54 protein-coding genes (1 of these 54 cut by a window edge) are annotated in these 55,747 nt (G+C 64.5%); 32 read left to right on the top strand and 22 right to left on the bottom strand.

What is annotated here, in order from left to right; genetic code table 11:
- On the bottom strand, positions 1-1,662 hold the 5' portion of the coding sequence (locus tag ACP150_RS10780) for an ABC-F family ATP-binding cassette domain-containing protein (protein WP_424966635.1). It extends 195 nt beyond the left edge of the window; 1,662 of the gene's 1,857 nt are visible here — the first part of the coding sequence; the start codon lies at positions 1,660-1,662; the stop codon falls past the left edge of the window.
- 243 nt (positions 1,663-1,905) lie between these two features.
- Here ACP150_RS10780 and ndk point away from each other — a divergent pair, with 243 nt between their 5' ends.
- Together ndk and ACP150_RS10770 are read left to right on the top strand one after the other, a co-directional pair.
- Positions 1,906-2,328: a nucleoside-diphosphate kinase gene (gene ndk, locus ACP150_RS10775; protein ID WP_424966634.1), complete on the top strand. Its 423-nt coding sequence runs from the start codon at positions 1,906-1,908 to the stop codon at positions 2,326-2,328.
- Positions 2,329-2,458: 130 nt separating this feature from the next.
- A complete protein-coding gene (locus ACP150_RS10770; protein ID WP_424966633.1) occupies positions 2,459-2,848 on the top strand; it encodes a hypothetical protein in 390 nt (129 codons plus the stop codon).
- Here the strand turns inward: ACP150_RS10770 and ACP150_RS10765 are convergent.
- Positions 2,845-3,180: a TfoX/Sxy family DNA transformation protein gene (locus ACP150_RS10765; RefSeq protein ID WP_424966632.1), complete on the bottom strand. Its 336-nt coding sequence runs from the start codon at positions 3,178-3,180 to the stop codon at positions 2,845-2,847. The genes ACP150_RS10770 and ACP150_RS10765 overlap by 4 nt on opposite strands.
- A 722-nt stretch (positions 3,181-3,902) precedes the next feature.
- Here ACP150_RS10765 and ACP150_RS10760 point away from each other — a divergent pair.
- The 7 genes from ACP150_RS10760 (at position 3,903) to ACP150_RS10730 (ending at position 11,446) form a co-directional block, all read left to right on the top strand.
- On the top strand, positions 3,903-5,213 hold the full coding sequence (locus ACP150_RS10760) for an ABC transporter substrate-binding protein (RefSeq protein WP_424966954.1): 1,311 nt from the start codon (positions 3,903-3,905) through the stop codon (positions 5,211-5,213).
- 64 nt (positions 5,214-5,277) lie between these two features.
- The gene (locus ACP150_RS10755) at positions 5,278-6,528 is read left to right on the top strand and encodes a carbohydrate ABC transporter permease (protein ID WP_424966631.1); all 1,251 of its coding nucleotides are present in this window, start codon (positions 5,278-5,280) and stop codon (positions 6,526-6,528) included.
- 85 nt (positions 6,529-6,613) lie between these two features.
- Positions 6,614-7,828 carry a carbohydrate ABC transporter permease gene (locus ACP150_RS10750; RefSeq protein WP_424966630.1) on the top strand — a complete coding sequence of 405 codons (1,215 nt, stop codon included), beginning with the start codon at positions 6,614-6,616 and terminating at the stop codon, positions 7,826-7,828.
- The gene (locus tag ACP150_RS10745; RefSeq protein ID WP_424966629.1) at positions 7,825-9,102 is read left to right on the top strand and encodes an MGH1-like glycoside hydrolase domain-containing protein; all 1,278 of its coding nucleotides are present in this window, start codon (positions 7,825-7,827) and stop codon (positions 9,100-9,102) included. The genes ACP150_RS10750 and ACP150_RS10745 overlap by 4 nt, the downstream gene beginning before the upstream one ends.
- Positions 9,090-10,148, top strand: coding sequence for an ABC transporter ATP-binding protein (locus ACP150_RS10740; protein ID WP_424966628.1), 1,059 nt, complete (start codon positions 9,090-9,092; stop codon positions 10,146-10,148). The genes ACP150_RS10745 and ACP150_RS10740 overlap by 13 nt, the downstream gene beginning before the upstream one ends.
- On the top strand, positions 10,145-10,918 hold the full coding sequence (locus tag ACP150_RS10735; RefSeq protein WP_424966627.1) for an SDR family NAD(P)-dependent oxidoreductase: 774 nt from the start codon (positions 10,145-10,147) through the stop codon (positions 10,916-10,918). The genes ACP150_RS10740 and ACP150_RS10735 overlap by 4 nt, the downstream gene beginning before the upstream one ends.
- Before the next feature lie 150 nt (positions 10,919-11,068).
- Entirely contained in the window at positions 11,069-11,446 is a 378-nt protein-coding gene (locus tag ACP150_RS10730) for a Zn-ribbon domain-containing OB-fold protein (protein ID WP_424966626.1), read from the top strand.
- On the opposite strand, the gene ACP150_RS10725 is transcribed toward ACP150_RS10730, so the two are convergent.
- On the bottom strand, positions 11,435-12,457 hold the full coding sequence (locus ACP150_RS10725) for an ester cyclase (protein ID WP_424966625.1): 1,023 nt from the start codon (positions 12,455-12,457) through the stop codon (positions 11,435-11,437). The two genes, ACP150_RS10730 and ACP150_RS10725, sit on opposite strands and share 12 nt — an antisense overlap.
- A 129-nt stretch (positions 12,458-12,586) precedes the next feature.
- On the opposite strand from ACP150_RS10725, the gene ACP150_RS10720 reads away from it, so the two are divergent.
- The 3 genes from ACP150_RS10720 to preA all read left to right on the top strand — a co-directional run bounded on the left by ACP150_RS10720 (position 12,587) and on the right by preA (position 16,821).
- Positions 12,587-13,993, top strand: a complete 1,407-nt coding sequence (locus ACP150_RS10720) for an FAD-binding oxidoreductase (protein ID WP_424966624.1) — start codon at positions 12,587-12,589, stop codon at positions 13,991-13,993.
- A gap of 160 nt (positions 13,994-14,153) precedes the next feature.
- The gene (locus ACP150_RS10715; RefSeq protein WP_424966623.1) at positions 14,154-15,488 is read left to right on the top strand and encodes an NAD(P)-dependent oxidoreductase; all 1,335 of its coding nucleotides are present in this window, start codon (positions 14,154-14,156) and stop codon (positions 15,486-15,488) included.
- 34 nt (positions 15,489-15,522) lie between these two features.
- Entirely contained in the window at positions 15,523-16,821 is a 1,299-nt protein-coding gene (gene preA / locus ACP150_RS10710; protein WP_424966622.1) for an NAD-dependent dihydropyrimidine dehydrogenase subunit PreA, read from the top strand.
- A gap of 16 nt (positions 16,822-16,837) precedes the next feature.
- On the opposite strand, the gene ACP150_RS10705 is transcribed toward preA, so the two are convergent.
- On the bottom strand, positions 16,838-17,194 hold the full coding sequence (locus tag ACP150_RS10705) for a hypothetical protein (RefSeq protein ID WP_424966621.1): 357 nt from the start codon (positions 17,192-17,194) through the stop codon (positions 16,838-16,840).
- A 121-nt stretch (positions 17,195-17,315) separates the two neighbouring features.
- A complete protein-coding gene (locus ACP150_RS10700) occupies positions 17,316-17,996 on the bottom strand; it encodes a TetR family transcriptional regulator C-terminal domain-containing protein (protein WP_424966620.1) in 681 nt (226 codons plus the stop codon).
- Positions 17,997-18,219: 223 nt separating this feature from the next.
- On the opposite strand from ACP150_RS10700, the gene ACP150_RS10695 reads away from it, so the two are divergent.
- The 9 genes from ACP150_RS10695 (at position 18,220) to ACP150_RS10655 (ending at position 26,774) form a co-directional block, all read left to right on the top strand.
- Positions 18,220-19,545 (top strand): aspartate aminotransferase family protein, encoded by a 1,326-nt coding sequence (locus ACP150_RS10695; protein ID WP_424966619.1) that lies wholly within the window; start codon positions 18,220-18,222, stop codon positions 19,543-19,545.
- 4 nt (positions 19,546-19,549) lie between these two features.
- Positions 19,550-19,930, top strand: a complete 381-nt coding sequence (locus tag ACP150_RS10690; RefSeq protein WP_424966618.1) for an ACT domain-containing protein — start codon at positions 19,550-19,552, stop codon at positions 19,928-19,930.
- 15 nt (positions 19,931-19,945) lie between these two features.
- On the top strand, positions 19,946-21,220 hold the full coding sequence (locus tag ACP150_RS10685) for a Zn-dependent hydrolase (RefSeq protein WP_424966617.1): 1,275 nt from the start codon (positions 19,946-19,948) through the stop codon (positions 21,218-21,220).
- Positions 21,217-21,468 (top strand): hypothetical protein, encoded by a 252-nt coding sequence (locus tag ACP150_RS10680; protein WP_424966616.1) that lies wholly within the window; start codon positions 21,217-21,219, stop codon positions 21,466-21,468. Before ACP150_RS10685 ends, ACP150_RS10680 begins: the two co-directional genes overlap by 4 nt.
- A gap of 37 nt (positions 21,469-21,505) precedes the next feature.
- Positions 21,506-22,249: a class II aldolase/adducin family protein gene (locus ACP150_RS10675; protein ID WP_424966614.1), complete on the top strand. Its 744-nt coding sequence runs from the start codon at positions 21,506-21,508 to the stop codon at positions 22,247-22,249.
- 68 nt (positions 22,250-22,317) lie between these two features.
- Entirely contained in the window at positions 22,318-23,769 is a 1,452-nt protein-coding gene (gene hydA, locus ACP150_RS10670) for a dihydropyrimidinase (RefSeq protein ID WP_424966613.1), read from the top strand.
- Positions 23,770-23,997: 228 nt separating this feature from the next.
- Complete coding sequence (locus ACP150_RS10665) at positions 23,998-24,765, top strand: ABC transporter ATP-binding protein (protein WP_424966953.1); 768 nt, start codon at positions 23,998-24,000, stop codon at positions 24,763-24,765.
- Between the two features lie 195 nt (positions 24,766-24,960).
- On the top strand, positions 24,961-25,878 hold the full coding sequence (locus ACP150_RS10660; RefSeq protein WP_424966612.1) for an ABC transporter permease: 918 nt from the start codon (positions 24,961-24,963) through the stop codon (positions 25,876-25,878).
- Entirely contained in the window at positions 25,875-26,774 is a 900-nt protein-coding gene (locus ACP150_RS10655) for an ABC transporter permease (protein ID WP_424966611.1), read from the top strand. The genes ACP150_RS10660 and ACP150_RS10655 overlap by 4 nt, the downstream gene beginning before the upstream one ends.
- 61 nt (positions 26,775-26,835) lie before the next feature.
- Here the strand turns inward: ACP150_RS10655 and ACP150_RS10650 are convergent, their stop codons facing one another.
- Positions 26,836-27,450, bottom strand: a complete 615-nt coding sequence (locus tag ACP150_RS10650; protein ID WP_424966610.1) for a VPLPA-CTERM sorting domain-containing protein — start codon at positions 27,448-27,450, stop codon at positions 26,836-26,838.
- A gap of 249 nt (positions 27,451-27,699) precedes the next feature.
- Here ACP150_RS10650 and ACP150_RS10645 point away from each other — a divergent pair, with 249 nt between their 5' ends.
- The 4 genes from ACP150_RS10645 (at position 27,700) to ACP150_RS10630 (ending at position 31,528) form a co-directional block, all read left to right on the top strand.
- On the top strand, positions 27,700-28,686 hold the full coding sequence (locus ACP150_RS10645; RefSeq protein WP_424966608.1) for an ABC transporter substrate-binding protein: 987 nt from the start codon (positions 27,700-27,702) through the stop codon (positions 28,684-28,686).
- 120 nt (positions 28,687-28,806) lie between these two features.
- The gene (locus ACP150_RS10640) at positions 28,807-29,220 is read left to right on the top strand and encodes a hypothetical protein (protein WP_424966607.1); all 414 of its coding nucleotides are present in this window, start codon (positions 28,807-28,809) and stop codon (positions 29,218-29,220) included.
- A gap of 3 nt (positions 29,221-29,223) precedes the next feature.
- On the top strand, positions 29,224-30,054 hold the full coding sequence (locus ACP150_RS10635) for a hypothetical protein (protein WP_424966606.1): 831 nt from the start codon (positions 29,224-29,226) through the stop codon (positions 30,052-30,054).
- Between the two features lie 265 nt (positions 30,055-30,319).
- The gene (locus ACP150_RS10630; RefSeq protein WP_424966605.1) at positions 30,320-31,528 is read left to right on the top strand and encodes a type III PLP-dependent enzyme; all 1,209 of its coding nucleotides are present in this window, start codon (positions 30,320-30,322) and stop codon (positions 31,526-31,528) included.
- A gap of 132 nt (positions 31,529-31,660) precedes the next feature.
- Here ACP150_RS10630 and ACP150_RS10625 read toward each other — a convergent pair whose 3' ends face one another.
- From ACP150_RS10625 to ACP150_RS10585, 9 genes are all read right to left on the bottom strand, one after another.
- Positions 31,661-32,458: a creatininase family protein gene (locus ACP150_RS10625; protein ID WP_424966604.1), complete on the bottom strand. Its 798-nt coding sequence runs from the start codon at positions 32,456-32,458 to the stop codon at positions 31,661-31,663.
- A complete protein-coding gene (locus ACP150_RS10620; protein ID WP_424966603.1) occupies positions 32,451-33,353 on the bottom strand; it encodes an isopenicillin N synthase family dioxygenase in 903 nt (300 codons plus the stop codon). The genes ACP150_RS10625 and ACP150_RS10620 overlap by 8 nt, the downstream gene beginning before the upstream one ends.
- 3 nt (positions 33,354-33,356) lie before the next feature.
- On the bottom strand, positions 33,357-33,992 hold the full coding sequence (locus ACP150_RS10615) for an NAD(P)H-dependent oxidoreductase (protein WP_424966602.1): 636 nt from the start codon (positions 33,990-33,992) through the stop codon (positions 33,357-33,359).
- Entirely contained in the window at positions 33,992-34,585 is a 594-nt protein-coding gene (locus ACP150_RS10610) for an NAD(P)H-dependent oxidoreductase (protein WP_424966601.1), read from the bottom strand. Before ACP150_RS10610 ends, ACP150_RS10615 begins: the two co-directional genes overlap by 1 nt.
- Before the next feature lie 124 nt (positions 34,586-34,709).
- A complete protein-coding gene (locus tag ACP150_RS10605) occupies positions 34,710-36,116 on the bottom strand; it encodes an FAD-binding oxidoreductase (protein WP_424966599.1) in 1,407 nt (468 codons plus the stop codon).
- Positions 36,113-37,387: a cytosine deaminase gene (locus ACP150_RS10600; protein WP_424966598.1), complete on the bottom strand. Its 1,275-nt coding sequence runs from the start codon at positions 37,385-37,387 to the stop codon at positions 36,113-36,115. Before ACP150_RS10600 ends, ACP150_RS10605 begins: the two co-directional genes overlap by 4 nt.
- Complete coding sequence (locus tag ACP150_RS10595; RefSeq protein WP_424966597.1) at positions 37,387-38,244, bottom strand: ABC transporter permease; 858 nt, start codon at positions 38,242-38,244, stop codon at positions 37,387-37,389. The genes ACP150_RS10600 and ACP150_RS10595 overlap by 1 nt, the downstream gene beginning before the upstream one ends.
- Complete coding sequence (locus tag ACP150_RS10590) at positions 38,241-39,038, bottom strand: ABC transporter ATP-binding protein (protein ID WP_424966596.1); 798 nt, start codon at positions 39,036-39,038, stop codon at positions 38,241-38,243. The genes ACP150_RS10595 and ACP150_RS10590 overlap by 4 nt, the downstream gene beginning before the upstream one ends.
- 107 nt (positions 39,039-39,145) lie before the next feature.
- A complete protein-coding gene (locus ACP150_RS10585; RefSeq protein WP_424966595.1) occupies positions 39,146-40,144 on the bottom strand; it encodes an ABC transporter substrate-binding protein in 999 nt (332 codons plus the stop codon).
- A gap of 240 nt (positions 40,145-40,384) precedes the next feature.
- On the opposite strand from ACP150_RS10585, the gene ACP150_RS10580 reads away from it, so the two are divergent.
- Positions 40,385-40,789: a RidA family protein gene (locus ACP150_RS10580; protein ID WP_424966594.1), complete on the top strand. Its 405-nt coding sequence runs from the start codon at positions 40,385-40,387 to the stop codon at positions 40,787-40,789.
- Here ACP150_RS10580 and ACP150_RS10575 read toward each other — a convergent pair whose 3' ends face one another.
- From ACP150_RS10575 to ACP150_RS10565, 3 genes are all read right to left on the bottom strand, one after another.
- Positions 40,790-42,139: a hypothetical protein gene (locus tag ACP150_RS10575; RefSeq protein ID WP_424966592.1), complete on the bottom strand. Its 1,350-nt coding sequence runs from the start codon at positions 42,137-42,139 to the stop codon at positions 40,790-40,792.
- A gap of 164 nt (positions 42,140-42,303) precedes the next feature.
- Positions 42,304-43,563 (bottom strand): ATP-dependent Clp protease ATP-binding subunit ClpX, encoded by a 1,260-nt coding sequence (gene clpX, locus ACP150_RS10570; protein WP_424966591.1) that lies wholly within the window; start codon positions 43,561-43,563, stop codon positions 42,304-42,306.
- A gap of 209 nt (positions 43,564-43,772) precedes the next feature.
- Entirely contained in the window at positions 43,773-44,399 is a 627-nt protein-coding gene (locus ACP150_RS10565; protein ID WP_424966590.1) for an ATP-dependent Clp protease proteolytic subunit, read from the bottom strand.
- 214 nt (positions 44,400-44,613) lie between these two features.
- Here ACP150_RS10565 and ACP150_RS10560 point away from each other — a divergent pair, with 214 nt between their 5' ends.
- From ACP150_RS10560 to ACP150_RS10545, 4 genes are all read left to right on the top strand, one after another.
- A complete protein-coding gene (locus ACP150_RS10560; protein WP_424966589.1) occupies positions 44,614-45,840 on the top strand; it encodes an FAD-binding domain-containing protein in 1,227 nt (408 codons plus the stop codon).
- 103 nt (positions 45,841-45,943) lie between these two features.
- The gene (locus tag ACP150_RS10555) at positions 45,944-46,318 is read left to right on the top strand and encodes an NADH:ubiquinone oxidoreductase subunit NDUFA12 (protein WP_424966588.1); all 375 of its coding nucleotides are present in this window, start codon (positions 45,944-45,946) and stop codon (positions 46,316-46,318) included.
- Positions 46,319-46,400: 82 nt separating this feature from the next.
- Positions 46,401-46,853, top strand: coding sequence for an outer membrane lipid asymmetry maintenance protein MlaD (gene mlaD / locus ACP150_RS10550; RefSeq protein ID WP_424966587.1), 453 nt, complete (start codon positions 46,401-46,403; stop codon positions 46,851-46,853).
- Positions 46,850-47,389, top strand: a complete 540-nt coding sequence (locus tag ACP150_RS10545; RefSeq protein WP_424966586.1) for a DUF2155 domain-containing protein — start codon at positions 46,850-46,852, stop codon at positions 47,387-47,389. The genes mlaD and ACP150_RS10545 overlap by 4 nt, the downstream gene beginning before the upstream one ends.
- Positions 47,390-47,397: 8 nt before the next feature.
- Here the strand turns inward: ACP150_RS10545 and aat are convergent, their stop codons facing one another.
- From aat to accB, 3 genes are all read right to left on the bottom strand, one after another.
- Positions 47,398-48,036, bottom strand: a complete 639-nt coding sequence (aat, locus tag ACP150_RS10540) for a leucyl/phenylalanyl-tRNA--protein transferase (RefSeq protein WP_424966585.1) — start codon at positions 48,034-48,036, stop codon at positions 47,398-47,400.
- Between the two features lie 169 nt (positions 48,037-48,205).
- Complete coding sequence (accC, locus tag ACP150_RS10535; RefSeq protein ID WP_424966584.1) at positions 48,206-49,552, bottom strand: acetyl-CoA carboxylase biotin carboxylase subunit; 1,347 nt, start codon at positions 49,550-49,552, stop codon at positions 48,206-48,208.
- A gap of 9 nt (positions 49,553-49,561) precedes the next feature.
- Entirely contained in the window at positions 49,562-50,059 is a 498-nt protein-coding gene (gene accB, locus ACP150_RS10530) for an acetyl-CoA carboxylase biotin carboxyl carrier protein (RefSeq protein WP_424966583.1), read from the bottom strand.
- 281 nt (positions 50,060-50,340) lie between these two features.
- Between accB and ACP150_RS10525 the strand changes: the two genes are divergently transcribed.
- The gene (locus ACP150_RS10525) at positions 50,341-51,882 is read left to right on the top strand and encodes an SGNH/GDSL hydrolase family protein (RefSeq protein ID WP_424966582.1); all 1,542 of its coding nucleotides are present in this window, start codon (positions 50,341-50,343) and stop codon (positions 51,880-51,882) included.
- Positions 51,883-52,267: 385 nt separating this feature from the next.
- Entirely contained in the window at positions 52,268-53,791 is a 1,524-nt protein-coding gene (locus ACP150_RS10520) for an SGNH/GDSL hydrolase family protein (protein ID WP_424966581.1), read from the top strand.
- 90 nt (positions 53,792-53,881) lie between these two features.
- Here ACP150_RS10520 and acs read toward each other — a convergent pair.
- Positions 53,882-55,747: acetate--CoA ligase (gene acs / locus ACP150_RS10515; RefSeq protein ID WP_424966580.1), on the bottom strand; the 1,866-nt coding region annotated here is incomplete at its 5' end.

Below are 55,747 nucleotides of genomic sequence, written 5' to 3'. Positions count from 1 at the left end.
CCGTTCCTCGCATTTGCGCACCTCGGCCCGCAGGGCGAGGATCGCGTCGCGCGAGGGCCGCTTGGCCGCCGGGGCGGCGGCGGGTTTGGGCTTGCGCGGCTTGTCCGGGGTCAGGAGCATCTTGCGATAGGCCTCCAGATCCTCCTCATAGGGCGCCACATGGCCATCCTTGACCAGCCAGAGCCGGTCCGCCACGAGGCTCAGCAGGTGCATGTCGTGGCTCACGAGGATCACCGCGCCGGTATAGGCGGTCAGCGCCTCGACCAGCGCCTCGCGGCTTTCGATATCCAGGTGGTTGGTCGGCTCATCGAGGATCAGCAGATGCGGCGCATCCAGTGTGGCCAATAGCAGCGAGAGCCGCGCCTTTTGCCCGCCGGACAGTCGCCCGACCTCGGTTTCGGCCTGCGCGGCCATCAACCCGAACCCGGCCAGACGGGCGCGCAGCTTGGCCTGACCCTCGGCGGGGCGGACACGCAGCAGATGTTGGAGGGGCGTCTCCTCGACCCGCAGCTCATCGACCTGATGCTGGGCAAAGAACCCGATGCGCAGCTTGTTGGACGAGGTCATGCGCCCCTCCATCGCCTCAAGCCGTCCGGCCAGCAGTTTCGAGAGGGTTGATTTGCCCTCGCCATTGCGGCCCAGCAGGGCGATCCGGTCGTCCTGGTCGATCCGCAGGGACAGTTTGCGCAGCACCGGCGTGCCGTCATAGCCCACCATCGCGCCCTCGGTGGCGACGATGGGGGGGCTCAGCTCTTCGGGGGTGGGAAAGCTGAACACGGTGCGCGCCGCGTCCTCGGGGGCGCGGATCGTCTCCATCTTCTCGAGCATCTTGACCCGGGACTGGGCCTGTTTCGCCTTGGACGCCTTGGCCTTGAACCGGGTGACGAAGCTTTGCAGATGGGCGCGCTTGGCCTCTTGCTTGCGGGCGGCGGCGGCTTGCAGGGCGCGCTTTTCCGCGCGCTGGCGGGCGAATTGGTCATAGGGGCCGGAATAGAAGGTGAGCTTGCGGTCCTCGAGATGGAGGATCCCGCCCACCGCCCGGTTCAGCAAGCCCCGGTCATGGCTGACGATCAGCACCGTATGGGGATAGCGCGCCAGATAGGCCTCGAGCCAGAGCGCGCCTTCGAGATCGAGATAGTTGGTCGGCTCGTCGAGCAGCAACAGGTCGGGCTGCGAAAAAAGCACCGCCGCCAGTGCCACGCGCATCCGCCAACCGCCCGAGAAGGCCGAGCAGGGCTGATGCGTTTCGGCCTCGGTGAAGCCAAGGCCGCGCAGGATCGACGAGGCCCGCGCCTCTGCCGACCAGGCGTCGATATCCGCGAGCCGGGTCTGAATATCGGCGATCCGCCCGGGGTCGGTCGCGGTCTCGGCCTCGGCCAGCAGGGTGGCCCGTTCGGTGTCGGCGGCCAGAACCGTATTCAGCAGCGAGACCTCGTTGCCCGGCACCTCCTGGCTGACCCCGCCGATCCGTGCGCCCATGGGCAGGGAAATCTCGCCCGTATCCAGGGTCAGCTCCCCCCGGATCAGGCGAAACAGGGTGGTTTTGCCCGTGCCGTTGCGGCCCACGAGGCCGACCTTGTGGCCCGTGGGGATGACGGCGGAGGCATGCTCGAGCAGGGGGCGACCCTCGACCGAGTAGGAGATGTCTTCGATACGCAGCATGGGGGGGATGTGGCGGGGTTTGCGCGCCCTGTCAACGGCTGCGCGTGGGGCACGGACGGGACGCCTCCGGCGGGAGTATTTGGGGAACAATGAGGAGGGGTGGAGCGTGCGGGTCCGGGCCGGGCAAGGGCTGCTGCGCAAGAACGTCTTTTCAACCTGCCCGGGCCGTGTTACGCGGCGCGCGAGTTTCCGGCGGCGTGCCCGCCAGGACGACCTTCAAAAGACACCCAAGGAGCGAAGCCCATGGCCATTCAGCGCACATTTTCGATCATCAAACCCGACGCCACCAAGCGGAACCTGACCGGCAAGATCAACGCCAAGTTCGAAGAGGCCGGGCTGCGGATCGTTGCGCAGAAGCGCATCCACATGACCAAGGCGCAGGCTGGCGTGTTCTACGGCGTGCACAAGGAGCGTCCCTTCTATGACGAGCTGTGCGAATTCATGGCCTCCGAGCCGGTGATCGTTCAGGTGCTGGAAGGCGAGGACGCCATCGCCAAGAACCGCGAAGTCATGGGCGCGACCAACCCCGCTGATGCCGCACCTGGCACGATCCGCGCCGAGTTCGCCCAGAGCGTGGGCGAGAACTCTGTCCACGGTTCCGACGCGCCGGAAACCGCAGCCGAAGAGATCGCGTATTTCTTTGCCGGGATCGAACTGGTCGGCTAAGCGCCGCCCGTCCCATGCGTATCAGAGGTCGCCTTCGGGCGGCCTTTTTTCATGGGGTTGCCCCGGCTGTGTCGCGTTCGGGCCGTATTTCCATGGTGTGGTTCGGTCCAATCGGAGCAAAGAGGTCGAGATGCGCAGATCAGCAGTCCTAGTACTTGGCGCGGCCCTTGGGCTTGCGGCCTGTGGCGGCGGCAGCCCGGACATTCTCGCGCGGCAGGTGCCCCTGGACAATGCCACGCGGCTGCAGGCGCAGGCGCTGGTGGATGCGGGGCTGCATGACCCAGACTCGTCCTTCTACCGGATGGACCGCGCGTATCTGACTGCCGAGGGCGACATGGTGATCTGCGGCTCAGTGAACGCGTTGGCTCCCAAAGGCAGTTTTTCGGGGTTCACGCCGTTTTACGTGCGCTTCGAGATGAAGGGGAAGCGGAGCAAGACCAAGCAGCTTCTGATCGACACGCAAATCGCGCCGCTGCATTGCGCGCAGATCGCCGGCGGGGTCGTGCCGCGCGCGGGCTAGCCGCTGCGGGCAGGACGCACGCCGATCTCGTCCAGAATGCGTTCGATGCCGGGGATGCCATCGGGCTGGCTCTGGGCCTTCAATCCGTCAAATCGCACGCGCAGCGCGTCCTTCTCGGCGCCCTTCGCGTCATTCCAGGGGCGGCCCTGCATCCCCATCACCAGCGCATAATAGGCGATGAAATGGGGGCGGGATCCCCCATTGAGCAACCGCAGATAGGCCGCATCCGGACCCAGATCATGAAGCATGTCGGCATCCGCGATCCCGACCGCACTCAGGGCGTCGGCCATGGCGGGGCCAATGTTTCGAACGGACGTAAGGGGCAGTGGCATGGCGCCAGACTAGTCGCGCCAGACGCGCGAGAAAAGCCCGATCCGTGAAAGCCCGATCCGTGCGGGGCGCGGCACATTTTGCGGCCCAACCGGACCCCGCGAATGGCAGTCGCGCACGCCCGGGAACAGGGGCGCGCGCGCTGCCTGCGGGGGATCGGGGTTAGATGCTCGCCCAGTCCGTAAAGCGGAAGGGAGGCTTCTCGGCCGAGGCGCCAGAGGCTGGCTGCGGGCTCGGAACCGGGTTGGTTGTCGGTGTCGGGGTTTGATCTTGATTTTGCATTTTACTCTCCACTCACACACGCGGGGTCTTTAAAAACTCTAGCCCTGCAGAGATATGTTACCACAAACGATGCGAAATCTTTTCAAAAATTTCGCAAATTAACCTCAAATTGCGCGAAACGCCGCGCGAGGCCCGCAAGGCCGCCCAAAAAACGGGCATCTCTCCGGCGCCTTTCCCGCCGAAAAAACCCTTGCCCAAAACGGTTTGGACGGACAGTGTGTCGCACAGGAGGCATGAATGTGATCGGGAGGGGAGCCCGGGCCATTTCTCGGACAAGTTGAAGTCTGCAACAGGCTTGCAACGGTTTTGATCAACAATGGCCCGCTCAACGCGCTTCTTTTTCCAGATTTGACCGTGTCTCGAGACAAAAAACGATCCATGGGAGGATACATTGTCTTATCACGCGACCACGAAGACCGGACGTCTGCTGCTGGGGGCCGCCATGGGGCTGGCCCTGACAGCCGGGGCGGTGCAGGCGGACACTATTCGGTTCTGGACCACCGAAGAGCAGCCCGAGCGCCTCGCCAAGCAGCAGGAGATGGCCGCGCAGTTCGAAGCGCAGACCGGCACCGCCGTCGAGGTGATCCCGGTCACCGAGAGCGATCTGGGCACCCGCGCCACGGCGGCCTTTGCGGCGGGCGATCTGCCGGATGTGATCTATCACACCCTGCAATACGCGCTGCCCTGGGCCGAGGCGGGTATTCTCGACACGGATGCGGCCAGTGAAGTGGTCGAGGATCTGGGCGAGGGGACCTTTGCGCCGGGTGCGCTGGCCATGGCCTCGACCGGGGATGGTGTGGCCTCGGTGCCCGTGGATGGCTGGACCCAGATGGTGGTCTACCGCAAAGACAAGTTCGAAGAGATGGGGCTGGAGGCGCCGACCTCCTTTGCCAATGTGACCGCCGCGCTCGAAAAGCTGCACAACCCGCCCGAGATGTATGGCTTCGTGGCCGCCACCAAGGTGGACGAGAATTTCATGTCTCAGGTGCTCGAGCATGTTTTCCTCGCCAATGGCGTGAGCCCTGTGGATGACGACGGTTTTGCGCCGCTGGACGAGGCGGCGACCACCGAGGTGCTCGACTTCTACAAGGCGATTGCCGAGGCCTCGCCCCCGGGGGAGCTCTACTGGAAGCAGTCGCGCGAGCTCTATTTCGCGGGTCAGGCGGCGATGATCATCTGGTCGCCCTTCATCCTCGATGAGCTGGCCGGTCTGCGTGACAGCGCGCCGCCCACGATCAATGATGACCCGACCAGCTCGGAGCTGGCGAGCCTGACGGGGATTGTCACCAATTTCTCGGGCCCCTCGAACCCCGATGGCGCGGCCTGGGGCGATATCCGCTATTTCGGCATCACCAATGATGCGGATACGGATGCGGCCATGGAGTTCGTGAAGTTCTCGGTCGATGAGGGCTACACCCAGACGCTCAGCATCGCGCCCGAGGGCAAGTTCCCGGTGCGCAAAGGCACGGCCGAAGAGCCGAGCAAGTTCACCGATGCCTGGTCGCAGCTGCCGGTGGGCGTGGACCGCAAGGCGCCGCTCGGGGATCTTTATGATCCGCGCATGATCGCCGAGATCGTTGGCGGGCTGGATGTGGCGCAGCGATGGGGCGTGGCGGAGGGGCAGCTCTCGCTGGCGTCCAAGATGATCAACAGCCAGGCGATCAACCGTATCGTGCGCCAGTATATCGATGGCGAGGTGGATGCCTCGGCTGCGGTTGCGGCGATGAACGACGCGCTGTCTCAGATCAACTGATCTGAGCGGCCCATGGCGTCCCGCGCAGGCGGGGCGCCCTGACCTTGCCTCGGAGCGGAACCACATGACGGATACGCCCACTCCCACACCGCCCACCGGGCGGGGTGCCTTGCAGCGACGCGAGGCGCGCCTGGCCTGGGGGCTGTTGCTGCCCACGGTGATCAGTGTGTCGCTTGTGGTGATCCTGCCCTTGCTGGCGATTTTCTGGATCAGTTTCAAACCCGTGGGCCTCGCCGATCTGCGCCCGACGGCCCCGATCGTGCGCGAGAGCCTGCGCGGCTCCGGGGATAATCTGCGGATCGAATACCGGGTTCGGAATTCGAGCCAGGACAAGACCGTGGCCGATGTGGTCCTGAGCGATACGCTGCCGCCTCAGGTGCAGCTGATCGGCCCGCCGCCCGAGCCCTGCACGCTGGACGGGCGCGCGTTGCGCTGCGTCTTCGGGGACATCCCCGGCGGGTTCAACGAGCGGATCCGCCTGCCGGTGACCCTCGCGACCGGTGTGGATGAGGACAGCGCCGAGGAGGCTGTCGAGGGCGGCGCACCGGTCATCACCGGCACCGGCGACAGCATTCTGACCAATGCCGAGTTCACGCTGGAAAACTTCGCCCGGGTCTTTGACGGCGACGAGTTCCTTGAGGTTCTATGGGTGACGCTCTTTTACACGGTGTTCGGGACGCTGGGGGCGCTGCTCTTCGGGCTTTTTGCGGCGATGCTGCTCAACAAGTCGTTCAAGGGGCAGGGGATCCTGCGGGGGCTCTACCTCTTTCCCTACGTCGCGCCGGTCATCGCCGTGGCCTTCACCTGGGTGACGCTGTTCGACCCGTTCTCGGGCTCGGCCAATGCGCTGCTCATTCAGATGGGGGTGACCGACGAGGCGATCAATTTCTTCGGCCAGCGCCCGCTCGCGCTGATCATGGTGACGGTGTTCGAGATCTGGCGGTACTTCCCGCTTTCGTTCCTGTTCATCCTCGCCCGGATGCAGAGCATCGACACGGATATGTATGAGGCCGCCGATATGGACGGGGCCTCGCCGTTTCAGAAATTCTGGTATCTTAGCCTGCCCATGCTGGTGGGGATCCTGTCGGTGCTGTTCCTGCTGCGCTTCATCTGGACCTTCAACAAGTTCGACGACATTTTCCTGCTGACCGGGGGCAATGCCGGGACGCGGACCCTGACGGTGAATGTCTATGAGCAGGCGTTTGCCGTGAGCAATATCGGGGCGGGTGCGGCGGTGGCCGTGGTGATCTTCGGCTGTCTTTTGCTGTTCTCGGTGCTGTTTTTCCGCTTCATCAGTCGGGAGGAAGGGCTGTGACCGCGCGCTTGTGGCCGGCGGGAGGACGCGTCTGCGACGCGGGCCTCCGGCGGGAGTATTTTGGGAACAATGAGGAGGGCCGGGCGTGAAGATGTTCTGGCATGGCCTTGTGACCGGGCCGGTTCTGGGCGCGCTCTGGATGGTGGTTCTGGCGACCACCGTGGCGGTGACCATGTCCTTTGCCACGGGCGATCCGTTCAAGCCGGCGATCCTGCTCTCGCTGATCTGGGGGGCGGCGATCGGGGCGCTTTTGCCCCTGCGCGCGGGCGACCGGATGGTGCAGGGGGGCGCGGCGGTGGCGCTGGCCGCGCTGGTGCTGGTCGGGATCGGACCGCTGGTGATGGGCGAGGGGGTGAGCCTTGTGGCGCGCGGGGTTGCGGCGCTGGGGCTGGCGGGGATCTTTGTCTGGTCCATGAGCGCGATCCTGCATGAGATGCCCGCGGGCGCGCTCAACCGCCACGAATTCGAGGCGGCTGTGATCCGGTTTCTGACCGGGTTCGGCTATATCTTCTTCACCGCCATCGTGATCATCCCCTTTTACGTGATGGTGATGACTAGCCTGAAATCCCAGCAGGCGCTGTTGCAGAACCCGCTCGATTTCTCGCTGGATCTGAGCCAAGGCTGGGATCTCTTCCGCTCCTATACCGAGCTCTTCGGTCAGTTCAATTTCGGCACCTATCTCTGGACCTCGTTCTTGGTCTCGGTGCTGACGGTTCTGATCACGCTCGCCTTCTCGATCCCCGGGGCCTATGCGGTGGCGCGGCTGCGCTTTGCCGGGCGGGCAGCGTTTTCGCGCTCGATCCTGCTGATCTACATGGTGCCGATGATCGTGCTGGCCCTGCCGATCTATATCGCCTTTTCCGTCACCGGGCTGCGCAACACCATCTTTGGCATCGTGCTGATCTATCCGGTCACGACGATCCCCGTGGCTTTGTACATGTTGCAGGGCTATTTCCGGGGCCTGCCGGCGGAGGTCGAGGAGGCGGGCCTCATGGACGGGCTCAACCGGTTGCAGGTGATCTGGAAGATCACCCTGCCGCTCGCACTGCCCGCGCTGGCCTCGGTGAGCCTGTATGTGTTCATGATCGCCTGGAACGAGTTCCTCTTGGCCTTTATGTTGCTCGACGACCCGTCGAAATTCACGCTTACACGGGGCATTGCCAGCCTCAACAGCTCGGAGATCCCGCGCCAGCACTTGATGGCGGGGGCGGTGATCGCGACCGTGCCGATCATGGCGATCTTCCTCGGGCTGGAGCGGTTCATGACCAAGGGCCTGACGGCCGGATCGGTGAAGGGATGAAGGATCTATCAATGGATGTGGATGCGCTGGACGCGGAGGCCGAGCGCATCCTGCGGATGAATGACCGGGGCGGGTATTCCGTGCCGACCGCCGGGCTCTATCCCTATCAGTGGAACTGGGACAGCGCCTTTGCGGCCTATGGCTATGCGATGTTCGATCTGGATCGCGGATGGCGCGAGCTTGAGGTGCTGATGGCCGGGCAGTGGCCCGACGGGATGGTGCCGCATATCCAGTTCCACAAGGTCGATCCGAGCTATTTCCCCGGCCCCGATATCTGGGGCGGGGTGGGGCCGGTGCCCTCGTCGGGCATCAGCCAGCCCGCGATTGCGGCGACCATGGCGCGGCTGGTCTATGAGCTCGACCCGGATGCGGGGGCCGAACGGATGCGCGCGCTCTATCCGAAATTCATTGCTTGGCATCGCTGGTTCATGGAGTGGCGGCTGGACCGGGACGCGGTCTGCCTGACCCATCCCTGGGAGGCCGGGCGCGACAATGCCCCGGATTGGGACGGTCCGCTTGCGCGGATCGACCCGAGCGGCATCGCCCCCTATGAGCGGCGCGATACGGGCCATGTGGACCCGAGCATGCGCCCGAAAAAGGCCGATTACGACCGCTATCTCTGGCTCGTGAAGCAGGGCCATGACTGCGGTTGGGATCAGGCTCATCTGCGCGATGTGAACCCGTTCCGCATGGCCGACCCGACCATGCATTTCACGCTGCTGCGGGGTCATCGGGACCTGATGTGGCTGGGCGCGGAGCTGGGGCTCGACACGGGCCCGCTGCCCGATTGGATCGCGCAGTTGGAGGCCGGGGCCGAGACGCTCTGGAACGCGCAGCTGGGCGCCTATGATTGCCGCGATGCGGTGACCGGGGACTGGGCCGACGCGGTCAGCAACGCGGCCTTTCTGTGCTGGTATGCCGGGGTTGATCCCAAGACCACCGCCGAGGCCTATGCCCGCGTCCAGTCCAAGGTGCAGTTCGGCGTGGCGAGCCACGATCCCGACAGCCCGGCATTCGAGCCCAAGCGGTATTGGCGGGGGCCGACCTGGGCGATGATGAACATGCTGATCGCCATGGGTCTGGATGAGGCCGGCCGGCCCGAGGGCGCGGACCTGCGCGCCTCCACCGCGCGGCTGATCGCGGGCAACGGCTTTGCCGAGTATTTCGACCCGCTGACCGGGGCACCGGCAGGGGGCAAGGATTTCACCTGGACAGCGGCCATCTGGCTCGGCTGGGCCAGCCCGAAGGCGCGGAGGGGACGATGGGCGGCATAACTCTCAACAAGGTCGAGAAATGGTTCGGCGATGTGCAGGTCATCAAGGGGGTCGACCTGCAGATCAAGGATGGGGAGTTCGTGGTCTTTGTCGGCCCGTCCGGCTGCGGGAAATCCACCCTGCTGCGGATGATCGGCGGGTTGGAGGACACCTCGCGCGGGGCGATTCTGATCGATGGCGAGGATGTCACGGACCACCCGCCCGCCAAGCGCGGGCTGACCATGGTGTTCCAGTCCTACGCGCTCTATCCGCATATGTCGGTGCGCGACAATATGGGGTTTTCGCTGAAAACCGCCGGGGCCCCCGAGGCCGAGATCCGCGAGAAGGTCGATGCCGCCGCCGCCGTGCTCAAGCTTGAGGCCTATCTCGACCGCCGTCCCAAGGATCTGAGCGGTGGACAGCGCCAGCGGGTCGCCATTGGCCGGTCCATCGTGCGCGCGCCCACGGCGTTTCTCTTCGACGAGCCGCTCTCGAACCTCGATGCGGCCCTGCGGGTCGAGATGCGCTACGAGATCGCCAAGCTGCACCAGAGCCTCGATACCACGATGATCTACGTCACCCATGACCAGGTGGAGGCGATGACGCTCGCCGACCGGATCGTCGTGCTGGAGTTTGGCAAGATCGCGCAAGTGGGCACGCCGCGCGAGCTTTATGAGAACCCGGCCAATCTCTTTGTGGCGCAGTTTATCGGCAGCCCGAAAATGAACGTGATGCCCTGTAGCACGGGCGGCGGCGCGTTCCAGCTCGAAGGCGGGCGCGGGGGTGACTTCGCGGGCCCGCATCCCGCGACCCATCTGGGGATCCGGCCCGAACATATCACGCTGGGCCCCGCCGGGACCGGGGCCTGTGACGGGCGCGTGGATGTGGTCGAATATCTCGGGGCGGACACGCTTCTGGTGCTCGACTGCGGCCCCCTGGGTCGGGTGACGGCGCGGGTGATCGGCGACACGGCTCTGACGCCGGGCGCCGATGTGGGGCTGAGCTTTGATCCTGAAAAACTGTCCTTTTTCGGCGCTGATGGGCTTGCGATCCGGACGGGGGCATGAGCGCGTCTCAGACCGCGCTCTTCCGGCGGCTCTTTGACCTGACGGGCAAGCGGGCGCTGATCACCGGCGCGTCCAGCGGGATCGGCGCGCATCTGGCGCGGACCCTTGGCCAGGCCGGGGCGAATGTCGTGCTGGCCGCGCGCAGTCAGGGCACGCTCGAACGCTACTGCGCGCAGCTCCGGTCGGAACAGATCGGCACAGAGATTGCCGTGATGGACGTGACCGACCCGGGCTCGGTGCAGGCTGCCGCGGAGGCCGTGGGCGCGGTCGACATCCTGATCAACAATTCCGGCGTCTCGGAGCAGAGGATGTTGATGGAGACAGAGGAGGAGGATTGGGATCGGGTGCTCGACACCAATCTCAAGGGGGCGTGGCGTGTCTCCAAGGCGTTTGCACCGGGGCTCGTGGCGCGGCAGGGCTGCATCCTCAATGTCGCGTCGATCCTCGGGCTCGGGGTGCTCAAGACGGTCGGGCCTTATGCGGCCTCCAAGGCCGGGCTGATCCAGCTGACCAAGGCGATGGCGCTGGAGATGGCCCGCGACGGGGTGCGGGTGAACGCGCTCGCCCCGGGCTATACCGAGACCCCGATCAATGCCGCCTTCTTTGCGACCCCGGCGGGCGAAAAGATGATCCGCGGCATCCCGCAGCGACGGCTCGCCCAGCCCGAGGATCTGGACGCCGCCGTGCTCGGCCTTGTGGGGCCCGGCGCGCGGGCCACGACCGGGGCGGTTTTCGTGGTCGATGGGGGCCATTTGCTCAGCCTCGGCTGACTGCCCCTGCGGTACCTTGTTGCAGGTGCAATAACTTCTTCCCAGAGCCGATGTCAGCCGTTAACACTTGGCTTGGGATATGCGCCGCCAGAAGGCAGCCGCATGGGAGCGATCCGATCAACTGCCGCCGCCACAGGCTTCGGAGACGCAATGAGTTTTGATTTTCTATCCGACCCCACACGGCCCTTCTATGACGGGCTCGCCGAAGGGCGTCTCATGATCCAGACCTGTCTGGCATGCGGCACCAGTTGGGCCCCGCCCACGACTCGCTGCGAAAACTGTAACGAGACGCAGCTGGAATGGCGCGCCTCGGCCTGTCTCGGCACGTTGGAACGGGTGATCCCGCTGGGCGATGAGGCGGCCTTTGGCGATGATCCCGATGCCACCCGCGCGATCGGCGCGGTCAGCCTGCGCGAGGGGCCGGTGGTTTCGGTGCGCATCGCGGGGGCGGTGCCGCCCGTGGGCTCGGTGGTCGAGATCCAGGTCCTGGCTGGTTCGCTGATTGCCCGCGCCCCGTCAGGGGTGTGAGATCCGCCGCAGCTGCCGGTTGCGCTCCAGCACGTCGAGCCCCTGCATCTGCAGGTAGTGCAGCATGTCGATGAAGACCCAGTTCTCCGCCAGCTTGTCGCCCTCGCGGCGATAGACATCGACCACGCGCATATCCGCCGGAGAGCCTGAGCCTGGAAGCCCCATGAACCCGCCCTTGGTCGTGTTCGTCAGGTTGGGCCAGCCGAAAAACGCGCCGTAATTGCCCTCGGCCAAGCGGGCCACATGGCCGTTGAAGGTCTTGTCGCCAAGGCTCAGCCGGAAGGGGAAGGTGTGCTGCTCCTGATAGCGGCGCAGGGTCTGGGTCGCCCCGATCCCGTAAGGCCCGTACCAGCTCATGTCGTCATGCCAGCTTTTCCGGAGCATCTCGATCCCGGCCCGGTCATTGCCTGACTGGTTGAGCGCGCTCAGATCCGCCACCATTCGTTCGATCAGCTCCAGCGTGGCGACGCCCTCTGCCGGATCATGGGGCCCGGTGAGCAGCCCGTCATGGGTGCGCGGGCCCGGATAGATCGCCATGGAGCCCGTGGCTGGGGGCAGGGGATAGACCCCCGCCTGATGCATCAGCGACAGGATGTCGATGAAGGTCGCGCTCTCGGTGATCCGGTCGCCCTCGACCTTGTGAAATTCCGCATAGCGCAGCCATGTCAGCCGCCCGGTGGCCGGGATGTCGAGAAAGTCATGATCGAACAGCCCGGTCAGATGCCCCATGGAGCAGACCCAGATCCCCGGGGCCGCCGCCAGATCGCTCTGGCCCGCAAAAAACACATCCTGACGGCGATGGAGGGTCGGCATCGCCGCGGCCAGGGGGGTCCAGAAGGCCGCGCTGACCGCCTCGGGACCGGACTGCTCGTGAAAGGGCGCCACCCCGCGCCAGTGCCAGTCCGGGGTCACATGACGCGCCAGCGCGGCGGTCATGCCTGCGGGCCCGGCGGCGTCGAGATCTGCGAAAAAGGCCTGTGCCCGGGCCTTGGCGGTTTGAAGCTGTGTCATGACAATGCGGGAATCGGGGATATCGTCGCGACCTTGCGGCGCGGGGGCAGGGACCGCAAGCGCGATCTGCCTGCAGTTGCATGGGGGCGGGATGCGGGGCATTCTGGTCCCACCCGGAGGAGAGTTTCGATGAACGACCAGACCCCCTTGCGCCGAAATGCCGAAGGGATTGCCACCGCGCTCGACGTCATGCGTCAGAGCTTTGGCGACCGGCTGCAGACAGGTGCGGCCCTGCGGGCCCAGCACGCCCATACGACCACATGGCTCGAAACCCAGCCCCCCGATGCGGTGTTCTTCCCGCGCGAGACGGCGGAGGTCCAAGAGGTGCTCCGGATCTGTTCCGCCTATGGCATGCCGCTTGTGCCTTTTGGGACCGGCACGTCGCTGGAGGGGCATGTGAACGCGCCGCTGGGGGGGCTGTCGCTTGATTTCTCCGAGATGAACAAGGTGTTGGCCGTGCATCCCGAGGATATGGACTGCGTCGTCCAGCCCGGCATCACCCGCAAGGCCCTGAACGAAGAGCTGCGCGCGACGGGCCTCTTCTTTCCGGTCGATCCCGGCGCGGATGCCTCGATCGGCGGGATGGCCGCGACCCGGGCCTCGGGCACCAATGCGGTGCGCTATGGCACCATGCGCGACGCGGTGATCGCGGTTGAGGCCGTGACCGCCGATGGCCGGGTCATGCGCACGGCGCAGCGGGCGCGCAAGACCTCTGCGGGCTACGACCTGACCCGGCTGCTTGTGGGGTCCGAGGGCACGCTTGCGGTGATCACCGAGTTGACCCTGCGGCTGCATGGGATCCCCGAGGCGGTCGCGGCGGCCACCTGCAGCTTTCCGAGCGTGGCCGAGGCCTGCAACGCGGTGATCGAAACCATCCAGTACGGCGTGCCCGTGGCGCGGATCGAGTTTCTCGACGTCGTGTCGATCCGGGGGATCAACGCCTATTCCGGGTTGTCCCTGCCCGAAGCGCCGCTGCTGTTGCTGGAGTTCCACGGGTCCGAGGCGGGCGTGGCCGAGCAATCCGAGACCTTTGGCGAGATCGCCGCCGAGCATGGCGCGCTGGCCTTTGACTGGACCGCCGATGCCGAGGCCCGCACGGCCATGTGGCAGGCCCGTCATGATGCCTATTGGGCGATGAAATCCCTGCGGCCCGGGGCGGATGTCTTTGTCACGGATGTCTGTGTTCCGGTCTCGAAACTGGCCGAAGCGGTCACCGCCTCGGCGGAAAAGGCCGAGGCCGAAGGGTTCATCGCGCCCACCGTCGGCCATGTGGGGGACGGGAATTTCCATGTCGCGCTTCTGATCGATCCGGAGGATCCCTCCGCGCGCGCCCGGGCCGAGGCCTATGTGGGCTGGCTCAACGATCTGGCGATCTCGCTGGGCGGGACCTGCACCGGCGAGCACGGGATCGGGCAGGGCAAGGCGAAATACCTCGGGCGCGAACTGGGCCAGACCTCGCTCGACATGATGGCGGCGGTGAAACAGGCGATGGATCCGGACAATATTCTGAACCCCGGCAAGCTGTTTCAGGCCTGAAACCGGAGGGATCCATGCAAAAACCGCCGGATTTCCCGGCAAACCCGCAGAATTCGCAACCACGGCGCCGCCGAATGCGGGTCATAAAAAATTTACCAGTTGATAAAATTTTCGCGCCGTGTAGCGTTTTATTCAGTCACCCGCGTCAGAGGTAGCCAACATGTCTGCAAACCCGCACACTCCCGGTGTCGTGAAGGCCCGCTTGTCCGAGGATGAGCTTGAGGCGAATTTTACCGACCTGCATGCCCCTTATGAGGTGCACGAAGCGCGCGTCGCGGCGGATCGGTGCTATTTCTGCCATGATGCGCCCTGCATCACCGCCTGTCCGACCAGTATCGATATCCCGCTCTTCATTCGGCAGATCGTCACGGACACGCCCGAGGCTGCGGCCCGGACGATCTTTGATCAGAACATTCTGGGCGGCATGTGCGCCCGGGTCTGCCCGACCGAAACTCTCTGCGAGGAGGCCTGCGTCCGCGAGGCCGCCGAGGGCAAACCGGTGGAGATCGGCCGTTTGCAGCGCCATGCGACCGACACGCTCATGGCGCAGGGGGATCATCCCTATACCCGCGCGCCCGAGACCGGCAAGCGCATCGCGGTGCTGGGGGCGGGGCCGGCCGGGCTTGCCTGTGCGCACCGGCTCGCGCTCAAGGGCCATGCGGTTGACCTCTATGACGCCAATACCAAGCCCGGCGGGCTCAACGAATATGGCATCGCGACCTACAAGACCGTGGATGATTTTGCCCAGGCGGAGGTCGACTGGCTGCTGCGGATTGGCGGCATCACCCTCCATCAGGGCAAGGCGCTGGGGCGCGATCTGGACCTGACCACGCTGGCCGCGGAGTATGACGCAGTGTTCCTCGGGATCGGCCTTGCGGGGGTGAACGCACTCGCCATCGAAGGGGCCGACAAGGACAATGTCGCCGACGCGGTGGAGTTCATCGCCGCCCTGCGTCAGGCCGATAGCAAGGCCGACATGCCCGTGGGCCGCCGCGTCGTGGTGATCGGGGGCGGGATGACCGCGGTCGATGCTGCCGTGCAATCGCGGCTTCTGGGGGCCGAAGATGTCACCATCGCCTACCGGCGGGACAAATCCGCCATGAGCGCGAGCCTCTTCGAGCAGGAGCTGGCCACCGCCAAGGGCGTCCGAATCCTCTATAACGCGCAGCCCAAGCGGATCCTCGGCAACGGGGCCTGCGACGGGGTCGAGTTCGCCTATACCGAGAGCGGCCCGGACGGGCTGCGCGAGACCGGCGAGACCCGGGTGGTGGCCGCCGATCAGGTGCTGCGCGCCATTGGCCAGACCCTCGAAGGGGCGCCCGAGGCGCTGACGATCACCGGCGGCAAGATCGCCGTCTCCGAGACCGGGCGCACGGACATGCCATCGGTCTGGGCCGGGGGCGACTGCGCGGCGGGCGGCGAGGACCTGACGGTCACTGCCGTGGCCGAAGGGCGCGACGCTGCCGAAGACATTCACGCCAGCCTGATGGGCTAACCGGAGGCGCTGCCTTCAGAAAGGACGACTGGACATGGCTGATCTGCGATCTGAATTTGTCGGGGTGAAATCGCCCAACCCGTTCTGGCTGGCCTCCGCGCCGCCGACGGACAAGGAATACAACGTCCGCCGCGCCTTTGAGGCTGGCTGGGGCGGTGTCGTGTGGAAGACGCTGGGCTTTGACCCCCATGTGGTGAACGTGAACGGCCCGCGCTATGGCGCGGTCTGGGGGGCGGATCGCCGTCTTTTGGGGCTTAACAATATCGAGCTGATCACCGACCGCCCGTTGGAGGTGAACCTGCGCGAGATCAAGCAGGTCAAGCGTGACTACCCGGACCGGGCGATGATCGTCAGCCTCATGGTGCCCTGCGAAGAGGAACCCTGGAAGAAGATCCTGCCCCTGGTCGAGGAGACCGGCGCCGACGCGATCGAGCTGAATTTCGGCTGCCCCCACGGGATGAGCGAGCGCGGCATGGGCTCTGCCGTGGGGCAGGTGCCCGAATATATCGAGATGGTGGCGCGCTGGTGCAAACAGCACACGCGCATGCCGGTGATCGTCAAGCTTACGCCGAACATCACCGATATCCGCTATCCGGCGCGGGCGGCGAAATCCGGCGGGGCGGATGCGGTCAGCCTGATCAACACCATCAGTTCGATCACTTCGGTCAATCTCGACAGTTTCAGCCCGGAGCCGAGCATCGACGGCAAGGGCTCGCATGGCGGCTATTGCGGCCCGGCGGTCAAGCCGATCGCCCTCAACATGGTCGCCGAGATTGCCCGCGATGCGGAGACGGCGGGCCTGCCGATCTCGGGGATCGGCGGGGTGACGACCTGGCGCGATGCGGCGGAATTCCTCGCCCTCGGGGCCGGCAATGTGCAGGTCTGCACGGCGGCCATGACCTATGGGTTCAAGGTTGTGCAGGAGATGATCACCGGCCTGTCCCAGTATCTCGACGAGCGAGAGATGGGACTGTCTGACCTGATCGGACGGGCCACGCCGAATGTGACCGATTGGCAGTATCTGAACCTGAACTACGTGGCCAAGGCCAAGATCGATCAGGACGCCTGCATCAAATGCGGGCGCTGCTACGCGGCCTGTGAGGACACGTCACATCAGGCGATCTCCATGAGCGAAGACCGCGTGTTCGAAGTGATCGACGCGGAATGCGTCGCCTGCAACCTCTGTGTCAATGTCTGCCCTGTGGAGGACTGCATCAGCATGGTCGAGATGACCCCGGGCGAGGTGGACCCACGCACGGGTAAGGTGGTCGAAAAGACATACGCCAACTGGACCACGCATCCGAACAATCCCTCGGCACAGGCCGCGGAATGACAGGCGGGCGTCAAGACTACTCGTCCTGCGCCGCCATATCTGCCGGAAGCACGCGCGGCACCATCGCCTTGTCCGGTTCCGCCGTCATCAGGGCGGTGGCCAGAGCCTCGGCGCTGAGCCGGGGCAGGGTCGGCTCGCGATAGGAGAGCGCATTGCGCGCCTGTGCCTCGTCCAGAGGATCCCGTGGCGCCTCGGCACCGGTGACATCCGTGGACTTGGCCTCCTTGTCGGCCTTCTGCTTGAGCTCGGTGAGTGTCGCCGCTTCGCCCGCCTGACGGCTATGGGACGATGCGGAGCCGCTCGCCTTGGCAACACGCGTGACCGCATCCGGGATCCTTTGGCCCGATTGCGGCAGAGATTGCTGTGGACCCATGGGGGAGACCCCCGGGCCGGTATCGAAATATGGTCTGTGCCCCTCGATCTTCATGACACGCCTCGCGGTTCATAACGCCGCCCACCGCATTCAGACCTATCACCGAAGTCTTACCGGGGCGTTAAGACGGGCCGCGCGCGGGGCCGGATGCGCCCTCCGGCGCCGGGGCAAGAAGTCGCGCAAACATATGATCGAGGAATTGTGCGGCATCGGCAAACGGGTCCTCGCCCGTGCCGAGCACCATGTCGATCTGGGTCCGGAAATCCGCGTAATGCTGGGTCGTGGCCCAGATCGAAAAGATCAGGTGCTTTGGGTGCACCGGCGCGATCTTGCCCGCCGCGCTCCAACCGGCGATGACCTTGGCCTTCTCATCCACAAGGCGGCGCAGCTCGCCGCTCAGAAGGCCTTCGATCTCTGGCGCGCCTTGCAGGATTTCCGTTGCAAATAAACGGCTTTCACGGGGAAATTCACGTGCCATCTCAAGCTTGCGACCCACATAGGCGCGTAGCTCCTGCATGGGGTCGCCCTCGGCATCCATGCTGATCAGCGGGTCGAGCCATGTTTCGAGGATCTGCGACAGGACCTGCGTATAGATCGCCTCCTTGCCCGCGAAATAGTAGAGCACATTCGGCTTCGAGAGCCCGGCCCGGGTGGCGATCATGTCGAGCGTCGCGCCGCGAAATCCGTGCTGCGAAAAGACATCCAGCGCGGCGTCGAGGATCGCCTCGCGCTTGGCTTTCTGGATCCGGGTTTGTCGGTGCGGCGGCTTGTCCTGGGCGGCGTTGGAAGGGGCGCGGGGCATGGAAGGGGGCCTTCTGAAAATAGTGCACGTCGAAACACACGAGCTGGCATAGGATCAGTACACGTTAACCGCGCTTGATTCACAAGCGAAACGCGGAACAGATGTGCGGATCGGCGATCTTTGGGCTGTCTGGGGCGGGCTAAGCTTGACTGGCTCCTGCGCTTTGATAGCCTGAATTGGACCATTTGGTCAAACTGCGTGAGCGACGCGAAGGGAGACTGCCATGGCCTTGGATTCCAAGTCCCGACCGAACGATCTGAGTGCGTTCTGGATGCCGTTCACGGCGAACCGACAGTTCAAGTCGAACCCGCGCATGTTCGTGGCCGCCGAGGGCATGCATTACACGACCGCCGAAGGGCGGCAGGTGCTGGACGGGACAGCGGGGCTCTGGTGTTGCAATGCGGGGCACAAGCGTCCCAGGATTGTCGAGGCGATCCAGGCCCAGGCGGCGGAGCTTGATTACGCGCCCGCCTTCCAGATGGGCCACCCCAAGGCGTTCGAGCTTGCCAATCGTCTGGTCGAGATCGCGCCAGAGGGTATGGATCATGTCTTTTACACGAATTCCGGATCTGAAGCCGTTGAATCGGCGCTGAAAATCGCGATTGCCTATCACCGGGCGCGGGGCGAGGCAGGCCGGACCCGTTTGATCGGGCGGGAGCGGGGCTATCACGGGGTCAATTTCGGCGGGATCTCGGTGGGCGGGATCGTCAATAATCGCAAGCATTTCGGCACCTTGCTGACCGGTGTTGATCACCTTCCCCACACACATATTCCGGAAAACCAATGGTCCAAGGGCATGCCGGCGCATGGGGCGCATCTGGCCGATGAACTGGAGCGGATCATCGCCCTGCACGGGCCCGAGACAGTTGCGGCGGTCATTGTCGAGCCCATGGCGGGCTCCACGGGCGTGCTCCTGCCGCCGAAGGGCTATCTGGAGCGCTTGAGGAAGATCACGCAAGATCATGGGATCTTGTTGATTTTTGATGAGGTCATTACCGGGTTCGGCCGCGTGGGGGCGGCCTTTGGCGCGCAACGCTTCGGGGTGACGCCGGATCTGATCACCTGCGCCAAGGGCTTGACCAATGGGGTGATCCCCATGGGTGCCGTGCTCTGCGCCTGCCATATCCATGACGCCTTCATGCAGGGGCCCGAAAACCTGATCGAGCTTTTCCATGGCTACACCTATTCCGGTAATCCGATGGCCGCGGCGGCGGGGCTCGCTACGCTTGAGACCTATCGCGAGGACGGGCTGTTCGCGCGCGCGCTGGAGCTGGAGCCCTATTGGCAGGAGGCGCTGCACTCCCTGCGGGATGCGCGCCATGTGATTGATATCCGCAATCTTGGTCTGATCGGCGCGGTGGAGCTTGAGCCCATCGCGGGCGCGCCGACCAAGCGCGCGTTTCAGGCGTTTCTCGACGCCTATGAGAAGGGGATCCTGATCCGCACCACGGGCGATATCATCGCCATGTCGCCGCCCTTGATCATCGAGAAGACGCAGATCGACCAGTTGGTCGAGACCCTGCGCGACGTCCTCATGGCGCTGGACTGACGCCATGGTGGTGCGCGACGGGGCAGAGATGGTGCGACAGATGTCGCCGCGCTTGTGCGACGGGGTTTATGGCTTCGTGGCCGCGACCGACCTTGCGGTCGCGGAGGACGCGCTCGGCTGGTTCCGGGAGGAGGAGGGTGTCTCGGTCATCCGGCCTGTTCCCGCCGGCACTCCGGATGCCATGCGGCAGATCACCCTCGACGTGCATTCGGCTCTGGATGGCGTGGGCCTGACGGCGGCTGTCTCGACCGCGCTCGCGGCTGTAAATATCCCTTGCAACATGGTGGCCGCTTTGCACCATGACCATGTATTCGTCCCCGAGGCGGACGCCCCGCGCGCGCTGCAGATCCTGCAGCAGCTGAGCGCGGGTGAAGACCAGACCTAAGACCAGGAGAGAGCGATGCCAGCCGACACAGACGCCGCCAGCGCAGCACCGGGAGAGAACCTCAAGATCGATGGCGCTCGTCTCTGGGACAGCCTGATGGAGATGGCCAAGATCGGCCCGGGGATCGCGGGCGGCAACAACCGTCAGACCCTGACCGATGAGGATGCCGAGGGCCGCGCCCTGTTCCAGCGCTGGTGCGAGGCGGCGGGCTGCACCATGGGTGTGGACACAATGGGCAACATGTTCGCGCGGCGCGAGGGGACGGACCCGGATGCGCTGCCGGTCTATGTGGGCTCCCATCTCGATACGCAGCCCACGGGCGGCAAGTATGACGGGGTGCTCGGCGTGCTGGGTGGGCTGGAAATCATCCGTTCGCTCAACGATCTGGGCATCAAGACCAAGCATCCCATCGTGGTGACCAACTGGACCAATGAGGAGGGCACCCGCTACGCCCCCGCCATGCTGGCCTCGGGCGTCTTTGCTGGCAAACACACGCAGGACTGGGCCTATGACCGCGTGGATGCAGAGGGCAAGCGGTTCGGAGATGAGCTCAAGCGCATCGGCTGGGTCGGGGATGAGCCCGTGGGCGACCGCAAGATGCACGCCTTTTTCGAGCTGCATATCGAGCAGGGCCCGATCCTCGAGGCGGAGAACAAGGAAATCGGTGTCGTCACCCACGGCCAGGGCCTGCGCTGGATCGAATGCACCGTGACCGGGAAGGAGAGCCATACGGGCTCCACCCCCATGCATATGCGGCGCAACGCCGGGCGCGGCCTCGCACGGATCACCGAACTGGTCCATGAGATCGCGATGAAGAACCAGCCCAACGCCGTCGGCGCGATCGGCCATATCGACGTCTATCCCAACTCGCGCAATATCATCCCGGGCAAGGTCGTCTTCACCGTGGATATGCGCACCCATCTTCTGGACAAGCTCAACGCCATGGTCGCTGAGTTCGACGAGAAGGCGCCCAAGCTCTGCGAGGAGATCGGGGTCGAGTTTTCGTCCGAGATCGTGGGCCAGTTCGACCCGCCCGCCTTTGACGCGGGCTGCGTGACGGCCGTGCGCAACGCGGCGGAGCGGCTCGGCTATTCCCACATGGATATCGTTTCCGGCGCGGGGCATGACGCCTGCTGGATCAACGATCTCTACCCGACCTCCATGGTGATGTGCCCCTGCGTGGACGGGCTGAGCCACAACGAGGCCGAAGAGATCAGCCCGGAATGGGCCACGGCGGGCACGAATGTGCTCTTCCACGCGGTGGTCGAGACGGCGGAGATCGTGGCATGACGCGGATTGTTGCATTCGGCGCGCTGATGCTGGGCCTCGCGGCCTGTGAGCCGCTGACCGATGAGGCGGGCGTACCGCTTCTGGAGGATATCTCGCCCCGCGCGCTCGCAGCCTTGCCCGAGGGCGTGCCGCCTTCGCTGCTCATCCGGGACAAGAATGGCTGCTACGGCATCGCCATCGAAGCGACCGAGCCGCAAACCGGCGCGCCGCTCATGGATGCGGATCAGCAGTTGATCTGCGATCCGTGATGCGCAGCCCGGCACATCCACAGCGAGGAGCCATGCCATGACCGCCCTGGATCCGATGGACGAAACGCAACTTCGGATCGATCTGGCCGCGGCCCTGCGCCTGTCGTGCCGCGAGGGCTGGCATGAGGGGGTGGCGAACCATTTCTCGGCGGCGGTTTCGGCGGACGGCAAACGCTTTCTCGTCAACCCGCGCTGGATGCATTGGAGCCGGGTCCGCGCGTCCGATCTGGTCCTGTGCGACGCCGACGACCCCGCGACGATGGAGCGGCCCGATGCGCCGGACCCGTCCGCCTGGTCGATCCATTCCGCGCTGCATCGCGAGGTACCTCAGGCGCGGGTCGCGTTGCACCTGCATCCGCCCCATGCCACGGCGCTGGCGGCGCTCAAGGATCCGACGATCCACCCGATCGATCAGGTCACCTCGCGCTGGTACAAGCGCATTGCCTATGACCTGTCCTTTGGCGGCATTGCCAGCGAGGCGGAGGAGGGCGCGCGGATTGCCCGCTCCGTGGGGCAGCACCACGCCGTGATGATGCAGAACCACGGGGTCACCACCTTTGGCGCCACCGTGGCCGAGGCCTGGGACGCGCTCTATCACCTGGAGCGTGCGGCGCGGACCCTCGTGCTGGCCTATTCCACCGGGCAACCGCTCGCCGTTTTGCCGGATGCGCTGGCCGAGGCCACCGCCGCGGAATGGCAGACCTACAAGCAGGCGGAGTTTACCCATTTCGCCGAGATGAAGCGCCTCCTCGACAGGGATGCGCCGGATTACAAAGACTGACACGAGCCAAGACCCCGCCCTGCGCCGAGCAAGGGCCCGGGGTTGCCAAACCGAGACGGAGAAAACCCATGTCGACAGTCATCAAGAACGGAACAGTGGTCACCGCCGACCTGACCTATGCGGCCGATGTGCTGGTCGAGGGCGGCAAGATCGCCGAGATTGGGCAGGGGCTCTCGGGGGACAAAGAGCTCGACGCGACCGGTTGCTATGTCATGCCCGGCGGGATCGACCCGCATACTCATCTGGAGATGCCCTTCATGGGCACCTATTCCTCCGATGATTTCGAGAGCGGCACGCGCGCCGCACTTTCGGGTGGCACGACCATGGTGGTGGATTTCGCGCTGCCGAGCCCGGGGCAGGGACTGCTCGACGCGATCCAGATGTGGGACAACAAGTCGACCCGCGCCAATTGCGATTACTCCTTCCACATGGCGATCACCTGGTGGGGCGAGCAGGTCTTCAACGAGATGGACGCGGTCACGAAGCGCGGGATCAACACCTTCAAGCATTTCATGGCCTATAAAGGCGCGCTGATGGTGAATGATGACGAGATGTTCGCGTCCTTCCGGCGCTGCGCCGAACTGGGCGCGCTGCCGCTGGTGCATGCGGAGAATGGCGACATCGTCGCCGATCTGCAGGCCAAGTTGATGGCCGAAGGCAATAACGGCCCCGAGGCCCATGCCTATTCCCGCCCCCCTGCGGTGGAGGGTGAGGCCACCAACCGTGCGATCATGATCGCCGATATGGCAGGTGTGCCGGTCTATATCGTCCACACCTCCTGCGAAGAGGCCCATGAGGCGATCCGCCGGGCGCGGATGCAGGGCAAGCGCGTCTATGGCGAGCCGCTGATCCAGCACCTGACCCTGGATGAGAGCGAATATGCCCATCCCGATTGGGACCATGCCGCGCGCCGGGTGATGTCGCCGCCCTTCCGGGATCAGAAGCATCAGGACAGCCTCTGGGCCGGGTTGCAGTCGGGCTCGCTGTCGGTGGTGGCGACGGATCACTGCGCCTTCACCACCGCGCAGAAGCGCAATGGCGTGGGCGATTTCACCCAGATCCCGAACGGGACCGGCGGGCTGGAGGACCGGATGCCCATGCTCTGGACCCAAGGGGTGGCCACCGGGCGGCTCACGCCGAACGAGTTTGTCGCCGTGACCTCGACCAATATCGCCAAGATCCTGAATTGTTATCCCACGAAGGGCGCGATCCTTGTGGGGGCCGATGCCGATATCGTGGTCTGGGATCCGGAAAAGTCCAAGACGATCACGGCCGAGAGCCAGCAATCAGCCATTGATTACAATGTCTTCGAAGGCAAGGAGGTCAAGGGGCTGCCGCGTTACACCCTGACCCGCGGTCAGGTCGCCGTGATGGATGGTGAGGTTGCAACCCAGGAGGGCCATGGCAAGTTTGTCGAGCGTCCGCCGGTCACCCCCGTGGCCAAGGCGCTCAGCACCTGGAAGGAGCTGACCGCTCCCCGCAAGGTCGAACGTAGCGGCATTCCGGCGAGCGGGGTCTAAGCGCGCTCCATGCTCAGTCGAGAAGAGATTGACGGGTTCGACCACGATCCCGAAGCCCCCAAGGAGGGGCAGACCGCAGCTGCGAAAGTGACCCCCTCGACACCGCTGGCCGGGGAGGTGGAGCTGGCCGCGCGCAAGGGCGCGTGGCGGTATGAGGCCCCGGAGCAGGGGAGTGCGCCCGAGCCGGTGGCGCCGCCCGCTGCGCGCGCGGCGCAGACCCGCGAAGCGGTGATCTCGGCGCGGGATGTGGATCTGGTCTTCGAGACGAATGATGGCCCGGTCCATGCCCTGTCGGGCGTAAACCTTGAGATCGGCAAGGGCGAGTTCGTGTCGTTCATCGGTCCTTCGGGCTGTGGGAAGACGACCTTCCTGCGCGCGGTGGCGGGGCTCGAGCATGCGACGGGCGGCACGCTCAGCGTCAACGGCATGAGCCCGGATGCCGCGCGGCAGGCGCGGGCCTATGGCTATGTCTTTCAGGCAGCCGGGCTCTATCCCTGGAGAACAATCGCGCGGAACGTGTCCCTGCCGCTGGAGATCATGGGCTATTCCAAGTCCGAGCAGGCCGAGCGCGTGGCGCGCGTCCTGGAGTTGGTCGATCTGGCGGGGTTTGCCAAGAAATTTCCTTGGCAGCTCTCGGGCGGGATGCAGCAGCGTGCCTCAATCGCGCGGGCTCTGGCCTTTGACGCGGATATCCTGCTCATGGATGAGCCCTTCGGCGCGCTAGACGAGATCGTGCGGGATCATCTGAACGAACAGCTGCTCGCCCTCTGGGCGCGCACGGAAAAGACCATTGGTTTTGTCACCCATTCCATCCCCGAGGCGGTCTATCTCAGCACCAAGATTGTCGTGATGTCACCGCGCCCGGGGCGGATCACGGATGTGATTGACAGTTCCCTGCCGAGGGAGCGCCCCTTGGAGATCCGCGATACGCCCGAATTCATCGAGATCGCGAACCGGGTGCGCGACGGATTGCGGGCGGGGCATATCGATGAGTAAGGCAGATGGGATGAACCGCTTGCCCCAGCCAAGGTGCAAGCGGCCCTCATCGTTCACGGTCATCGGCTCTCCAGCCTGTACCGTGGCCTTAGACAACACCAGATTGGTTTCATTGTTCCTAAAATACTCAAGAAACATCGCTACGGGCTGGCGGTGCGTCATGAGTATTTGCGGAACAATGAAAGGGGGGCGGTCATGCGTCTGATCCTGCCAGTTCTCACGGTGATCGCGGCTTTGGTGGCGCTTTGGTATGCGGCGGCGGTGCCCATGAACATCAAGGGTGTTCTGGTCGAGGCCGAGCGGGCTGGCGCGGTGGTGACGCCTGAAACCCCTGCGGCGCGGCGGGATATGAGTGCGCTGCTGCTCGTGGCCACCAACAGCTTTGCCATCCCCGATACATGGGCGCAGGACCGGCCCCGTCTGCCCGCGCCCCATCAGGTGGCGATCGAGCTGTGGGAGACCACGGTCGAGAAAAAGATCACGTCGAAACGCAGCCTTGTCTTCCATGGCTGGGTGACCCTGAGCGCGACCTTGCTCGGGTTCCTGATCGGCTCTGCGGCGGGTGTGCTGCTGGCGATCGGGATCCTGTATAACCGGGCGATGGATCTGAGCGTGATGCCCTGGGCGATCGCCTCTCAGACCATTCCGATCCTGGCCATCGCGCCGATGATCATCGTGGTGCTAAACTCGGTGGGCGTGCAGGGGCTGCTGCCCAAGGCGATGATCTCGGCCTATCTCAGTTTCTTTCCGGTGGTGGTCGGCATGGTCAAGGGGCTGCGCAGCCCCGATGCGATGCAGACCGACCTGTTGCGGACCTATAATGCGAGCCCGGCGCAAGCCCTTTGGATGCTGCGACTGCCGGCCTCGCTGCCCTATCTCTTCACCTCGCTCAAGGTGGCCGTGGCGGCGAGCCTTGTGGGCGCGATTGTCGGCGAATTGCCGACGGGAGCGGTTGCGGGGCTTGGCGCGCGCCTCTTGGCGGGTAGCTATTACGGTCAAACAATCCAGATCTGGTCTGCGCTCGTCGGGGCGGCGATCCTTGCGGCGTTGCTGGTCGGGTTGATCGGGCTGATCCAGCGCGTGACCCTGTCGCGCATGGGGCTGAGCCAATGACCGGGGTTATGCGCAGCTATGGCGCGTTCCTGGCGGTGCCCGTACTTGCGGCGCTGATCGATCCGCGCCTTGGGCTCGTACTGGCGCTCTGGGCGGCGGCCTGGGCGCTCAATGTCTGGCTGTCGCGCAGGTCGGCCAAGGCGGCGCGGGCGGCGGTGCCGGTGGTATTCGGGCTCACCATTCTCGCGCTCTGGGAGGCGACGGTGCGGCTTTATGCGGTGCCCGGGGTCATCCTGCCGCCGCCCACGGCGATCGGGGCGCGGATTGCCACGAGCCTGCCGATCCTGTGGGAGGACTTTGTCCAGACCTTCATCAAGGGGGCGCTGTCGGGGTATGCGATGGGGGCGCTGGCGGCCTTTGCCGTGGCGCTGCTGGTGGATCGCTATGACTTCCTGCGGCGCGGGCTGTTGCCGGTGGGTAACTTCATGGCGGCGCTGCCGATCATCGGCACCGCGCCGATCCTCGTGATGTGGTTCGGCTTTGATTGGCAATCCAAGGCAGCCGTCGTCGTGGTGATGGTCTTTTTCCCGATCCTCGTGAACACGGTCGAGGGTCTGCGCAGCGCGGACCGGATGCAGCGCGACCTGATGCACACCTATGCGGCAAGCCATTGGCAGAGCCTGATCTTTTTGCGCTTGCCGGCGGCGATGCCCTTCATCTTCAACGGGCTCAAGATCGCCACGACCCTCGCGCTGATCGGCGCTATCGTGGCGGAGTTCTTCGGCTCGCCGATCCGGGGGATGGGGTTCCGCATCTCGACCAGCGTCGGGCAATTGGCGCTCGACATGGTCTGGGCCGAGATCACCGTGGCCGCGCTGGCCGGGTCGGCCTTTTACGGCGCGGTGGCGCTGATCGAGCGGCGGGTGACCTTCTGGCACCCCTCCATGCGGCGCTAGGCGAAGTGAAAACGGGCGGTCCGGAGGGGCCGCCCGCGCAGGTTTCAAAGATCCAAGAGGTTCAGGCCGCCTTGCGTTTGCGGCTGCGCGCGATGCCCAATGCGCCAAGACCCAGCGCCATCAGCGGCAGGGCCGCAGGCAAGGGGATCGGCGTTGCGTTGACGTCGTAATAGAAGAACCCACCGGTTGCCGCGGTGTTCTGGTCGGCGATCCTGATCTCCGAGATCGTGCCGAAGCCGCTCAGATCAACGGTGAACTGCGAGATCCCACTCGAATCCGTCCCCCCGGCCGCAAGATCCGCCGATGTCACCTCCACCGTGCCAAGCAGCATGCTCAAGCTGTCAAAAGCCGAGACTTCAATCGTTTCGATGGCGCCCGCCGGGAGCTGGTCCCCAACGGAAAAGCTCACATTGCTCGACGGTGTCGTAAAGGTCAGAGTCACATCATTGTCGCAGTTGCTACCGAGGGCGCAGAAGATGACTTCCTGGCTGCCGAAGATCGGAGCGCCGCCCACGAATATCTCCGCGGCGTCGGGCGTCGAAATGGACAGCTCAGGCACCGAGACCGGGTTGCCGGAGGTGTCGATCAGCGATGTGAGATCAATCGGGGCGGCCTGCGCGGAAATTGCAGAGGCTGCCAGTGTGGCCAGAGCGAGGGCCGATACGCGACGCAACATGTTCATTTACTCCCATTAGAACAATTAACCCTATCGTAACATATTTTGCGCGTTCCGGAGACCGCATCGGGACGGGTGGCTGAGTTCTGCTCAGTTCAGGACAATCGCGCCGAAACCTGCTTGGAAATGGGGTGTTTTTTCTGATTGGCGGCAGGGTTCGCTGGTGTTTCCTGACACTTTGGTCAGAATATCGTCAGGCACACGGGACAACGTGGCCAGGGAACACGAATCACAGCGGGAGTTATCGGTATGAAATCAGCCATGATCGGGTTTGGAGTTGCAGCACTCATGGGGGCCTCGGCGGCGCAGGCGGCGGATGAGGTGAAGCTTCAGTTGCAATGGGTCACGCAAGCCCAATTCGCTGGCTATTATGTGGCGTTGGACAAGGGGTTCTACGAGGAAGAGGATCTCGACGTGACGATCCTGCCCGGGGGCCCGGATATCGCCCCGCCGCAGGTCCTCGCAGGGGGCGGCGCGGATGTGATGCTCAACTGGATGCCCTCGGCTCTGGCCGCGCGGGAAAAGGGCCTGCCGGTGGTGAATATCGCCCAGCCGTTCAAAAGCTCGGGGCTGATGCTGACCTGCTGGAAGGATACCGGGATCACGGGACCGGAGGATTTCAAGGGCAAGACCATCGGTGTGTGGTTCTTCGGCAATGAGTACCCGTTCCTGAGCTGGATGAGCCAGCTCGGCATTCCGACCGATGGCGGGGAGGATGGGATCACGGTGCTCAAGCAGGGCTTCAATGTCGACCCGCTGCTGCAGCGTCAGGCCGATTGCATCTCGACCATGACCTATAACGAGTATTGGCAGGTGATCGACGCCGGGGTCAGCCCAGATGAGCTGGTGACCTTCAAATACGAGGAGCAGGGCGTCGCCACGCTCGAGGACGGGATCTACGCTCTCGAAGAGAACCTCTCGGATCCGGCCTTTGTCGAAAAGATGGTTCGGTTCGTACGGGCCTCGATGAAGGGCTGGAAATATGCCGAGGCGAACCCGGACGAGGCCGCCGAGATCGTGCTCGACAATGACGCCACCGGCGCGCAGACCGAGACCCACCAGAAGCGGATGATGGGCGAGATCGCCAAGCTGACCGCAGGCTCCAATGGCGCGCTGGACCCGGCCGATTTCGACCGGACGGTCGCAACCCTGCTGGGCGGCGGCTCGGATCCGGTGATCACCAAGGAGCCCGAGGGCGCCTGGACCCACGCCATCACGGACGCGGCGCTGAACTAAACCGCCTTTAAACCAAGCGTTTCCCCGCAGCCGATCCCCGGCTGCGGGGTTTTTTGTGAATTAAATTGCCGTAACGTCAACTTTGCACGAAACTATTCTCTCAACTTCGGAGGATTGTTTATGAAATGCACTTTGTTGTCGGGGGCGGCTGCGGGGCTGTGTCTCGCCCTTGCCGGGGGGGCGCTGGCGCAATCCGCGCTGCCCAGCGGTATGGTCTTCTTCGTGGAGGACCAGAACTGTCCGACCGGATCACTGCCGGTGGATGATGCGAAAGGTCGCCTGCTTCTGGCGACGAAAAATCCGACCGAATGGGGACAGACTTTTGGGGCTCCGGCCATTACGGGGCTGAACGAGCGCGACCATACCCATGAGGTGACCCTGTCTCTTACCCTGGAGGAAAAAGGCATCTCGGGGGCGAGCAGCTGCTGCAACAATCGCGCAACCAGCAAGGGCAAGCATTCAAAAACTGTGACAACCGGGGGCGCGACCTCGGATCTTCCCTTCGTGTCCCTCCTCGTTTGCAAGGCGAATTGACCAATGGACCACGCAACACTCACCCATGTTTCCCGACTCCGTCGCGCGCTGTTCTGCGGGCTTGCTGTCTTTGGACTGGCCCCGGGCCTGGCCACCGCCGATGATGCGATGCCGAAGGATACGGTGGCTTTCTTCGACGGGGCCTGTCCAACAGGTTGGGGGCCGGCCACGGACAAGGTCTATGGTCGCTTCCTGGTCTCAAGCCAGCAGGGCCGACCGGTTGACGCGGTTGGCGGGGGCGATGCCATCACCGACATCACGGATGCCAGTCAGCTGGACCATGATCACACCGCCAAGACAGCGATCACGATTGGTGCGACGAACTTCATTCTGATTGGGTCGGGGCCGAACAAGAACCTCGGCAAAGCCGGTGCCGTTGCGGTCTCGGGCACCACCGATGCGGGGGGCGCCGTGCCCGGGATTGCCTTCAACCTGTGCCAGAAGACGGCGAGGCGCACCCGTGGTCTGGACGTGCCCAGCGGCGTGATCACCGCGGCGTCGAACAGTTGTCCGGTGCTGTTCTCGACCCTCTATGACCGGGCTGAAGGTCGTTACGTTCTCGGTTGGAATGGCACGGGCAGTGTGGGGCGGCTTTTTGGGGGCAAGCCCTTGTCCTTCCGGGAAACCCGCCGTCATCAGCACGAGGTGAAGGGGGCGTTCAATCTGCCGGAACATGCCATTGCAGGCGGGCAGGGCTGCTGCGCGGACAACTACGCCAAATCGGGCCGGGCCTCGTTCAATTTCGAGACCAGGCTCGTCGAGGAGTTGAAGCCTGTCGAAAATGCGGCGACCCGTGCGCCCTATATGAACGTGAATTTCTGCCGTTCGAACTAGCGTTTGAAGGGGCAGCGCGCGGGTCTGCCGCTGCCCCTTGCCAGTCCGCGCGCCCGGGTCAAATGCGGTCGGGGGCGCGGCGTGAAAAAAGTTTTGCGCCGCGTCAGAAAACTATTGATCCGACTCAGCATTGGTTCCATATGCGCGGATATTGACGCCAACGCACGCGCCTCTGCCGGGGCGGATCCCACCGGATCCAAATAGGTTATGTAGCGACGGTAACGTCTTCTTTGGTACTGGTCGGGACCTCACGGGCCCGGGTCTGATGGAGATGACCATGAACGCTTACGTAACCGGCTTGGCCCGTGTGGCCTCTGCTGCGCCTGTCGCTCTCACCGATACATCCGTCGAGGACCGCCTGCGTGCGTTCATTAATGGGCGCGTGTTCGACCGCCCGACCCTCGTGCTGGACTGTGACGCGGTGGTGGCCAAGTACCACGCGCTGGCGCGTGGGCTCGGGCAGGGCACGCTGATCCATTATGCCATGAAGGCCAACCCGGCGCCCGAGGTTCTGCGCGCGCTGGCGGCAGAGGGCTGTGGGTTCGATGCGGCGTCGCGTGGCGAGATCGAACTGGCCTTGGCCGCCGGTGCGGTGCCGGAGAAAATCTCTTTTGGGAATACGATCAAGCGCGGCTCCGACATTGCCTACGCCCATGCCCATGGGATCGATCTTTTTGCGGCGGATGCCGAGGCGGAGCTCGACAAGATCGCGGCCCATGCCCCCGGCGCGCGGGTGTTTCTGCGCGTGCTCGTAGGGGCGACCGGGGCGGATTGGCCGCTGTCGCGCAAGTTTGGCTGCGCGCCTGAGATGGCGCTGCGCCTGATGGACCGGGCTGCCTATCTCGGGTTGCGGCCCGTGGGGCTGAGCTTCCATGTGGGGTCGCAGACCCGCGATCCGGGGATGTGGACCGAGACGCTGGATGCGATGGCCGAGATCTGGCAGGCCGGGCGCGCGCAGGGTCATGACCTTACGCTGATCAATATCGGAGGCGGCTTCCCGGCCTTCTATGGCGATCCGGTGCTGGAGGCCGAGACCTATGCGGCGCGCGTGGCCGCCTTGGTTCAGGCGCGGTTCGGGGCGGCGACGGTGATGGCGGAACCCGGGCGCGGGTTGGTGGCCGAAGCCGGGATGATCGTTGCGGAGGTGCTGCTTGTGTCGCGGAAATCCGAGGATGATCTGTGCCGCTGGGTCTATCTCGACATCGGCAAGTTCTCGGGGCTGGCCGAAACCATGGAAGAGGCGATCCGCTATCAGTTCGAGACGCCCCATGATGGCGGCGAGCTTGGGCCCTGCATCATCGCGGGACCGTCTTGCGACAGTGCGGATGTGCTCTACGAGACGCGGCCCATGCAGTTGCCCTTGGCGCTGGCAGCGGGGGACCGGGTGCTGATCAAGGCGACCGGGGCCTACACCACCACCTATTCCAGCGTGGGCTTCAACGGGTTTCCGCCGCTGGATCTGGTTGTCATCTGAGCGAATGCTCGGGGGCGCCGACCGCATGCGGTCGGCGCGGACGCGCCCCGATCCTGCCTTTTGACAGGGGCCACCGCGATGGCGCGACGCGGGTCCGCGCCCTGCGCATGCGCAGGGCGCTACGGTGCAGGATCACTTCTCGGGATAGGTCGCTGTTACGCCATCCAGCGGCAGATCCCGCAGTTTGCGCAGCAGCCTGATCATCCCGGCCACCTGATGGGCGCAGGTCGCATGGCCCTTCTCGGCGCTCCCGGCGCTGGCATTGCCGACGGTCCCTGCGGGGTTCAGATCAGACGACACCCAACCCAGGCTCAGCGGCCCGATGGGCGAGATCGGCGCATCCTCGGCGGCAGACCGAAAGTCCTGCGCCTGGGCCATATCCACGGTCTCGGGGCGAAAGGCGAGCATCAGCGATGTCTCCACATCGCCACCATGGATCCCAAAGGCCCGCTCGTGCTCGGAATACATCCCCTCCGGCGTCCCGAAACTCATCCATTGCGCCTTGACCGCCAGCATGCCCGCGCGCACGCGTAGCTCCCGGCTCAGGATCGACACCAGATCCAGGTTTCCGCCATGGGAATTGATGCACACCACCTTGCGCAGCCCCGCCCGCGCCACGGAGAGCCCGATCTCGCGCCACGCCCCCAGCGCAGTCTCAGCCTCCAGCGTAAGGGTCCCAGGCGCATGGATATGCTCGTTCGACTTGCCCACCGACTGGATCGGCAGAATGCGGATGTCCAGATCCTCGGGCAGCGCGGCGCAGAGCGCGTCCAGCATGCCCTGCATGATCATCGTATCCGTGCCCGTGGGCAGATGCGGACCGTGTTGCTCGATCGCCGCCGTGGGCAGGATCGCGATGACCCGTTCGGGATCCATGGCGGCAAACTCGGTCGTGCGGTACTCGGACCACCAGTGTCGACGCTCAGCCATAGGTCGCCTCCAGACGGCTGCGCAGATACTCCGCGCCAGAGATCGGCGGGTATTTCGCCTCGCCCAGACCCGGAAGGCAGGACACCATCGCCTCCGGGTTCGGATCGAGGAAGAACGCGATGGACCGGCGCGGGCGCGGCGGCGGCAGCACCCGATGCGGTGTCGAAACATAGGTGTCATTGGACCAGCGCATCAGGCAATCGCCGATATTGATGATATAGGCCCCGGCGACATCGGGCACATCGATCCAGTCGGATTGACCGCGCGGGCGCACCTGCAGCCCGGGCACCCCATCGGTCAGCAGAAAGGTCAGCGCGCCGTAATCCGTATGCGCCCCGGCCCCGATCCCGTCTTCGGGCGAGCCTGCCGGATAGCTGAGCAGCCGCAGCGTCGCCATGGGCGCGTCAAACGCACTCTCGAAATGGTCGGGAGGCAGGTCCAGATCTCGTGCCACGGCCTGCATCACGCGCTGGCCCAGCCCATGCACTGCATCGAAATACGCCCGAAGGGTCTCTGCAAACCCCGGCAGGTCCGGCCAGCGATTGACGCCGCGAAACGGATCTCCGGCCAGAATGCGCGGATCGTCCGCGGCCAGATCGAGCCCCATATTGAAGGCCTCTTTCCGGTCCACCTGACCGCTATCCGGATCGAGCTTCTCGCTGCCTTCCCAGGCCCAGCCGCGATTGCCCGCATCAATGGCAATCCGCGCTTTGGCGTCATGGGGCAGGGCGAAGAACGCATCCCCCTGGGCCAGAACCCCGTCGATCAGGTCCTGTGGCACATCGTGATGGGCCAGCAGGAAAAACCCCGATCCCCGCGCCGCCCGGCCGAGGTCCCGGGCAAACCCCGCCGGGTCCTCGCCCATGCGGCGCGCATCCAGAAGCGGGATCTCCATGGCTCAGGCCACCGCGGTCGAGGGCGCTCGCGCGCCCGGTGCCTTGCCGATCAGCTTGTCCATGACCTTGCCGACCTTGCCCAGATGGGCGGCACGGCTCTCGGGAGTGGAGCTGTCCATCAGGTAATGGGCCGCGAAATGCACCTTGCAACCCTTGGCGCAGATCAGCCGCACGCCTCGCGTGAGCGTCCGTCGCCCGGGCGCACCAATCAGGCTGGTGAGCCAGCGGCTCGCCCCACAGGTGGTAAACACGCCGAGCGAGGTGATATTGGTCAATCCCGGCCGGATATCCTTGTTCTCCGCATCGGGCATCAGGAAGGCCACATCGGGCAAGAGCACCCGGTCCAGCCACCCCTTCAACATCGCGGGCAACCCGTACCACCATGTCGGATAGACAAAAATCAATGTATCCGCCCATCGCAGATCGGCAACATCGCGGGCCACGGGTTCCACATTGTCCGGACAGTCCAGATAGGCATCCAGCTCACAGGCCGGCAGGACCGGCGCGAACTCTCTCTCATACAGATCGATCAACCGCACTTCCGCCCCCCCGCGGCGCAGTTTGTCGAGAACCGTATCTTTCACGGCAGCATTGAAGCTGCCCTTTTTCGGGTGGCAATACACGACCAAGGCGCGCATCAGAAAGCCTCCATCTCCCGGGTGACTTTCTCCAGAAAGGCAGCCCGCTTGGCATCTGTCGCGCGGTTCATGTCATAAAGCGCGAGATACCGCATCTTGAAGGGACGACAAACGTGCCAGACGGCGCGCTTGACGCAGTGACGGGGCGGGTCCCCTGCGAGAAACGCACGGGTACGCGTACCCCCATAGGTTGTCACAGCTGCAAGCCTTTTAATATGCGTCAGATTGGGCTTTACCTTGCCATCCACCAGCTTGAAGGACACGCCCGGCAGAAAAACCCGGTCGAGAAATCCCTTGAGGATGGCCGGATAGCCGAAATTCCACACCGGAAAGACCATGACCATGGCATCCGCCGCCCGCAGGCGCGCCACATACTCGGCCACGGGCGCGATATTCGCGGGCTCATCGTGGTAACCGCGCCGCCCGGTCTCGGACAGAACCGGGTCGAACCCCTCGGCATAGAGATCGCAATCATCTACCTCCCAACCCTCGGCCGTCAGGGTCTCCACCACGCAGGTATGCAGCGCCTGGGAAAAACTCTCGGGGCAGGGATGGGCGGCCAGAACCAGCACGCGCCCTTTCTCAGTCGTCATCGCAGATCCATCTTAAGTCCGGAAATATCCCGGGGGGAGGCTGCGGCGCAGCCGGGGGGCAGAGCCCCCCACACGCGGGCATTGACATGGGCGCAGCCCACAATTGGATCCCGCGCCATTCCCGTCACTCCGCCGCGGTCATCTTGGGATAGGCATACATGCGCGAGAAGTCGAAATCCGGATCATCCCAGGCGATCATCTTGCCGGGGTTGAGCAGCCCTTTGGGATCGGCCTCGCGCTTGAAAGCCAGCTGCCGGTCATCCACGGTCTGGCGCCCGCCCTCCTCAAGCGTATAGCGATGGGGGTTGAAGATCATCGCCCCGGCCTCTTCATGGATCCGTATGATCTCATCCAGCCGCTCCTCGGAGGTGAACTTCACAAGGCTCAGCCCGGCAAACATCACCTTGCCGTTCTCGCGCAGCACCTCCAGATGCTGCAGAACCTCGGGGCTGAACGCGTCGCGCATTTTCTCGATCAGGCCCAGATGCTCGGGGAAACCGTAGCGCACCTGCAGATAGGTGATGCTCGGATCGACCTTCAGCGCGCGCAGGGTCGTGTGGTTCCAGCCATATTCAAAGACCGGACCGGGGCCACGCTCCCAGTCACTTGCATCCGAGCGATAGACAATCCGCGCCTGCGGTCGCCGCCCGAGGAAGGTCTCGAACCCGTCCATGGAATGGGGCGCGACCATGAGCCCGATCAGGGTTTCCTTGTCCGAGATATGGGGCTTTACCCGCTGAAAATAGTCAAACGGCGCCGGGGCCTCATAGACGCTGGCGAGCTTGATCAGGATGCCGTCCTCATTGGCCAGCTCCTCGGCAAAGCGCGCGGCATCCATGAAATCCTCGCAGGCCACGAACATCTCGACCCAGTCATAGGCGGGGGCCAGCGGCATCTCGATCTCGGTGATGATCCCGTTCGTGCCATAGGCATGGGACACCCGCGCCAGTTCCTCGCCGCGAAACTCCAGCACCCGGGGCTCTTCTTCCATGGTCACAACGCGCAGGCGGATGATGTTGCCCAGATCCCGCAGGGATCCCCATGTGCAGGACCCGACTCCACCCGAGCCACCGGCGATGAACCCGCCGATCGTGGCCGTGGCCCATGTCGACGAGAACATCCGGATCTCTTGCCCCGACTCCGCCTTGCAGGCCGCGTCCAGATCCTTGAGCAGGATCCCCGGCTCGCAGACCACGCGTCCCGGCGCGATCTCTTTCACCGCCGTCATATGGCGCAGATGCATGACGCAGCCGCCGCGCATGGGCATGGCCTGCCCGTAATTGCCGGTGCCCGCGCCGCGCGTGGTCACGGGCACGTCATGGGCGTAGCAGACCCGCAGGATCTCGATCACCTCGGCCTCGCTGCGGGGGCTGACCACGAAATCCGCGATCAGGTGGTCCATCCGCGCCTTGAGCACGGGCGAATACCAGAAGAAATCCCGGCTCTTGGATTTGATCGCATTGTCGTTCTGCTCGATATCGAGATGGGACAGGGCCGCCTTCGCAGCGGCCACATTGTCGGGCAGGGTCATGTCGGCGTCTCCATCAGGGCGTCCAGTTCAGCATAATCGGGCAGGGTGCGGTCGATCGGCTCGCCTCCGCGCAGCACGATGCGGTCCGATTGCGGGCGGGCAAAGAACTCGTTCCAGCTTCGCGCCTTGGTGATCACCAGATCCGCAGGGGCGCCCCTGTCAAAGCTCGAGGCATCGAACCCGCAGATCTCGGCCGGGGTGGCCGTGAAGGCGCGCACCCAGTCATCGCGGCCATGGTCCAGATGACCGATCCGCGTCGCCTCCCGCATCACTTCGACCATATCCATATCGCCATAGGCGTAGAACGGATCGCGGGTGTTGTCCGAGGCAAAGGCCACCGGGATCCCGCGAGCGACCATCTCATGCACAAGTGTGATGCCGCGCCCGCGCGGGGTGCGGCTCGCATGGCGGTCCTGCAGATACAGGTTGCAGAGCGGCAGGGAGACCACGTTGATCCCCTGTTTCGCCACCAGGTCCAGCGTATCCAGCGCGCGGGCCTCTTCCTGGGTGCTGAGCGAGCAGCAATGGCCCACGGTGATCGGCGCGTCGAACCCGACCTCGGCGGCAATCTTCGCGATGCTGCGCAAGGTTTCCGAGCCGGGATCCATGGTCTCATCCACATGGAAATCGGCCGCCAGACCCCGCTCGCCGGCGAGCGCGAAGAAGCCGCGCAACCGGTCATCGAGATCGGGTACCGGGTAGGTGACCATCCCCAGCACGCCCCCCTTGGTGCGCGCCACGATGTCGGCTGTCGCCTTGAAGGGACCGTCGCTTGAGAAGTGGTCGCAGCCGATCAGGCAGACTGCCTGCAAATCGATCCGTCCGGCCCACTCGGCCTGCAATTCGGAGAAGACCGGGAAGCTGATCCCGTCTTGGGGTGGGATGCTGTCGAGATGGGTGCGGATCGCCCGGGTGCCATGGGCATAGGCGCAGCGCAGCGAGAATTCCATCCGCGCGCGCACATCCGCAGCACTCCAACTTGCGACCCGGTCCGCGCCAACCGTGGTCAGCGCCCCCATGAAGGTGCCGTCCGGATTGGGGGAGCGGGGCCAGATATGCCCCTTGTCCAGATGGGTGTGCATATCCGTGAAACACGGCAGCACAAGCGCGCCTTCCATGTCGATGGCGATGGGCTGAGGCTCGGACAGGGTGCCCTGGGCGTCTATGGAAAGCTCGGTCAGGACAAGGTCGCCGTCTTGTCCCAAGAGGCATGCCGGAACATGCACATTCGATAAGGTGTAAGCGCCGCTGGGCAAAGCGCGGTAGTCCATCAGCCCTCCCGGGTTAAGGCACTTTCGTGCCATTTATGGAGCAGAGCATGACTGAGGATCGAGAGGGCCGCAAAGATAAACACACCCATCGCCGCGATCAGCGACAGGGCGGCAAACATCCGCGCGATGTTGAGCCTGTAGCCCGCCTCCTGAATTCGCGCGGCCAGACCCGCACCGACCCCGCCCGTGCCCGCAACCAGTTCGGCGACCACGGCCCCGATCAGGCTGAGACCGCCCGCAATTTTGAGCCCGCCCAGGAAGTAAGGCAGCGCCGAGGGCAGTTGCAGCATGGTGAGCTTCTGCCACCGGCTGGCTTTGTAGATCCGGAACAGATCGCGCAGGTTGTGATCTACCGAATTCAGGCCCAGTGTTGTCGAGCTGAGCACCGGGAAAAAGGCCACGATCCAGGCACAGAGGAGCATTCCGGCGGTCTTGCTGTCCACATAGATGAAGATCAGCGGCGCGATCGACACCACGGGCGTCACCTGCAGGATCACCGCATAGGGGTAAAAGCTCATCTCAACCATCTTCGACTGGTTGAAGAGGATGGCGAGCCCGGCCCCGCCCAGCACCGCCAGCAACAGCGCGAGGATGGTCGTCCGCGCCGTCAGCAGCGATGCCTCATAAAGGATCCCCCAATCGGCGATCAGCGTGTCGAGCACCCGCCCGGGTCCGGGCAGGATGTAATGGGGGATCTCGTTCCAGACCACGACCCGGTCCCAAAAGAAGATGCCGAGCGCCATGACGATGACGGGCAGGGACCATTTGCCGATCTTTTCCAAACGGCGGGCGCGCAGGCGGGCCAGCTCATCCGCATCGGGGGCCTCGGTCAGGGAGGTCGGGTCGGCGATGCTCATGCGGCCACTCCAATCGCTTCGTGCAAGGCATCCGAGGCGGCCCGGCAATGGGCGGCATACTCGGCGCTGGTGCGGAATTCCTCGGTGCGCGGATAGGGGGCGTCCACCTGCACCTCGCGCAGCACGCGACCGGGGCGCGCGGCCATCACCACGATGCGGTCGGACAGGAACACGCTTTCGAACACGGAATGGGTCACGAAGATCACTGTGCAGCCGATCTTCTCTTTCAGGGCCAGAAGGTCGTTGTTGAGCTTGAACCGGGTGATCTCGTCGAGTGCCGCAAAGGGTTCGTCCATCAGGATCAGGCGAGGGCGCGTGACCATGGCGCGCGCAATGGAGACGCGCATCTTCATCCCGCCCGAAAGCTCGCGGGGATAGGCGTTCTGGAACTTGTCGAGCCCGACGAGCTTGAGCGCCTCCAGGACCTCGTCCTTGACCGCGCCATAGGATTTCCCGCGCAGCCGGTAGGGCAGATAGACATTCTGCGCGACGGTGGCCCATGGCATCAGGGTCGGTTCCTGGAACACCACGCCCAGATCGCCCGTGTCATGGCCCCCGGCCCAGGTGACACTGCCGCGGGTCGGGTGCAGCAGGTCGGCGATGATCCGCAGCGCCGTGGATTTGCCGCAGCCCGACGGGCCGAGCAGGGACATGAAATCCCCCTGATTGATCTGCAGGTTCAGGTCGCGCAGGGCGACCACATCGCCGTTGAACACCTTGTCGACCCCCGACAGGGTCAGGACCGGCGGGCGCGCATCCAGCGGGACGGTCGGAGCAGGGGCAGCGAGAGACATGCCTATCCTTTACAGTCAAATGCCGGCACGCGTGAACGTGCCGGCCAGGTCTTTCCCACCGTCCGCGCTCAGGAGGAGGAATTGGGCGCGGACGGTGCCAGACGGCCTTAGCCGCCGGGTTTCAGATCCATGCCGAGGCCCTGACCCACGAACTCGGTCGTGTAGGCGGCCTTGATGTCGAGACCGTCATCGATGACGCCCGCGTCCACCATCTTGGCGTAGAAATCCTCGACCACCGCGTCGGTCATCACGCCAATGCCCATGGTCTCGGCATCGCCGGAATCCACGATCCCCTCGGTCAGCATCTTGTCGATGGCGAAGGCGATCTTGTCGTCGGACATATCCGGGTTGGCCGCCTTGATGAGCTCATTCGCGGCTGCGTTGTCACCATAGAGATAATTGTACCAGCCCTTGATCGAGCCTTCGACGAAGCATTTCACCTGCTCGGGCTTTTCTTCGATCGTGGCCGCCATGGTCTCGATCGTGGTGGCGTAGCTGGAATAGCCGTTATCCGCGATCAGGAAGATGTTGGGTTTGAACCCGCCTTCCTTTTCAACCACATAAGGCTCGGAGCTCAGGTAGCCCTGCATCCCGAGGCTGGTATCCGCAAGGAAGGGCGCCGGGTTGAAGGTATAGGGCTGGCGCTGCTCCACGGTGAAGCCATGGGCCGAAATCATCCACTGGTAGTAGGAGGTGAAGCCATTGTCCCCGATCAGCAGGGTCTTGTCCTTGAGCTGATCCCAGCTCGTCACATCCGGATGGGCCACGATGACCTGCGGGTGCTTCTGGAAGATCCCCGCGATGGCGACAACCGGGATGCCTTCCTTCACTGCGTTAAACGCCTGCAGCAGGTCGCCGCCCATGTGGTAATCGATCCGCCCGGCCAGCATCAGCGCGCGGTTGTTCACCTGCGGGCCGCCCGAGATGATCTCGACGTCGAGACCGCAGGCCGCATAGGTGCCATCGGCCACGGCTTGGTAGAAACCGCCATGTTCAGCCTGCGCCAGCCAGTTCGTGCCGAACACAACCTTGGCATTTTCGGCAGAGGCGGCACTCGCGCCAAGCACGGCGGCCAGAGCCACCAGAGAAGGGGTGAGACGGGTCATGAACTCTCCTGTCGGTTTTTGGTTTTTGTTGCTTCAAAGTTAACGTGTCGGGGCAAAATGGCAGGGTCACAGCCTCGAGAGCCTGCGCGTCTGCTCAATTTTCCGGCGGCTTGGGTTAAGTGTTGAGCGTGGTGCTGAAAAAGCAAGCGGTTTTTGACGAACGCGTGCCAAGCGCTCTGCGGGCTGGCCTCTGCCTGACAGGGCTGGCACCCTCTCAGGCAGCAAAGACAGGAGATCCAGATGCTGCGCCCGCTTATCCCCGAAACGATCCGTCCGCCCTTTGCGCGCTATGCCCATGGGGTCGAGGTGCCCGCGGGTGCGCGGCTTGTGGTCTGCTCGGGGCAGCTGGGCATCGGGCCGGATGACATCGCGCCGGATAGCGCCGAGGCGCAGGCGGCGCTGTGTTTCGCCAATCTCGACGCAGTGCTGGCCGAGGGCGGTATGGGGCGCGGGGATGTGGTGCGGATCAATGCGTATGTCACGGACCGTGCCCATATGGCGGGGTATATGGCGGCGCGGGATGCCTGGTTGGCCGCAGTCCCGGATCATCTGCCGGCCTCGACCCTGATGATCGTGTCGGGCTTCACGCGCCCCGAATTCAAGGTCGAGATCGAGCTACTGGCGGCGCAGATCCCGCAAGACTGATCACAAAAGATCAGAGGTCAGCTTGCTGAGCTCTTCGGTCAGTTCCGCATCCAGAAGCGGCGGCGGCGTGGTCTCGGCCAGGTCTGACAGACGCTTATAGACGGTGTTGTGGCGATGGGCCCGGCGCAGGATCTCGCGGGTAAAAGGACCCGCCTGCGGATCCTCGGCGCAGACCCGTTCGAGCCGCTCGGTCATCAGGGTGATCATCTCGCCCTTTTCGACCCAATAGGTGATCATCCCGTCAAACAGCGCGCCGCCCCCCGCGAGCCGCCGCTGCGGCGGCCAGGGGCGGGGCACCGCATAGAGCCGCCGCTCGGTCTCTGACAGTTTCAGCGTATTGGCGAGCAGGCTGCCCGCGATCCCCATGGCGCGCTGGCCCTGGTTTCGTCCGAGATCCGCGAAGGTGTCGGTGACAGAGACCAGCCAGCGCAGCTTCATCTCGGATGCAAGCTGCAGGCTGTAGTCCTCAGTAATTTCGTGGAAAAGCTCGGCAGCCTCCCGGCACTCCGGGTCACGCCGCAGGATCACGACCGTGGCCGCCAGAAGATGCGCGAGCCGGGACTGGTCGGCAAATTCGGGCTGGAGCTTGCGGAAATGGCGGATCAGGTTCGGCTCCCGCCCGGCCCAGGTATTGCCCCGGCGCCCGCCGACCACCGCTGTGGAGAAAGGGGCAAGGTCCACACCCGGCGCCGGGAGCGCCTGCGCCGCCGCCGCGATCCGCACGTCATGCTGGTCGAAAAAGGCGGGCCAGAGATCCCAGACCTGTGGCGCGGGGGGCGCAAGCGGGGCGATCTCCCCCGTGGGCATGGGCTGATCCGGGCTGTAGCCCAGCAGTGCGAAATCCTCGGCATAGATCTTGCTCATGCGTTTGACGATGCTGCTCGGCCAGTCCGGCAAGGCGGTCACCTCGGGCAGTGTGACTTTGGGCAAGTTGTCCGGTGGCGCGCTCTGCAGGGTCTCGCTCTGCAGGATCCGCGTCGCAGTGTGCAGGTGCCGGATCGGATGGGTCTGCGGGGCGAGCGCGGCTTTCAGCTGCGCCTGAGGGTATGCGCGACTGTGATCCAGCGGCGCGCGCGGGTTTTCGAGGATGTCCAGCGCCCCCTCGAGCGTCAGCCCGGGCAGGCGCGCGGACGGGGCACCGTCCTGCGGCGTCGCGAACTCCGTGATGATCCGAGCGGCACGCAGAAAAGGGTGCGCAATCAGAGCGATGCAGGGCAGCTCGGGTGCGTCCATCTGCGTGACGGGGCGCGTCTCTTCGGGCGGACCCAAAGCGTCGCGCAAGGCGTCCGCCCCCGTGCCGGGGATCTCCAGCAGGATGAGGTCCGGGCTGGCAAAGCGGTAGCTGGTCACGGGCAGATCCTCAGGTGGCGTGGCCGGAGTTTAACGCTGGCGACAGCGCGGTACGAGGGGCCCCGTGCGGATGGTTCGAATTGCGCAGAGATTTCGCGGGTGCCTGCCCAAAGAAAACGCCGCGCTCAGGGGCGCGGCGTTCTCTGTCTCGCATTGGTTCGGGATCAGCCCACGGTCGCCGGCTCATCCTTGCGCTCGGCGTAGATCAGCAGCGGCTTGGCATCGCCCGAGACGACCTCCTCGTTGACCACCACCTCATCGACGCTGTCGAGGCTCGGCAAGTCGAACATGGTGTCGAGCAGGATATCCTCGAGGATCGAGCGCAGGCCCCGTGCGCCGGTCTTGCGCTGGATCGCGCGCCCGGCAATGGCGCTCAGCGCGTCATCGGTAAAGGTCAGCTGGGCCTCTTCAAGCTCGAACAGACGCTGGTACTGCTTGACCAGCGCGTTCTTCGGCGCGGTCAGAATGGTGACCAGCGCGTCCTCGTCGAGATCGGTGAGCGTCGCAATCACCGGCAGACGGCCGACGAATTCCGGGATCAGGCCGAATTTCAGCAGATCCTCAGGCTCAAGCTCGGTGAACATCTCGCCCACGCCGCGGTCGTCATTGTTCCGCACATCGGCACCGAAGCCCATGGCAGATCCCTTGCCGCGCTGCGCGATGATCTTCTCGAGACCGGCAAAAGCGCCGCCGCAGATGAAGAGGATATTCGTCGTGTCGACCTGCAGGAATTCCTGCTGCGGATGCTTGCGCCCGCCCTGCGGCGGCACGGAGGCAACGGTGCCTTCCATGATCTTCAGCAGGGCCTGCTGCACGCCTTCGCCCGACACATCGCGGGTGATCGACGGGTTGTCGGACTTGCGGGTGATCTTGTCGACCTCGTCGATATAGACGATGCCGCGCTGTGCCCGCTCGACATTGTATTCCGAGGCCTGCAGCAGCTTGAGGATGATGTTTTCCACATCCTCGCCCACGTAACCGGCTTCGGTCAGGGTGGTCGCATCGGCCATGGTGAAGGGCACATCGAGGATCCGCGCCAGCGTCTGTGCCAGCAGGGTCTTGCCGCAGCCCGTGGGTCCGATCAGCAGGATGTTCGACTTCGCCAGTTCGATATCGGTTTTGCCCGCGTGGTTCAGGCGCTTGTAGTGGTTATGTACCGCCACCGAGAGCACGCGCTTTGCGTGGCTCTGCCCGATCACGTAATCGTCGAGGACATCGCAAATCTCCTGCGGGGAGGGGACCCCTTCGGAAGATTTCAGACCGGACGATTTCGTCTCTTCGCGGATGATGTCCATGCAGAGCTCGACGCATTCATCACAGATGAAGACGGTCGGACCCGCGATGAGTTTGCGGACCTCATGCTGGCTCTTGCCGCAGAAGGAGCAGTAGAGGGTGTTCTTACTATCGCCGGAGTTATTCGCCATCGGGTACCTCGTCGATTGCACCCCCAACCTCTGATCCGGTCAAATCGACCCGATCTTCGGGCCGGCGGGGAGCGCGTTTCGGCCATGCTAGGGCAGGGCCTATTCCTTCACAATGCCAAAATTTGGCGCATCGGGTGCCGGCGATGTCACATCATCGGGACCGGTTCGGGGCAGGGGGAACGGGGCAAGCGGACTTGCCCCGTGCAGGCTTAGCTGTCGGCGTCGTCACGGGGGCGGTTTTCGACGATTTCGTCGATCAGGCCCCAGTCTTTTGCCTGTTCGGCATCCATGAAATTGTCCCGCTCCAGAGCGTCGACAACTTTCTTCATCGGCTGGCCGGTATGCTTGACGTAGATCGAGTTCAGGCGATCCTTGAGCTTCTGGGTCTCTTGGGCGTGGATCATGATATCCGTCGCCTGGCCCTGATAGCCGCCGGAGGGCTGGTGCACCATGATCCGGCTGTTGGGCAGCGAGAAGCGCATGCCCGGCTCACCCGCCGTCAGCAGGAGCGAGCCCATGGAGGCGGCCTGGCCGATCACCAGGGTCGAGACCTTGGGCTTGATGTACTGCATCGTGTCATAAATCGACAGACCGGAGGTCACGACACCGCCGGGGCTGTTGATATACATGGAGATTTCCTTGCTCGGATTCTCAGCCTCCAGATGCAGGAGCTGGGCCACCACGAGCTGGCTCATCCCGTCATGGACGGGACCATTCAGGAACACGATCCGTTCTTTCAGCAGGCGCGAGAAGATATCATAGGCGCGCTCGCCGCGGCTGGTCTGTTCGACCACCATCGGAACGAGATTCATGTAGGTGTCTACGGGATCGTGCATGCGGAGCCTCGAGTCTGTGCGGGGGTGTTGTAGGACTGAACTGTCAACAAGATGTTAGGTCCGCGAACGGGGAGGTACAAGGGCATCTCGCCGCATCTGTGGCCGACGGGTCGCGGCGCGGGTCTTGGGCCGCTCTGGACCGATGGCACCGAGGCACTGGCCCGGTGGCGCATGGCCCCCTTGACCCCGGTCCGCGCCAGCTTAGCTCCGCTCCATGGAAGCCCGGACCCTCTTTCCACCCAGCCGTGACGCGGCGCTCGAACGCCTGCGGGACTTCCTGCCCAAGGCCGGGGCGGAGTATGCGCGCAAGCGCAATTACAGCCTGCCCGAACAGGGCCACCCGCACGTTTCGATCCTGTCGCCCTACCTGCGTCACCGGATGCTGACCGAGGAAGAGGTCGTGCAGGCCACACTCGGGCGGCACTCGGCCTCGGCCGCCGAGAAATTCGTGCAGGAGGTGTTCTGGCGCACCTATTGGAAGGGCTGGCTGGAGCGGCGACCGCAGGTCTGGACCGCCTACAAGGCCGGGCTGGCTCAGGCGCTCAACCGGGTGCAAAGCGAGAGCGGGCTGCGCCGGGGCTGGGAAGAGGCCTGCGCCGGGCGCACCGGCATCGACGGGTTCGACGCCTGGGCGCAGGAACTGGTACAGACCGGCTACATGCACAACCATGCGCGTATGTGGTTCGCCTCGATCTGGATCTTCACCCTGCGCCTGCCATGGGAGCTGGGCGCGGATTTCTTCCTGCGGCACCTGCTCGACGGGGATCAGGCCTCCAACACGCTGAGCTGGCGCTGGGTCGCGGGGCTGCAGACCCAAGGCAAGCACTACGTGGCGCGGGTGGCCAATATCTCGAAATACACCGAAGGGCGACACCGTCCGTTGCATCAGCTGACCGCTGAGCCGGAGCCCTTGAGCGGGGTGCCCCATCCGCCGCTCGGGCCGATGCCCGCGCCGCCCCCGCCGCGGCGGGAGGCGCCATGGGCGCTGCTGCTCACCGAGGATGACCTGTCTCCGGGCTATCTGCGCAAGGCGCTGGACCATCCGCCGGTGGCCACCGCGGTATTCACCGGAACGGCCCACCGCTCGCTGCTCGCCACCGCTCCGCAGGTCACCGAGTGGTGCGCCGCTGCAATCGCGGAAACGATCGCGCGGCACGTGGCATGGACGGGTCCGGTAACGCAAGAGCCGCAGGATCTGGCGGCATGGGCGCAGGGGCTTGGCGTGTCGCAGATCGTGATGCCCTACACGCCCGTGGGCCCCGCCGCAGACCGGCTGGCTGCGCAGCGCGCCGGGCTGGATCAGGCCGGCATTACGCTGACCCCGGTGTTGCGCGCCTGGGACGCGGCGGCCTGGCCCCATGCCACGGCCGGGTTCTTCAAGCTGAAGACGAAAATCCCCAGCATCCTCGCCGAATTGCGGGGGCTGTCGCTCGCCTCCTGATCCGGCGCCGAAGAGGCCGGTTTCCCGCGCCCCCGCGTCCGCATGTCGCTGGACGCCGCCTGCGCAATCGGCCATATCTGGGCCACCCGGACCGGAGACCGTTATGAAGTTCCTGCTGCAACTGATCACCTGGTGGAATAACGAGACCTTGGGCATGCGCCTGTGGACCAAGCGCAATGGCGAGAAGGTCGGCGAGGACGAGGCCGGGAACATCTTTTACCAGTCGGGCGACGGCAAACGTCGCTGGGTCATCTATAACGGCGAGGTCGAGGCGAGCCGCGTCTCCCCCGATTGGCATGGCTGGCTGCATTTCACCTGGGCCGAGCCGCCCACGGACAACCCGCTGCCGCACAAGCCCTGGGAAAAGCCCCATGAGGAGAACCTCACCGGGACACCTCTGGCCTATGCGCCTTCGGGCTCTCTGCGGCGCGCCGCTCCTGCAGAGCGTGCCGACTATGAGGCATGGCAGCCGGAATAAACTGCCTGTAAGATGCGCCCAGACCGCAACCGCGTCACGCTCCGCTCGGGGCGCACGCATCGCAACGGGATCGCAGGCAGGCATGTCGCATACACCATCTGAAGTGCTCGTGGGCGGGGCCGTTCTGGCCGTCGCCATTGGGTTTTTGGCCTTTGTCGGCAGCTCGACCGGCGTGTCGGGCGGGGGCGGAGGTTATCCCCTGACGGCCAGCTTCCGCACTGCGGACGGCATCTCCGTCGGCACCGATGTTCGGCTCGCAGGCGTGAAGGTCGGCACCGTCACGGGCATCGACCTGAACCCCGAAACCTTCCGCGCAGATACCACCATCTCAGTCGCCTCCGATATCGAGATCCCCGATGACAGCGCGATCTCGGTCTCGTCCGAAGGCCTGCTCGGCGGCAATTTCGTCGAGATCCTGCCCGGGGGCTCGCCCTTCGTACTGGCCGAGGGCGACGAGTTCACCTCGACTCAAGGCTCTGTCAGTCTCGTGTCGCTTCTGATGAAATTCGTGGGATCGGGCGGGGACGACTCGTGATCCGGCTTGCGCTGCCTCTGGCTTTGCTCTGGGTGGGCTGCGCAGCGGCGGCCCAACAGGATGCGATTATCATCTCGCCCCTGGATGAGCTCGAAGAGCGCGCCGAGGATGGTGGGTTTGGCGCCCCGTTGCGTCTGCGTGACGAGGAGTTCCAAACCTTCGAGCAGGAGTTGCGCGTCACCGCGGCCGAGGCCGGGTTTGTCCGGGTGCTCGACAAGACCACGGGCCGGGTTGAAACGCTTGAGCTTCAGACCGGCCAGACCCGGGCCAGCGGGCGGCTGCAGGTCGCGATGATCGAATGCCGCTACCCGGAGGAGAACCCCTCTTCGGATGCCTTCGTGCAGGTGCGGATCTCGGAACAGGGGCGCCCCGGGCTGCTCTATGATGGTTGGATGATCGCTTCGTCGCCGGCCTTGGCCGCGCTCGATCACCACCGCTATGACGTCTGGGCGATCCGCTGTCGTTTGCCCGGAGGCGTGCAGACGCCCGAGGTGCAGGCGGGGCTGCAATCGCCGCGTCCGCCCGCGCGTCCCTGAGACGCCGCTTAGCCTTGCAGGTGATCCCCAGGATGAGCTGCGAGGGTCTGCCCCGTGATATCCGCCTCGACCAACAACGCGTCGCGCAGCCGGGCACGATAGGTCTCGCGCGGGATCTCCATCGCGCCCATGCTGGCCAGATGGGGGGTGACGAATTGCGTGTCAAACAGGGCAAACCCGCAGGACCGCAGATGCGCCGACAGCGCCACCAGCGCAACTTTTGAGGCGCTCGGCGCGCGCGAGAACATGCTTTCGCCAAAGAACGCACCACCAATGGCCACGCCATAGACGCCGCCGATCAGCTGGTCCTCGTCCCACAGCTCCAGCGCATGGGCATGCCCCATGTCATGCAGATCCGCATAGGCCTCGAAAATCTGGTCATTGATCCAGGTCTCGTCCCGATCCGCGCAGCCTTCGACAACGCCGATGAAATCCTGATCCAGGGTCACGCGCCAATTCGTGCGCCGCATCAGCCGCGCGAGCTTGCGCGACACATGCACCCCATCCAGCGGCAGCACCCCCCGTTGCCGGGGATCGACCCAGAAGACCTCGTCATCCGCGCGCCCCTCGGCCATGGGAAAGATCCCCGCCATATAGCCACGCAGGAGCAGGTCCGGCGTCAGCGGTGGCGGAGGAGGGGGAAACATGTCGTGGGCCATGGTGTCTACAACCTAGGCTTGTGGCGCGCGCGGGTCCAGCGCTCTGCGCGCATCCGCAAGAGGGGCAGGTGCCCGCGGGACACACCCGCCCCAGCGGCGGGCGGGTATCCGGGAAGGGGAGATTCGTGCCACGGCCCCAAGCCGTGGCGCTTGGGGATCAGAGCTCGGCCGTCTCCAGCCATTCCTCAAGCCAATGGATCGTGTAATCGCCCGTCAGCACGGCCTCTTCGCGCAACAGCGCATGAAAGAGCGGCACAGTCGTGTCGATGCCATCCACGATCAGCTCGCCCAGGGCGCGGTTGAGGCGCGCTAGGGCCGCAGGCCGGTCCTGGGACAGAACGATCAGCTTGCCGATCAGGCTGTCGTAATAGGGCGGGATCGAATACCCGCCATAGAGCGCGGAATCCATCCGCACACCCAGGCCGCCCGGCGTGTGGAAGGTCGTGACCTTGCCCGGGCAGGGGGTGAAGGCCGGAATCTTCTCGGCATTGATCCGAACCTCGATCGCATGGCCCCGCACCGTCAGGTTTTCCTGCTGGAAGGTCATGGGATAGCCTGCGGCGACACGGATCTGCTCTTTGACAAGATCGACGCCAAAGATCGCCTCGGTCACCGGATGCTCGACCTGCAGACGGGTGTTCATCTCGATGAAGTAGAACTCGCCATTCTCGTAGAGAAACTCGATGGTGCCGGCCCCGGCATAGTTGATGCGAGAGACCGCCTCGGCGCAGGTCTGGCCAATCCGCGCGCGGGTCTCGGCGTCGATCACCGGGCTTGGGGCTTCTTCGAACACCTTCTGGTGGCGGCGCTGCAGCGAGCAGTCGCGCTCGCCCAGATGGACCGCGCGGCCCTTGCCGTCGCCAAACACCTGAACCTCAATATGGCGCGGCGTACCGAGATACTTCTCGATATAGACCTCGTCATTGCCGAAGGCGGCCTTGCCCTCGGCCCGGGCGGTCTGGAATGCCTCGTCGAGATCCTTGGCAGTCTTCGCCAGCTTCATGCCGCGTCCGCCACCGCCGGCCGTGGCCTTGATGATGACCGGATAGCCCATCTCGCCTGCGATCTTGCGGGCACTGACCAGATCGGGCACCCCGCCATCGGAGCCGGGCACGCAAGGCACCCCGAGATCGATCATTGTCTTCTTGGCGGTGATCTTGTCGCCCATGACCCGGATGTGATCCGCGGTCGGGCCAATGAAGGTGAGGTCGTGATCCTGCACGATCTGAACGAAATTCGCGTTCTCCGACAGAAAACCGTAGCCCGGGTGGATCGCCTCGGCGCCGGTGATCTCGCAGGCCGAGATGATGGCCGGGATCGACAGATAGCTCTGGGGGCTCGGTGCCGGTCCGATACAGACCGCCTCATCGGCCATGCGCACATGCATCGCATCGCTATCGGCGGTGGAATGCACGGCCACCGATTGAATGCCCAGCTCGCGGCAGGCGCGGATCACACGCAGGGCGATCTCGCCCCGATTGGCAATCAGGATCTTGGAGAACATCGCTGTGCCTTACTCGATGATCATCAGGGGGGCACCGTATTCCACCGGCGAGCCGTCCTCGACGAAGATCCGGGTGACCTTGCCGGATTTCGGAGCAGAGATCTGGTTCATGGTCTTCATCGCCTCGATGATCAGGACCGTCTGGCCTTCCTTGACCGTGTCGCCCGGGCTCACGAAAGAGGCGGCGCCGGGCTCGGGCTGCAGATAGGCGGTGCCCACCATGGGCGAGGTCAGGGCGTTGGGGTCCTGGGCCGGATCGGCCGCAGGTCCCGCCTCGGGCGCGGCGGCCTCGGCGGCGGGCGCCGGGATCGCGGCAGGCGTGGCCGCAGCCACCTGGGTGGCGACCGGGGCGGCCACGGTCATGGTCTGGCGCGACACCCGCACATTCAGGCTGTCATCCTCGCCATAGTCCCGTTTGACCTGCAATTCGGTGAGATCATTGTCGCGCAGCAACTCTGCAAGCGCCTTGATGAAGGCCACATCATCGTCATGGGACTTGTTCGTCATGCCGTCCTCGGTTCTTCGAAATACCCGTCCGGAGAGGTCTGAAAACGCGTCCCTCCGGCGCTCTGACCCTCCCTATACGTGAGCCCCGCGCCCGAGGAAAGGGCCGGACCGGTGTTTTCGCGACCGGGCCCGGGCGATCGAGGGGGCGGATGTGACCTTGCGGCAGTCCGAAGGGCGGGCTGGGGTTAATTATTGGCACAACGGGGTCGGGAAGGGTATGTCAGAGGCGTGAGAGCTGGCCCGCAGAGGCTGCGCCAAACGACAGGGAGAGACCCGAGACTATGAGTTTTGATTTCAATACCACCGTGTTTTTCGGGGACAGCCTGACCGATGACGGCAATCTGTTCGAACTGACATCGGCGATCGCCACGGTTGGGGTTCCGGTCGAGGCCGCCGGTTATAACCAGCGGTTCAGCAACGGGCTGGTCTATGCGGAATATTCCGCCGACGTTCTGGGGGTCGCGACCGAGCTGAATTTCGGGGTCGGGGCTGCCCGGGCGCTTGATGAGCTGACCTTGCGGGATCTGGTCGACGGCAATGGCGTCGAAGACTTTCTGACCGTTCCGCTGGACGACCCGGCGCTGGATTTCGACATCAATCTGACCGCGCAGATCGACCGGTATTTGGCCGAGACCGCCAATCAGGACCGCGCGACCAGCAGTGCCACCCTGTTCATCGGCGCGAATGACTATCTGAATTTCGATCCCTCCTCACCGGATGCGCTGGTGATCGAAGGTCTGGCCCTGATGCGGCAAATCACCGATGCGACCGAGGTCGCGGCCCGCCGCCTTGTGGATGCAGGCGTCGGTCAGGTCGTGATCAATGCGCTGCCGTCGGGCGAGTATTTCCCGGCTGTGCGCACGAACCCCCTGCTGGCGCCTGTGGCGGATCTGGTTCTGTCGCTGCACAACAACCGCCTGCAGGCCACGGTCGAAGAGCTGCAATCCGAAGGCGTGAACGCGGTCTTTATCGACATTCAGGCCATGACCCAGTCCATCGTGGACGATCCGCAGAATTTCGGCATCACCGCGCCGATCGATGAATTCCTCGTTCTGGATGACGATCCGGACAACCCGGTGCTCAACCCGGCGCTGGACGGCGTTTCGCTCAACCAGGTGGCCTTCATCGACGCGGTCCACCCGACGGATACGATCCACGGCGTGCTCGGAAGCTTCCACGCCGCCTCGCTGACCCATGACGTGACCATCGGATCGGGGATCGGCAGCCTGCGGTTCCTCGGGGAGGCCGAGGATCTCGCGCTGGCGGGCGGTGGCGCGGATATCCTGGCGCTGCGTGGCGGTGACGATATCGCCTTTGGCGAGGCGGGCGATGACCGGGTGATCGGGGGGCAGGGGATGGATATCCTGTCCGGCGGGGCAGACAACGACCAGGTGATCGGCGGCGCGGATGACGATGTCCTGACCGGTGGAACCGGCGATGACGTCACGCGCGGCGGTCGCGGCGATGATGTCCATATCGACCATCTGGGCTCGGACACCCATCTCGGCGGGTTCGGCAACGACACCTTCATCTGGCGACAGGAAACCATTTTGGGCGGTGAGATCGGCGTAGACAGCAATGCCTTTGATGGCGGGTTCGGGGATGACCTCTTTGTCATGCTCTTCGAGACCCAGTCGGATCTCGATGCCTTCAATACCTCCAGCGGGCAGCTTGGCCAGACCCAGGCACTCGCGGATCTGGGCATCGCTCTCGACAGCATCGAGGATATCGCGGCCGTGGTCGATCCCGAGGCGGAACTGCTCATGGCCCAGCTCGGGGATCTCGCCCGCCTGCAGGAGGCCGACCTCTGGGCGCTGGTTTGATCCGGCCCAGTTCCAGACTGTGGCCGCAAAGCAACCGGCTAAAAACCGGATAAAATAGGGCGGATTTTTCTGCCCGGACCCTTTGACCGGTCGTACTAAGGCGCGACCGGTCTTTCTTTGCAGGGGGCGCGGATGACAACCTCCTGCATCGTCATCCTTTTTTAAGACGCGGCTGTCATCACGCAGCGCATGCCGGTGAAAACGCGGGGCAACTTGCCCTTGCGTCATCTCGCACGCGTCCCGCTCCGGCGGGCTTTGGCATTTACGAATTCGAAAGCTTCTCGGCGCACCCCCTCAGTGTCGGGCCAATGGTCCGTGTGACTGGGCCCGCGCCGCGTCCTCACCGCAGGCGCCCGGCCCAAGCGGGAAGCGTGGAAGGAGCATCATGCCAGAGGAATTTCAATTCGACACGGTCGCGTATTTCGGGGACAGCCTGACCGACAATGGCAACCTGCACGATCTGAGTGTCGCCGCGCTGTCTTTCAGCCTGCCGCGGGGGCCGCTGGGCTATAACCAGCGCTATTCGGACGGGCTGGTCTATGCCGAGCACGCGACGGGCTTTCTCGGCGCGGAGACCGAGCTGAACTACGCGATCTCCGGAGCGCGCGCGGTCGGAAACCGGAATGTCGGCGACCTCGTTGAGGACCTCAATCTGGACTACTTCCTGATCGTTCCCGATGACGATCCCTTGCTGTCTCTGGGCATAGACCTGTCGGCCCAGGTCGGCCGGTTTCTGGCGGATATGGAGGGGCAGGATCTGTCCGGTGTCAGTGCGTCCCTCCTGATCGGCACAAATGATTACGGCACGTTCAAACCGTGGAAGGTCACGAATTGGCTGTCCGAGAGCAAAGCCTTCGTGGCCGATGTGATCGATGGCATTCTTGAGAATGCCCGCGCCCTGCACGAGGCAGGTGTCGGACAGATCGTGATCAATGGCCTGCCGGGATCGAGCTTCTCTTTCGGGCCGTATATCTCGCCCTTCGCGGGATATTCCTTTTTCTACCACAACAACCAGGTCGAAAAGGCGGTGGCCCAGTTGCAGGCCGAAGGGATCAACGCGGTCTTTGTCGATACCGAAGCGATGGCCAAGGCAATCTCGAGGGATCCGTTCAATTTCGGCATCACCGCGCCGATGAACGAACCTTACCTGTTGGAGGTGTATGGCGGGGACCCGATCCTGAACCCGGCGCTCGCAGGCGTGCCGCTGGACCAGATCGCCTTTCTCGACAGCGTGCATCCCACGGATGTGGTGCATGCCATGCTTGGGGCGTTCCACGCGGCCAGCCTCACCAGCACCGTTTATGTTGGCAACGAGTTTGGCAATCGAAAGACTTTCGGGGATGAGCAGAACCTCGTCATGGCGAGCGGCGGGTCGGATCGGATGGTGCTGGCTGGCGGGGATGACATCGCGTTTGGCGAGCACGGGACGGACGAGCTGTCCGGTGGAGCCGGGATGGATATCCTGTCAGGTGGTTCCGAGACCGATATCCTGTGGGGAGGCGCGGATGCCGATGTCCTGCATGGCGGATCGGGCAATGACCTTATCTATGGCGAAGATGGTGCGGATGTCCTGCTCGACGGAACGGGCTCGGATGTGGCTGATGGCGGCGCGGGGGACGATCTGTTCATCTTTATCCAGGCGTCGCTGGCAGGCGGCACCGATGGTGTGGATGCGGATGTGTTCATCGGCGGGGAGGGGAGCGATCTTCTGGTTCTGCTGTTGACCGAAGCCAATGCCGCCGCCTTCGCCACGGATCGTGGCACCGCCGGAGAGGTGGTGGCCCTGTCCAATCAGGGCATCACAACCAGCGGCATCGAAGAGATCCGCGTGATCACCGACCGGTCGGAGCTGGACGTCTTCAATGACCAGGCAAGGCTTGAAGAGGCGGATGCCTGGGGGCTTGTCTGACCCGGGACCTAGCCCAGCCCGGCCCGGGTGTCACACGTAAAAAAGGCCGGTCAAAGACCGGCCTTTTGAGTTTTTAGAGGACCCGCAGGCTCACCCCTTATTCATTCTGTTTTCGATGAGGTCGTCGACGACGGAGGGGTCTGCGAGGGTTGATGTGTCTCCGAGGGCGCCGAAGTCGTCTTCGGCGATTTTGCGCAGGATGCGGCGCATGATCTTGCCGGAGCGGGTTTTCGGCAGGCCCGGGGCCCATTGGATCAGATCCGGCGCGGCGATCGGGCCGATCTCGGTGCGGACCCAGGTGCGCAGCTCCTTGCGGAGCTCCTCGGAGGGCTCTTCGCCATTCATCAGGGTCACGTAGCAATAGATGCCCTGGCCCTTGATCTCGTGCGGGTAGCCGACCACGGCGGCCTCGGCGACCTTGGCATGGGCCACCAGCGCGCTTTCGACCTCGGCGGTGCCCATCCGGTGGCCCGAGACGTTGATCACGTCATCGACCCGGCCGGTGATCCAGTAATAGCCATCCGCGTCCCGGCGGCAGCCATCGCCCGAGAAGTAGTAGCCCTTGTAGTCCGAGAAGTAGGTCTTCACGAAGCGCTCATGGTCGCCGTAAACCGTGCGCATCTGGCCCGGCCAGCTGTCCTTGAGGCAGAGCACGCCCTCGCATTCGGTCGCGGTGATCTCTTCGCCCGTGGTGGGCTCGAGCACGACGGGCTGGACGCCGAAGAAGGGCGTGGTGGCCGAGCCGGGCTTCAGGGCCGTGGCCCCGGGCAGCGGCGTCAACAGGTGACCACCGGTCTCGGTCTGCCACCAGGTGTCGACGATCGGGCATTTGCCCTTGCCCACATGGTCATTGTACCAGTTCCAGGCCTCGGGGTTGATCGGCTCGCCCACGGTGCCCAGCACCTTGAGCGTGCTCAGATCGCATTTCTCGACAAACTCCGGCCCCTTCGCCATCAGCGCGCGGATCGCGGTGGGGGCGGTGTAGAACTGGGTGACCTTGTGCTTGTCGCAGACCTCCCAGAAGCGGGACGCGTCCGGATAGGTGGGCACGCCCTCGAACATCACCGTGGTGCCGCCATTGGCGAGCGGGCCGTAGACGATGTAGCTGTGGCCGGTGACCCAGCCCACATCGGCCGTGCACCAGTAGATATCGCCCTCATGCACGTCGAAGACGTATTTCTGCGTCATCGCCGCATAGAGAAGATACCCGCCCGAGCTGTGCACCACGCCCTTGGGCTGACCGGTGGAGCCGGAGGTATAGAGGATGAACAGCGGATGCTCGGCCTCGACCTCGACGGGCATGTGGTGGTCCGAGGCCTCCAGCGCCATCTCGTTATAGTCGAAATCGCGCCCGTCGACCCAGGTGGTCTGACCGCCGGTGCGCTTGACCACCAGCATCTTGACGCTGTCCTTGGTGTGCAGCAGGGCCGCATCCGCATTGGATTTGAGCGGGGTCTGACGGCCGCCACGGGGGGCGTAATCGGCCGTGATGACAACCTTGGCATCCGCACCGTTCACACGGGCGGCCAGGGCGTCGGGGGAGAAGCCCGCAAAGACGATCGAATGGATCGCGCCGATCCGCGCGCAGGCGAGCATCGCATAGGCCGCCTCGGGGATCATCGGGAGATAGAGGATGACCCGGTCGCCCTTGCGCACGCCCATCTCTTCAAGAACATTGGCCATCTTGCAGACCGAAGCGTGCAAGGCCTTGTAGGTGATGTGCTGGGCCGGCTCGGCGGGATCATCGGGCTCGAAGATGATCGCGGTCTGATCCCCGCGCGTGGCCAGATGCCGGTCGATGCAATTGGCCGCCACGTTCAGCGTGCCATCCTCGAACCATTTCACATGCACATCATCATGCGCAAAGGACGTGTCCTTCACCTTCGTATAGGGCTTGATCCAGTCCAAAGACCGACCATGCTCCCCCCAAAACCCCTCAGGATCAGAAACCGACGC

Source organism: Dinoroseobacter sp. S375, assembly GCF_049800775.1.
Lineage (GTDB): Bacteria > Pseudomonadota > Alphaproteobacteria > Rhodobacterales > Rhodobacteraceae > Dinoroseobacter.
This window is presented reverse-complemented; position numbering and strand designations above follow the sequence as displayed.

What these genes read in the sequence shown, in the direction of transcription:
- ndk (WP_424966634.1), top strand. Translation starts at nt 1,906, where the DNA reads ATGGCCATTCAGCGCACATTTTCGATCATCAAACCCGACGCCACCAAG.
- ACP150_RS10770 (WP_424966633.1), top strand. Translation starts at nt 2,459, where the DNA reads ATGCGCAGATCAGCAGTCCTAGTACTTGGCGCGGCCCTTGGGCTTGCG.
- ACP150_RS10765 (WP_424966632.1), bottom strand. Translation starts at nt 3,180, where the DNA reads ATGCCACTGCCCCTTACGTCCGTTCGAAACATTGGCCCCGCCATGGCC.
- ACP150_RS10760 (WP_424966954.1), top strand. Translation starts at nt 3,903, where the DNA reads ATGGGGCTGGCCCTGACAGCCGGGGCGGTGCAGGCGGACACTATTCGG.
- ACP150_RS10755 (WP_424966631.1), top strand. Translation starts at nt 5,278, where the DNA reads ATGACGGATACGCCCACTCCCACACCGCCCACCGGGCGGGGTGCCTTG.
- ACP150_RS10745 (WP_424966629.1), top strand. Translation starts at nt 7,825, where the DNA reads ATGAAGGATCTATCAATGGATGTGGATGCGCTGGACGCGGAGGCCGAG.
- ACP150_RS10740 (WP_424966628.1), top strand. Translation starts at nt 9,090, where the DNA reads ATGGGCGGCATAACTCTCAACAAGGTCGAGAAATGGTTCGGCGATGTG.
- ACP150_RS10735 (WP_424966627.1), top strand. Translation starts at nt 10,145, where the DNA reads ATGAGCGCGTCTCAGACCGCGCTCTTCCGGCGGCTCTTTGACCTGACG.
- ACP150_RS10730 (WP_424966626.1), top strand. Translation starts at nt 11,069, where the DNA reads ATGAGTTTTGATTTTCTATCCGACCCCACACGGCCCTTCTATGACGGG.
- ACP150_RS10725 (WP_424966625.1), bottom strand. Translation starts at nt 12,457, where the DNA reads ATGACACAGCTTCAAACCGCCAAGGCCCGGGCACAGGCCTTTTTCGCA.
- ACP150_RS10720 (WP_424966624.1), top strand. Translation starts at nt 12,587, where the DNA reads ATGAACGACCAGACCCCCTTGCGCCGAAATGCCGAAGGGATTGCCACC.
- ACP150_RS10715 (WP_424966623.1), top strand. Translation starts at nt 14,154, where the DNA reads ATGTCTGCAAACCCGCACACTCCCGGTGTCGTGAAGGCCCGCTTGTCC.
- preA (WP_424966622.1), top strand. Translation starts at nt 15,523, where the DNA reads ATGGCTGATCTGCGATCTGAATTTGTCGGGGTGAAATCGCCCAACCCG.
- ACP150_RS10705 (WP_424966621.1), bottom strand. Translation starts at nt 17,194, where the DNA reads ATGGGTCCACAGCAATCTCTGCCGCAATCGGGCCAAAGGATCCCGGAT.
- ACP150_RS10700 (WP_424966620.1), bottom strand. Translation starts at nt 17,996, where the DNA reads ATGCCCCGCGCCCCTTCCAACGCCGCCCAGGACAAGCCGCCGCACCGA.
- ACP150_RS10695 (WP_424966619.1), top strand. Translation starts at nt 18,220, where the DNA reads ATGGCCTTGGATTCCAAGTCCCGACCGAACGATCTGAGTGCGTTCTGG.
- ACP150_RS10690 (WP_424966618.1), top strand. Translation starts at nt 19,550, where the DNA reads ATGGTGGTGCGCGACGGGGCAGAGATGGTGCGACAGATGTCGCCGCGC.
- ACP150_RS10685 (WP_424966617.1), top strand. Translation starts at nt 19,946, where the DNA reads ATGCCAGCCGACACAGACGCCGCCAGCGCAGCACCGGGAGAGAACCTC.
- ACP150_RS10680 (WP_424966616.1), top strand. Translation starts at nt 21,217, where the DNA reads ATGACGCGGATTGTTGCATTCGGCGCGCTGATGCTGGGCCTCGCGGCC.
- ACP150_RS10675 (WP_424966614.1), top strand. Translation starts at nt 21,506, where the DNA reads ATGACCGCCCTGGATCCGATGGACGAAACGCAACTTCGGATCGATCTG.
- hydA (WP_424966613.1), top strand. Translation starts at nt 22,318, where the DNA reads ATGTCGACAGTCATCAAGAACGGAACAGTGGTCACCGCCGACCTGACC.
- ACP150_RS10660 (WP_424966612.1), top strand. Translation starts at nt 24,961, where the DNA reads ATGCGTCTGATCCTGCCAGTTCTCACGGTGATCGCGGCTTTGGTGGCG.
- ACP150_RS10655 (WP_424966611.1), top strand. Translation starts at nt 25,875, where the DNA reads ATGACCGGGGTTATGCGCAGCTATGGCGCGTTCCTGGCGGTGCCCGTA.
- ACP150_RS10650 (WP_424966610.1), bottom strand. Translation starts at nt 27,450, where the DNA reads ATGTTGCGTCGCGTATCGGCCCTCGCTCTGGCCACACTGGCAGCCTCT.
- ACP150_RS10645 (WP_424966608.1), top strand. Translation starts at nt 27,700, where the DNA reads ATGAAATCAGCCATGATCGGGTTTGGAGTTGCAGCACTCATGGGGGCC.
- ACP150_RS10640 (WP_424966607.1), top strand. Translation starts at nt 28,807, where the DNA reads ATGAAATGCACTTTGTTGTCGGGGGCGGCTGCGGGGCTGTGTCTCGCC.
- ACP150_RS10635 (WP_424966606.1), top strand. Translation starts at nt 29,224, where the DNA reads ATGGACCACGCAACACTCACCCATGTTTCCCGACTCCGTCGCGCGCTG.
- ACP150_RS10630 (WP_424966605.1), top strand. Translation starts at nt 30,320, where the DNA reads ATGGAGATGACCATGAACGCTTACGTAACCGGCTTGGCCCGTGTGGCC.
- ACP150_RS10625 (WP_424966604.1), bottom strand. Translation starts at nt 32,458, where the DNA reads ATGGCTGAGCGTCGACACTGGTGGTCCGAGTACCGCACGACCGAGTTT.
- ACP150_RS10620 (WP_424966603.1), bottom strand. Translation starts at nt 33,353, where the DNA reads ATGGAGATCCCGCTTCTGGATGCGCGCCGCATGGGCGAGGACCCGGCG.
- ACP150_RS10615 (WP_424966602.1), bottom strand. Translation starts at nt 33,992, where the DNA reads ATGCGCGCCTTGGTCGTGTATTGCCACCCGAAAAAGGGCAGCTTCAAT.
- ACP150_RS10610 (WP_424966601.1), bottom strand. Translation starts at nt 34,585, where the DNA reads ATGACGACTGAGAAAGGGCGCGTGCTGGTTCTGGCCGCCCATCCCTGC.
- ACP150_RS10605 (WP_424966599.1), bottom strand. Translation starts at nt 36,116, where the DNA reads ATGACCCTGCCCGACAATGTGGCCGCTGCGAAGGCGGCCCTGTCCCAT.
- ACP150_RS10600 (WP_424966598.1), bottom strand. Translation starts at nt 37,387, where the DNA reads ATGGACTACCGCGCTTTGCCCAGCGGCGCTTACACCTTATCGAATGTG.
- ACP150_RS10595 (WP_424966597.1), bottom strand. Translation starts at nt 38,244, where the DNA reads ATGAGCATCGCCGACCCGACCTCCCTGACCGAGGCCCCCGATGCGGAT.
- ACP150_RS10590 (WP_424966596.1), bottom strand. Translation starts at nt 39,038, where the DNA reads ATGTCTCTCGCTGCCCCTGCTCCGACCGTCCCGCTGGATGCGCGCCCG.
- ACP150_RS10585 (WP_424966595.1), bottom strand. Translation starts at nt 40,144, where the DNA reads ATGACCCGTCTCACCCCTTCTCTGGTGGCTCTGGCCGCCGTGCTTGGC.
- ACP150_RS10580 (WP_424966594.1), top strand. Translation starts at nt 40,385, where the DNA reads ATGCTGCGCCCGCTTATCCCCGAAACGATCCGTCCGCCCTTTGCGCGC.
- clpX (WP_424966591.1), bottom strand. Translation starts at nt 43,563, where the DNA reads ATGGCGAATAACTCCGGCGATAGTAAGAACACCCTCTACTGCTCCTTC.
- ACP150_RS10565 (WP_424966590.1), bottom strand. Translation starts at nt 44,399, where the DNA reads ATGCACGATCCCGTAGACACCTACATGAATCTCGTTCCGATGGTGGTC.
- ACP150_RS10560 (WP_424966589.1), top strand. Translation starts at nt 44,614, where the DNA reads ATGGAAGCCCGGACCCTCTTTCCACCCAGCCGTGACGCGGCGCTCGAA.
- ACP150_RS10555 (WP_424966588.1), top strand. Translation starts at nt 45,944, where the DNA reads ATGAAGTTCCTGCTGCAACTGATCACCTGGTGGAATAACGAGACCTTG.
- mlaD (WP_424966587.1), top strand. Translation starts at nt 46,401, where the DNA reads ATGTCGCATACACCATCTGAAGTGCTCGTGGGCGGGGCCGTTCTGGCC.
- aat (WP_424966585.1), bottom strand. Translation starts at nt 48,036, where the DNA reads ATGTTTCCCCCTCCTCCGCCACCGCTGACGCCGGACCTGCTCCTGCGT.
- accC (WP_424966584.1), bottom strand. Translation starts at nt 49,552, where the DNA reads ATGTTCTCCAAGATCCTGATTGCCAATCGGGGCGAGATCGCCCTGCGT.
- accB (WP_424966583.1), bottom strand. Translation starts at nt 50,059, where the DNA reads ATGACGAACAAGTCCCATGACGATGATGTGGCCTTCATCAAGGCGCTT.
- ACP150_RS10525 (WP_424966582.1), top strand. Translation starts at nt 50,341, where the DNA reads ATGAGTTTTGATTTCAATACCACCGTGTTTTTCGGGGACAGCCTGACC.
- ACP150_RS10520 (WP_424966581.1), top strand. Translation starts at nt 52,268, where the DNA reads ATGCCAGAGGAATTTCAATTCGACACGGTCGCGTATTTCGGGGACAGC.